This window comes from Saccharibacter sp. EH611, from assembly GCF_009834765.1.
Lineage (GTDB): Bacteria > Pseudomonadota > Alphaproteobacteria > Acetobacterales > Acetobacteraceae > Saccharibacter.
In genome coordinates, this window is record NZ_WVHP01000025.1 from 227,906 (window position 1) to 285,061 (window position 57,156).

The 57,156-nt window shown below is 53.1% G+C and carries 55 protein-coding genes and 1 tRNA gene (2 of these 56 only partly in view); 25 read left to right on the top strand and 31 right to left on the bottom strand.

Annotated elements, in window-relative coordinates; genetic code table 11:
* Together GS535_RS10650 and mdoH are read left to right on the top strand one after the other, a co-directional pair.
* A protein-coding gene (locus tag GS535_RS10650) for a hypothetical protein (protein WP_160792686.1) crosses the window boundary here: on the top strand, positions 1-117 show its 3' portion. The gene continues 87 nt to the left of window position 1, outside the view; only the last 117 of its 204 coding nucleotides appear in the window; its start codon lies off the left edge, out of view; its stop codon occupies positions 115-117.
* Positions 118-197: 80 nt separating this feature from the next.
* Positions 198-2,234 carry a glucans biosynthesis glucosyltransferase MdoH gene (gene mdoH / locus GS535_RS10655; RefSeq protein ID WP_160792685.1) on the top strand — a complete coding sequence of 679 codons (2,037 nt, stop codon included), beginning with the start codon at positions 198-200 and terminating at the stop codon, positions 2,232-2,234.
* Positions 2,235-2,307: 73 nt separating this feature from the next.
* On the opposite strand, the gene trpA is transcribed toward mdoH, so the two are convergent.
* Together trpA and trpB are read right to left on the bottom strand one after the other, a co-directional pair.
* A complete protein-coding gene (gene trpA / locus GS535_RS10660) occupies positions 2,308-3,123 on the bottom strand; it encodes a tryptophan synthase subunit alpha (protein ID WP_160792684.1) in 816 nt (271 codons plus the stop codon).
* 12 nt (positions 3,124-3,135) lie between these two features.
* Positions 3,136-4,359 (bottom strand): tryptophan synthase subunit beta, encoded by a 1,224-nt coding sequence (gene trpB, locus GS535_RS10665; protein WP_160792683.1) that lies wholly within the window; start codon positions 4,357-4,359, stop codon positions 3,136-3,138.
* A 197-nt stretch (positions 4,360-4,556) separates the two neighbouring features.
* Between trpB and GS535_RS10670 the strand changes: the two genes are divergently transcribed.
* Positions 4,557-5,144: an Imm42 family immunity protein gene (locus tag GS535_RS10670; RefSeq protein ID WP_160792682.1), complete on the top strand. Its 588-nt coding sequence runs from the start codon at positions 4,557-4,559 to the stop codon at positions 5,142-5,144.
* Between the two features lie 65 nt (positions 5,145-5,209).
* On the opposite strand, the gene GS535_RS10675 is transcribed toward GS535_RS10670, so the two are convergent.
* Positions 5,210-7,921 (bottom strand): 2-oxoglutarate dehydrogenase E1 component, encoded by a 2,712-nt coding sequence (locus tag GS535_RS10675; protein ID WP_160799207.1) that lies wholly within the window; start codon positions 7,919-7,921, stop codon positions 5,210-5,212.
* 137 nt (positions 7,922-8,058) lie between these two features.
* Here GS535_RS10675 and GS535_RS10680 point away from each other — a divergent pair, with 137 nt between their 5' ends.
* Complete coding sequence (locus GS535_RS10680) at positions 8,059-8,700, top strand: 2OG-Fe(II) oxygenase (RefSeq protein ID WP_160792680.1); 642 nt, start codon at positions 8,059-8,061, stop codon at positions 8,698-8,700.
* A gap of 37 nt (positions 8,701-8,737) precedes the next feature.
* On the top strand, positions 8,738-9,385 hold the full coding sequence (locus GS535_RS10685) for a LysE family translocator (RefSeq protein ID WP_160792679.1): 648 nt from the start codon (positions 8,738-8,740) through the stop codon (positions 9,383-9,385).
* A gap of 15 nt (positions 9,386-9,400) precedes the next feature.
* Here GS535_RS10685 and GS535_RS10690 read toward each other — a convergent pair whose 3' ends face one another.
* Positions 9,401-10,243: a PhzF family phenazine biosynthesis protein gene (locus tag GS535_RS10690; RefSeq protein WP_160792678.1), complete on the bottom strand. Its 843-nt coding sequence runs from the start codon at positions 10,241-10,243 to the stop codon at positions 9,401-9,403.
* 203 nt (positions 10,244-10,446) lie between these two features.
* Between GS535_RS10690 and GS535_RS10695 the strand changes: the two genes are divergently transcribed.
* Both GS535_RS10695 and hemH read left to right on the top strand, forming a co-directional pair.
* A complete protein-coding gene (locus GS535_RS10695) occupies positions 10,447-11,517 on the top strand; it encodes an aspartate-semialdehyde dehydrogenase (protein WP_160792677.1) in 1,071 nt (356 codons plus the stop codon).
* 43 nt (positions 11,518-11,560) lie between these two features.
* Complete coding sequence (hemH, locus tag GS535_RS10700; protein ID WP_160792676.1) at positions 11,561-12,595, top strand: ferrochelatase; 1,035 nt, start codon at positions 11,561-11,563, stop codon at positions 12,593-12,595.
* Between the two features lie 79 nt (positions 12,596-12,674).
* Here the strand turns inward: hemH and GS535_RS10705 are convergent, their stop codons facing one another.
* The 8 genes from GS535_RS10705 to dapB form a co-directional block, all read right to left on the bottom strand.
* On the bottom strand, positions 12,675-13,040 hold the full coding sequence (locus GS535_RS10705) for a hypothetical protein (protein ID WP_160792675.1): 366 nt from the start codon (positions 13,038-13,040) through the stop codon (positions 12,675-12,677).
* A 142-nt stretch (positions 13,041-13,182) separates the two neighbouring features.
* Positions 13,183-13,259 (bottom strand) — tRNA-Pro (locus tag GS535_RS10710).
* 149 nt (positions 13,260-13,408) lie between these two features.
* Positions 13,409-14,320 (bottom strand): electron transfer flavoprotein subunit alpha/FixB family protein, encoded by a 912-nt coding sequence (locus GS535_RS10715; protein WP_160792674.1) that lies wholly within the window; start codon positions 14,318-14,320, stop codon positions 13,409-13,411.
* Positions 14,317-15,069: an electron transfer flavoprotein subunit beta/FixA family protein gene (locus tag GS535_RS10720; RefSeq protein ID WP_160792673.1), complete on the bottom strand. Its 753-nt coding sequence runs from the start codon at positions 15,067-15,069 to the stop codon at positions 14,317-14,319. The genes GS535_RS10715 and GS535_RS10720 overlap by 4 nt, the downstream gene beginning before the upstream one ends.
* Before the next feature lie 97 nt (positions 15,070-15,166).
* Entirely contained in the window at positions 15,167-16,831 is a 1,665-nt protein-coding gene (locus GS535_RS10725) for an electron transfer flavoprotein-ubiquinone oxidoreductase (protein ID WP_202401659.1), read from the bottom strand.
* Positions 16,832-16,886: 55 nt separating this feature from the next.
* Positions 16,887-17,582: a tRNA (guanosine(46)-N(7))-methyltransferase TrmB gene (locus tag GS535_RS10730; RefSeq protein ID WP_160792672.1), complete on the bottom strand. Its 696-nt coding sequence runs from the start codon at positions 17,580-17,582 to the stop codon at positions 16,887-16,889.
* Positions 17,583-17,697: 115 nt separating this feature from the next.
* Complete coding sequence (gene metK, locus GS535_RS10735) at positions 17,698-18,882, bottom strand: methionine adenosyltransferase (RefSeq protein WP_160792671.1); 1,185 nt, start codon at positions 18,880-18,882, stop codon at positions 17,698-17,700.
* 175 nt (positions 18,883-19,057) lie between these two features.
* On the bottom strand, positions 19,058-19,816 hold the full coding sequence (gene dapB, locus GS535_RS10740) for a 4-hydroxy-tetrahydrodipicolinate reductase (protein ID WP_237442282.1): 759 nt from the start codon (positions 19,814-19,816) through the stop codon (positions 19,058-19,060).
* 285 nt (positions 19,817-20,101) lie between these two features.
* Between dapB and GS535_RS10745 the strand changes: the two genes are divergently transcribed.
* Positions 20,102-20,389: a hypothetical protein gene (locus GS535_RS10745; RefSeq protein WP_160792669.1), complete on the top strand. Its 288-nt coding sequence runs from the start codon at positions 20,102-20,104 to the stop codon at positions 20,387-20,389.
* Positions 20,390-20,460: 71 nt separating this feature from the next.
* Here the strand turns inward: GS535_RS10745 and dnaJ are convergent, their stop codons facing one another.
* On the bottom strand, positions 20,461-21,603 hold the full coding sequence (gene dnaJ, locus GS535_RS10750) for a molecular chaperone DnaJ (protein ID WP_160792668.1): 1,143 nt from the start codon (positions 21,601-21,603) through the stop codon (positions 20,461-20,463).
* Between the two features lie 135 nt (positions 21,604-21,738).
* Positions 21,739-23,646, bottom strand: a complete 1,908-nt coding sequence (gene dnaK, locus GS535_RS10755) for a molecular chaperone DnaK (RefSeq protein WP_160792667.1) — start codon at positions 23,644-23,646, stop codon at positions 21,739-21,741.
* A gap of 366 nt (positions 23,647-24,012) precedes the next feature.
* Here dnaK and GS535_RS10760 point away from each other — a divergent pair, with 366 nt between their 5' ends.
* The 3 genes from GS535_RS10760 to GS535_RS11075 are packed head-to-tail and all read left to right on the top strand — an operon-like array spanning position 24,013 to position 26,460.
* Positions 24,013-25,113, top strand: coding sequence for a hypothetical protein (locus GS535_RS10760; protein WP_237442283.1), 1,101 nt, complete (start codon positions 24,013-24,015; stop codon positions 25,111-25,113).
* Positions 25,114-25,126: 13 nt separating this feature from the next.
* Complete coding sequence (locus tag GS535_RS10765; RefSeq protein ID WP_160792666.1) at positions 25,127-26,320, top strand: glycosyltransferase family 4 protein; 1,194 nt, start codon at positions 25,127-25,129, stop codon at positions 26,318-26,320.
* The gene (locus GS535_RS11075; RefSeq protein WP_202401658.1) at positions 26,317-26,460 is read left to right on the top strand and encodes a hypothetical protein; all 144 of its coding nucleotides are present in this window, start codon (positions 26,317-26,319) and stop codon (positions 26,458-26,460) included. The genes GS535_RS10765 and GS535_RS11075 overlap by 4 nt, the downstream gene beginning before the upstream one ends.
* A 55-nt stretch (positions 26,461-26,515) precedes the next feature.
* On the opposite strand, the gene wrbA is transcribed toward GS535_RS11075, so the two are convergent.
* Positions 26,516-27,184, bottom strand: coding sequence for an NAD(P)H:quinone oxidoreductase (gene wrbA, locus GS535_RS10770; protein WP_202401657.1), 669 nt, complete (start codon positions 27,182-27,184; stop codon positions 26,516-26,518).
* 306 nt (positions 27,185-27,490) lie between these two features.
* Here wrbA and dcd point away from each other — a divergent pair, with 306 nt between their 5' ends.
* Both dcd and murA read left to right on the top strand, forming a co-directional pair.
* Complete coding sequence (gene dcd, locus GS535_RS10775) at positions 27,491-28,042, top strand: dCTP deaminase (RefSeq protein ID WP_160792665.1); 552 nt, start codon at positions 27,491-27,493, stop codon at positions 28,040-28,042.
* Positions 28,043-28,051: 9 nt separating this feature from the next.
* Entirely contained in the window at positions 28,052-29,320 is a 1,269-nt protein-coding gene (murA, locus tag GS535_RS10780) for a UDP-N-acetylglucosamine 1-carboxyvinyltransferase (RefSeq protein WP_160792664.1), read from the top strand.
* A 69-nt stretch (positions 29,321-29,389) separates the two neighbouring features.
* On the opposite strand, the gene GS535_RS10785 is transcribed toward murA, so the two are convergent.
* Together GS535_RS10785 and GS535_RS10790 are read right to left on the bottom strand one after the other, a co-directional pair.
* The gene (locus tag GS535_RS10785; RefSeq protein ID WP_160792663.1) at positions 29,390-29,935 is read right to left on the bottom strand and encodes a TIGR00730 family Rossman fold protein; all 546 of its coding nucleotides are present in this window, start codon (positions 29,933-29,935) and stop codon (positions 29,390-29,392) included.
* Positions 29,936-30,017: 82 nt separating this feature from the next.
* Positions 30,018-31,253 (bottom strand): MFS transporter, encoded by a 1,236-nt coding sequence (locus GS535_RS10790; RefSeq protein ID WP_160792662.1) that lies wholly within the window; start codon positions 31,251-31,253, stop codon positions 30,018-30,020.
* A 249-nt stretch (positions 31,254-31,502) separates the two neighbouring features.
* Between GS535_RS10790 and GS535_RS10795 the strand changes: the two genes are divergently transcribed.
* From GS535_RS10795 to GS535_RS10835, 9 genes are all read left to right on the top strand, one after another.
* Positions 31,503-32,078, top strand: coding sequence for an NUDIX hydrolase (locus tag GS535_RS10795; RefSeq protein ID WP_160792661.1), 576 nt, complete (start codon positions 31,503-31,505; stop codon positions 32,076-32,078).
* Between the two features lie 43 nt (positions 32,079-32,121).
* Positions 32,122-32,775: a TVP38/TMEM64 family protein gene (locus tag GS535_RS10800; RefSeq protein ID WP_160792660.1), complete on the top strand. Its 654-nt coding sequence runs from the start codon at positions 32,122-32,124 to the stop codon at positions 32,773-32,775.
* Between the two features lies 1 nt (position 32,776).
* A complete protein-coding gene (locus GS535_RS10805; RefSeq protein ID WP_202401656.1) occupies positions 32,777-34,045 on the top strand; it encodes a multidrug effflux MFS transporter in 1,269 nt (422 codons plus the stop codon).
* Positions 34,046-34,129: 84 nt separating this feature from the next.
* Positions 34,130-34,429, top strand: a complete 300-nt coding sequence (locus tag GS535_RS10810) for a putative quinol monooxygenase (protein ID WP_160799208.1) — start codon at positions 34,130-34,132, stop codon at positions 34,427-34,429.
* A 91-nt stretch (positions 34,430-34,520) separates the two neighbouring features.
* Positions 34,521-35,060, top strand: a complete 540-nt coding sequence (locus GS535_RS10815) for an adenine phosphoribosyltransferase (protein WP_018980611.1) — start codon at positions 34,521-34,523, stop codon at positions 35,058-35,060.
* Between the two features lie 7 nt (positions 35,061-35,067).
* The gene (locus GS535_RS10820; protein WP_160792658.1) at positions 35,068-35,904 is read left to right on the top strand and encodes an NADPH-dependent oxidoreductase; all 837 of its coding nucleotides are present in this window, start codon (positions 35,068-35,070) and stop codon (positions 35,902-35,904) included.
* Positions 35,905-35,915: 11 nt separating this feature from the next.
* Positions 35,916-38,390, top strand: a complete 2,475-nt coding sequence (gene hrpB / locus GS535_RS10825) for an ATP-dependent helicase HrpB (protein ID WP_160792657.1) — start codon at positions 35,916-35,918, stop codon at positions 38,388-38,390.
* Between the two features lie 129 nt (positions 38,391-38,519).
* Positions 38,520-39,320 (top strand): SDR family NAD(P)-dependent oxidoreductase, encoded by an 801-nt coding sequence (locus GS535_RS10830; protein WP_160792656.1) that lies wholly within the window; start codon positions 38,520-38,522, stop codon positions 39,318-39,320.
* Positions 39,321-39,498: 178 nt separating this feature from the next.
* On the top strand, positions 39,499-40,815 hold the full coding sequence (locus GS535_RS10835; RefSeq protein WP_237442284.1) for a S1C family serine protease: 1,317 nt from the start codon (positions 39,499-39,501) through the stop codon (positions 40,813-40,815).
* Between the two features lie 11 nt (positions 40,816-40,826).
* Here GS535_RS10835 and GS535_RS10840 read toward each other — a convergent pair whose 3' ends face one another.
* Genes GS535_RS10840 through GS535_RS10855 form a run of 4 tightly spaced genes read right to left on the bottom strand, consistent with a single transcriptional unit; the run spans position 40,827 to position 44,174 of the window.
* Positions 40,827-41,630, bottom strand: coding sequence for an SIMPL domain-containing protein (locus GS535_RS10840; RefSeq protein ID WP_160792654.1), 804 nt, complete (start codon positions 41,628-41,630; stop codon positions 40,827-40,829).
* Positions 41,627-41,971 (bottom strand): hypothetical protein, encoded by a 345-nt coding sequence (locus GS535_RS10845; RefSeq protein ID WP_160792653.1) that lies wholly within the window; start codon positions 41,969-41,971, stop codon positions 41,627-41,629. The genes GS535_RS10840 and GS535_RS10845 overlap by 4 nt, the downstream gene beginning before the upstream one ends.
* 55 nt (positions 41,972-42,026) lie before the next feature.
* Positions 42,027-43,475, bottom strand: a complete 1,449-nt coding sequence (locus tag GS535_RS10850) for a HAMP domain-containing sensor histidine kinase (protein WP_160792652.1) — start codon at positions 43,473-43,475, stop codon at positions 42,027-42,029.
* Positions 43,476-43,481: 6 nt separating this feature from the next.
* A complete protein-coding gene (locus GS535_RS10855; protein ID WP_160792651.1) occupies positions 43,482-44,174 on the bottom strand; it encodes a response regulator transcription factor in 693 nt (230 codons plus the stop codon).
* 168 nt (positions 44,175-44,342) lie between these two features.
* Here GS535_RS10855 and GS535_RS10860 point away from each other — a divergent pair, with 168 nt between their 5' ends.
* Both GS535_RS10860 and GS535_RS10865 read left to right on the top strand, forming a co-directional pair.
* Complete coding sequence (locus GS535_RS10860; RefSeq protein WP_160792650.1) at positions 44,343-45,392, top strand: NADP(H)-dependent aldo-keto reductase; 1,050 nt, start codon at positions 44,343-44,345, stop codon at positions 45,390-45,392.
* Between the two features lie 228 nt (positions 45,393-45,620).
* Positions 45,621-47,270 carry an acetolactate synthase large subunit gene (locus GS535_RS10865; RefSeq protein ID WP_160792649.1) on the top strand — a complete coding sequence of 550 codons (1,650 nt, stop codon included), beginning with the start codon at positions 45,621-45,623 and terminating at the stop codon, positions 47,268-47,270.
* A gap of 72 nt (positions 47,271-47,342) precedes the next feature.
* On the opposite strand, the gene GS535_RS10870 is transcribed toward GS535_RS10865, so the two are convergent.
* The 10 genes from GS535_RS10870 to petA form a co-directional block, all read right to left on the bottom strand.
* Positions 47,343-47,762, bottom strand: a complete 420-nt coding sequence (locus tag GS535_RS10870; protein WP_160792648.1) for a GNAT family N-acetyltransferase — start codon at positions 47,760-47,762, stop codon at positions 47,343-47,345.
* On the bottom strand, positions 47,759-50,128 hold the full coding sequence (locus tag GS535_RS10875; protein WP_160792647.1) for a hypothetical protein: 2,370 nt from the start codon (positions 50,126-50,128) through the stop codon (positions 47,759-47,761). The genes GS535_RS10870 and GS535_RS10875 overlap by 4 nt, the downstream gene beginning before the upstream one ends.
* A 37-nt stretch (positions 50,129-50,165) precedes the next feature.
* The gene (locus GS535_RS10880; RefSeq protein ID WP_160792646.1) at positions 50,166-51,383 is read right to left on the bottom strand and encodes a DUF3142 domain-containing protein; all 1,218 of its coding nucleotides are present in this window, start codon (positions 51,381-51,383) and stop codon (positions 50,166-50,168) included.
* A complete protein-coding gene (locus GS535_RS10885) occupies positions 51,380-51,619 on the bottom strand; it encodes a hypothetical protein (RefSeq protein ID WP_160799209.1) in 240 nt (79 codons plus the stop codon). Before GS535_RS10885 ends, GS535_RS10880 begins: the two co-directional genes overlap by 4 nt.
* Complete coding sequence (locus GS535_RS10890) at positions 51,616-52,110, bottom strand: DUF2778 domain-containing protein (protein ID WP_160792644.1); 495 nt, start codon at positions 52,108-52,110, stop codon at positions 51,616-51,618. The genes GS535_RS10885 and GS535_RS10890 overlap by 4 nt, the downstream gene beginning before the upstream one ends.
* A gap of 15 nt (positions 52,111-52,125) precedes the next feature.
* Positions 52,126-52,455 (bottom strand): hypothetical protein, encoded by a 330-nt coding sequence (locus tag GS535_RS10895; RefSeq protein ID WP_160792643.1) that lies wholly within the window; start codon positions 52,453-52,455, stop codon positions 52,126-52,128.
* Between the two features lie 95 nt (positions 52,456-52,550).
* Positions 52,551-52,757 carry a cold-shock protein gene (locus GS535_RS10900; protein ID WP_160792642.1) on the bottom strand — a complete coding sequence of 69 codons (207 nt, stop codon included), beginning with the start codon at positions 52,755-52,757 and terminating at the stop codon, positions 52,551-52,553.
* 225 nt (positions 52,758-52,982) lie between these two features.
* Entirely contained in the window at positions 52,983-53,642 is a 660-nt protein-coding gene (locus GS535_RS10905; protein ID WP_160792641.1) for a cytochrome c1, read from the bottom strand.
* Complete coding sequence (locus GS535_RS10910; protein WP_160792640.1) at positions 53,639-54,841, bottom strand: cytochrome b N-terminal domain-containing protein; 1,203 nt, start codon at positions 54,839-54,841, stop codon at positions 53,639-53,641. The genes GS535_RS10905 and GS535_RS10910 overlap by 4 nt, the downstream gene beginning before the upstream one ends.
* A 1-nt stretch (position 54,842) precedes the next feature.
* Positions 54,843-55,499: a ubiquinol-cytochrome c reductase iron-sulfur subunit gene (gene petA, locus GS535_RS10915; protein WP_160792639.1), complete on the bottom strand. Its 657-nt coding sequence runs from the start codon at positions 55,497-55,499 to the stop codon at positions 54,843-54,845.
* 561 nt (positions 55,500-56,060) lie between these two features.
* Between petA and GS535_RS10920 the strand changes: the two genes are divergently transcribed.
* Positions 56,061-57,156: the 5' portion of a cytosine permease gene (locus tag GS535_RS10920; protein ID WP_160792638.1), read on the top strand. 515 nt of this gene lie beyond the right edge of the window; the window shows 1,096 of its 1,611 coding nt (coding positions 1-1,096); it begins with the start codon at positions 56,061-56,063; its stop codon lies beyond the right edge, outside the window.

The following is a 57,156-nucleotide window of genomic DNA, read 5'->3' on the forward strand; positions in this document are numbered from 1 at the left end:
ATTTTGGCAAAAGTGGAATATTCTCCTTTGCCGCCTGTGAATTATAAAAGATTTGCACCTGTTGATAATAAGATAGAGCGTTATAGAGATGTTGTGATGAAATTTCTTCTATTTTGAAAAGAGGCCCTGTAAAAGGGCCTCTTTATTGAAGATATAAAAGAAGAAAATTTCTCACTGCACCTTGGGGTGGTTTTCGAATGGGTCTGTCTCCAGAAAAAAATTCTATGAATTGGGAAAAAGCAAGTGAGAAGCGACTTCTGATTGTTCGTTTTCTAGCATTTTGCTTATCGAGCTTTCTTTTCTCGGTTTCTATCATTGCAATGGTTCTTTACCATGTGTCCTTGTGGATTGCGATGCCTTTCATTCTTGCATCTACAGCATTAGGACTTCTGGGGACTACGACATTTTTATCTATGTTTGTTGGTCTTTGGTCGGCACTACGTCCTCTTGAAAAAGACATTTATCATCCTTTTCATACAGCTAAGCCGTTAAAGGAGGACACACGTATCGCGATTCTAATGCCAATTTATCATGAAGATGCTCGCCGAGTAGCTGGAGCATTAAGTGCAATGATTGAGGATTTAAAGCGATATGATGACTACAAAAAGTTTCATTTCTTTATTTTGTCAGATAGTCGTAAAGAAGATCTTATTGCACAAGAGATCGCAGTAACGCAGATTATGCGTGACAGATATAAAGATATTTCTATATTTTACAGGCAAAGAATAATGAATTCCTATGCAAAGATGGGGAATACATCTGATTTCTTTAAAAGGTGGGGGAAGAATTATAATTTTGTTGTTATGCTTGATGCTGACAGCATTGTTCCCGCAAACACGATCATGAAAATGGCTCAATCTATGGAGGGGAATTCACGGATCGGCCTAATACAAGCTGTTTGTTATGGCATTAATGGAGAAACACTTTTTTCTAGATGGAGAAGTTTTTTAAGTAATATATCTGCTTCTGTGTTTCTCCATGGACAGTATTTTTTTAAACTAGGTCGTGGGAATTACTTTGGTCATAATGCCATAATAAGGGTTGATGCTTTTATGAAGTATTGCAATCTGCCCGATTTTAGGAGAAAGGGTCCTTTTAGTGCTGGGAAGCCTCTTTCACATGATTTTGTAGAAGTGATGTTTTTAGAGGGTGCCGGTTATGATAGTTGGTTATTGCCTCAGCTTGATAGCTATGAGGATCAAGTTCCAACATTAATTGATGCCTTGAAGCGAGAGGCTCGTTGGATGAATGGAGCTCTAGCATGGTTACGTCTTTTTATGATGAAGCGTTTTTCAAAATTTGGAAGAATGCAGCTTTTTGTTTCTGCAATGAGTTATTTTAACGTTGTTACTGGGCTTATATTCTTTTTAATCGGGTTGTATGGAACTAGTTACATACTATCTCACCCTTTAAAATCAATGATTATTCTAAAAAAATTCCATACTATTTTTGTTATTTCATTTGTTTATATTGTCATAGGTATGTTAGCACCTTTTTGTTTGTATGCACTATATTTTTACAAAATGAAAAAAATGAAGCATTTTGGTGGATTTATGAAATTTGCATGGTCGTATGCTTTGGCTATTTGTTTGCAGTTAATAATAGCTCCTCTAGAAATGATGCAGCTTGTAAAGATATTATTTTTCTGGGCTAAAGGGAAGAAACTCGTGTGGAGCGAACAAAATCGTTCTGCGAGGGTTGTCCCTTGGAAAGAAGCTATTGATTATTTTCTGTGGGTTAGTGTATTCGGCGCTCTAGTCTTGTACTACTTTTTATTTTTTATTCTTTCAAAAGATACACCAAAAGTAGACAAAATGTTACACTTTAAGGGGTTTGTTGTTTATTTTTGGTTTCTTCTACCATTGCTTGGATTGTGTTTAGCTCCTTTTTGGGTACGAGTTACAAGTCGTGAATATAAATGGATGAAACAGCTTTATTGGTTTGCTGAACCTTCAGAGACAGCATTACCAACCGTTGTTGGGAGAACGCATGAGTTAACAAGTGAATATGAAAGAAAGGTGCCGGAAAATTTCTCATTCGAAGATATATTAGTAAAGCCATGGTTTTCATTGCGTTATATGGCAACTATTCCGTCACGACCACACAAAACTAAATTTTGGTCTGAACATTTTGAAGGGAAAAAAATAAAAGATCTGAATCGTTTAGAAAAGCTTTTGATTAGTAGAAATCGTGATTTATGGGAAATTTTCTTTAGAAAACATCATGGCATTTGATTCTTCATACAGTATCTTTATCTGAGTAGAGGACACCATATTTTTTCGTATTTTGATATGGTGTCCTTTGATTTCATCTGTTCTTGGTAGCTTGCGATAAAGACAATATTTTCTCCAAAGCCGTTGGCACACTCGCCTCGGTCGCTTTGCCGTCATCAAAGGTTGCAGCCATGGCTTTGATGATGGCTGAGGCGACAACGGCGCCGTCGGTGATGCGGGAGGCCGTGCGTGCTTGTTCAGGGGTGCGGATTCCAAAACCGGCAACAACGGGAATGTCCGTTGCACGGCGCAGGCGGGTCATGGCTTGGGTGAGTTGGTCTTCTGTTGCCGTATTTGTGCCGGTAATTCCCGTGATGCTGACGTAATACACAAAACCAGAGGCCTCAGCGAGGATCGCCTTGAGGCGTTCATCAGGCGTGGTCGGAGCGGCGAGTGTGATGAGATCCAGCGCGTTTGCTTTGATATGAGGGCGGATAATGCCGGCCTCTTCGGGGGGGAGATCAACGACGATCAACCCATCGACACCCGAGCGTGCAGCCTCTTGGCAGAAGCGTTCCACGCCATAATGATCAATCGGGTTGAAATAGCCCATGAGCACAATGGGTGTGTGGTCATTAGTGCGGCGGAACTCTGCGACCATCTCCAGAACACCCGTTAGGGTTGCGCCCGCCTTGAGGCCTCGTTGGGCGGCGAGCTGGATGGTGGGGCCATCGGCTGATGGATCAGAGAACGGTACGCCAACTTCGATAATATCAGCGCCGGCCTTTGGCATGGCATTTAGCAGCTTTTGGGATGTATCACGATCTGGGTCAAATGCTTCAAGATACGGGATCAGTGCGCCGCGCCCTTCCGCTTTGATGGCGTCAAAACAGGCTTTGATACGACTCATGGGACGGGTTCCTTACAGCTGTACGCCAAGATGGGCGGCGACGGTGGGGACATCTTTATCGCCACGGCCAGAGAGATTCACGACGAGATTTTTATCAGTACCCATCGTCGGGGCCAGTGTGCGGGCATAAGCGACCGCGTGGGCACTTTCGAGTGCTGGAATAATGCCTTCAAGGCGCGTTAGCTCTTGGAAAGCCTGCAAGGCCTCGTGGTCTGTTGCACTCACATAGTTCACGCGGCCAATATCGTTAAGCCATGAATGTTCTGGCCCGATGCCGGGATAATCTAGTCCCGCACTGATGGAATGAGCTTCGGTAATTTGGCCGTGGGTGTCTTGAAGCAGGTAGGTACGGTTGCCGTGTAGCACACCGGGCGAACCACGTGCGATGGAGGCGGCTGTTTCCCCGCTATCAAGGCCTAAACCGCCCGCTTCCACGCCGTAGAGGGGGACATCGACATCATCAAGGAAAGGGTGGAAGATCCCCATGGCGTTTGATCCCCCGCCAATGGCGGCGATGATACCATCGGGCAGACGGCCTGTTTGTTCTTGGATCTGTACGCGTGCTTCGTCACCAATAACAGACTGGAAATCACGTACCATTGCTGGGTAAGGGTGCGGCCCAGCGACGGTGCCGACGAGGAAGTAGGTGCTGTCCACATTGGCGACCCAATCACGCATGGCTTCATTCATCGCGTCTTTGAGCGTGCCGGCTCCCGTCGTAACGGGTGTGACTTTAGCGCCGAGGAGATGCATGCGGAAAACATTGGGCTTTTGACGTTCGACGTCTTTGGCGCCCATGTAAATCACGCACTCAAGACCAAAAAGCGCGCAAACGGTCGCGGTGGCGACACCGTGCTGTCCAGCACCCGTTTCCGCAACAATACGCTTTTTGCCCATACGACGCGCGAGCAAGATCTGGCCCATCACGTTATTGAGCTTGTGGGAGCCGGTATGGTTGAGCTCTTCACGTTTAAGGTAAATCTGGGCTCCGCCAAGTGCGTTACTCAGGCGTTTAGCATGCCATAAAGGGCTTGGACGACCGACATAGTCACGAAGATAATAGGCACGCTCTTCATGAAAAGCCGGGTCTGCTTTAGCTTTTTTGTAGGCCTCATCCAGTTCCAGCATGAGCGGCATGAGGGTTTCAGCCACAAAGCGCCCACCAAAAGGGCCGAAATGGCCAGAAAGATCAGGCCCTGCACGGAGGGAGTTAGGCTTTTGATGTGGTGTCGTCATATGGAAGAACTTTCTGTCAAAACGTGACGATAGAATACGTTATAGGCGGTCAGCTTAACCTATGATGGAGGTCTATTCCAGTAGGGGGATTGGGGTGTGTTCCATTAAGATAATAACGCTGTTCATTGGAGGGGAAGGAGTGTAGGTGCGAATGATAAGGATTGAGAAATGACGATGAAAATTTTGGAGAAACGAAAATGATTTACGGTGATCCCTACAAATTTGCCCTTCAATTTGATGCTGTAAAATGCTGGAATGAATATAAACAATTTTGGATAGGTAGCGTATTTACTGTTTACATAGAAGGGAAAATTTTCTTTCCGTCTTCTATTGATGTTCCCAATGTTACGTTAAATATAGGTTTTGGTGCTTATCAAATTAATATTGATAAGTGGCTTTCTCGCGCGATCAATACGGATAAAGAGATAGAGGTAGAGATTGATTTAAATAGAAATCCAGGAGAGGTTTGTGAAGAAATATATGAAAAAGCTTATGGGAGAATAGACGACGAAGAGGATGTAAACATTGATGAAAAAGACTTTAGAATAAAAAACTTTCTAGATTTGACCTCTATGGAGCTGATGGATGAAGGGCATCATATTTTCTGCTTTTTGTTGGACGATAATGATATCATATTTTACGGAACTTCAGATCATATAAAGGATTCTAAAAAAGCAGTTTTACCAAAAGGCACGATAAGAGAGCTCTTGGAGGATATAGCTAAATACCCTTTAATCCCACCATATCGTATCTCCTGGGGAGAGAATTATCATTATTATCCGTAGCGCTATTTAGCACAGACCAACCATAAGGGGAGATCTGTGCTTTCAGAGCATAACGACAGCACGCTTTAAGAAGGCGGCGTGCGTTCGGGGATTTCTTCGCCTGTCAGAGCAGCGGCTACGAGAGCTTCTTGCTGCTCTTTGTGCATGCTGGCGATCCCTGTTGCGGGGGAGGCGCTGGCATCGCGTCCAACATAGCGCAGGCGTGAGACGGGGTGGTCAAGGTCACGCAAGGTATATTCAATCCGCCGATCAATAAAACGCCAGGCTCCGCTATTGCGTGGTTCTTCTTGGCACCAGATCACATCATGTGCGTTGGGGTGTCGAGCCAGCACATCAGCAAGGGGATGATGAGGGTAGGGATATAGTTGCTCAAGGCGGATGAGGGCGATTCCTTCCAGCTTTTGTGCGTCACGTGCGGCGAGCAGGTCGTAATAGACTTTGCCTGAGCAGATGACGATACGGCGGGCATTTTTAGGGGTAGCGGGATCACCCAATACCGGCTGGAAGCGCGTGTGAGGCCCCATCTCTTCCAACGTGGAAACGGCCTTTTTATGGCGTAGAAGAGATTTCGGCGTAAAGACGATCAGCGGCTTGCGGCAACGGCGGGCAATTTGGCGCCGTAAAGCATGGAAGAAGTTTGCCGGTGTGGAGGGCATGCACACACGCAGGTTATTTTCTGCACAAAGTTGCAAGAACCGCTCTGGTCGTGCGGAGGAGTGTTCTGGCCCAGCCCCTTCATACCCATGAGGGAGAAGAAGCGTGAGCCCCGACGTGCGCAGCCATTTCGTCTCCCCAGCGGCGAGGAATTGGTCAATCACAATTTGTGCGCCATTGGCAAAATCGCCAAATTGCGCTTCCCACAATACGAGGGCTTCGGGGTTGCCTTGTGAATAGCCATATTCAAAGCCCAAGACCCCATATTCAGAGAGAGGGGAATCCCAAATCTCAACGGGGGCTTGGCGGCGTGCAATATGGGCGAGCGGTGTATAATGCGCGCCTGTTTTTTGGTCGCTCAGTACCGCATGGCGCTGGCTGAAGGTGCCGCGTCCGCTATCTTGGCCAGAGAGACGCACCGGATGGCCATCAAGGGCCAACGTACCAAAAGCGAGCGATTCCGCCGTAGCCCAATCAATGGGGCCGTGAGCGGTCAGAGCGTCGTTCCGTGCTTTCAGCTGGCGGGCTAAGCGTGGGTGAACGTGAAAGTCACGCGGTGTCGCGGTGAGGCCTTCGCCTACCGTGAGCAGCCGTGGGAGTGGCACGCCGGTCATGGGTTGGATACGTTGGGGCGTATCTTGCAAGCGTGTGGGGTCTTGCGGACTATAATCGAGCCACTCGGTGGGGTCTGGCTGGTAATGATCCGCTTCTTTAAAAGCCCGTTCGAGTGTGGCTTGCACATCATCCCACAAACGTTGAGCGTGATCGTCCTTAATAGCGCCTTGGTCTTGGAGTTTCTGCGCATAGAGACGGCGTAAGGTGGGGTGATTTTTGATCGTGTCCACCATGGCGGGTTGAGTAAAGCCGGGGTCGTCCGTTTCATTATGGCCATGGCGACGGTAGGCGATAATATCGACCACAATATCGGTTCCGAACGTTTGTCGCCATTCATGGGCCAGCATCGCACAGCGTGCAACAGCTTCGGGGTCATCGCCATTGACGTGAAGGATCGGTGCTTGCACGGTTTTGGCGACATCACTGTTCCAAATGCCGGAATGAGCGGCTTCTTGGCCTGTGGTAAAGCCGATCTGGTTATTGACGATTAGATGAACTGTGCCGCCTGTGCGATACCCTTCTAAGCGAGAGAGTTGTAGGGATTCATATACAACACCCTGTCCTGCAAAAGCGGCATCACCGTGGACGAGAACGCCTAGATGCTTTTGGCGTTGTGTATCATGATGGCGGTCTTGGTCTGCGCGGACACGGCCCAAGACGACGGGATCCACCGCTTCTAAATGTGACGGGTTGGGCAGGAGGGCCAAGCGAAGTTGGTGGCGGCCTTGATGGAGCGTGGTTGCTGTGCCGAGATGATATTTAACGTCGCCTGAAACGGGAATGCCTTCAGGGTGGAAAGACTGCCCTGCAAACTCGCTAAAAATAGCGGCATAAGGTTTGCGCAAAATGTTCGCCATGGCGTTTAGGCGCCCGCGATGGGGCATGCCTAAAGAGATGGACGCGCTATTGCTCTGCATCGCGCAGTTAATAAGCGTTTGGAGCGCGACATTGAGGCTTTCACTCCCTTCTAGGCCAAAGCGCCGCATACCGGTGAAGCGTTGCTGACAGAATGTCTCAAACCCTTCAGAGCGTGTCAGTAGGGTGAGAATATGGTCGGGTGAGAGAGGGAGAGGTGCTTGATGGGGTGTTTCAAAGCGTTCAATCCACCATTGGCGCTGTGCATCATCAAGCAGATGCATAAATTCTACACCGATCGTGCCGCAATAAGCCCGTTTTAGGCGCGCGAGGAGGGTGGGGTCTGCATCTGTAGGGGAAAGAGCGTCTTGTTGACGCGGCGGGTGGAGGGCCAGCGGGTCAAGCTGGGCGCTGAGATGGCCAGAGACTCGGAAAGCATGGCGGAGCTGTTCGTCACGCAGACTGGCAGAAGCCCCTCCTTCAGCGGAGGAAGGTCTTTGAGGCGCGCTGTCACCAAGTGTTTCAAAAAGGGCGGCTGTTTGGGGATCAACAGACTGAGGATCGGCCAACCACTGTGCATGCAGGCTGTCCAAATACGCACTATTGTCGCTTGTGATGGCGTAGCGGAGGTCAGGCGAGTTGGTGGTGGTCATGACTATTCTTTCCCCTAGAGACTAAAGCAGGTTTTAGCTCAATCTGCCCAGCAGAGGAACCATTTCTGACACATAGAGGGTGTGCTGTAAGAAGACGCTTGCTGAGGACGGTTAAAGAGAGGTAGCGTGAGGCCGTTATGACGATGGGTTTATCTTTAAATTACGAGGCTGTGCGGCGTGCTGAAGTCGCGACGCATCCGTGCCCTCACCTTGTAGTGACGGACTTTCTCAGTGCTGAGACGCTGCAGAAAGTTGTCTCGCTTCTGCCAGAGCTTAAGTCTGGGGGGTCTTACCCTCCCAGTGTTTTGTCGCTTCCTCCGGCATTGGCGGGCCTGTTGGAGGAGTTTCAGGGCTCTTGGCTCAAAGAGATTGTCTCTGAAAAATTCAATATTGATGTGCGCACAGCACCGAGCATGATGACCATGCGTGGCCGCACGAGGGAAAAGGATGGTCGCATCCATCGTGATAGCAGCGCCAAGCGTGTGACTATCTTGCTGTATCTCAATGACGGAGAGCGTGATTGGAGTGCGCATGATGGGTGTTTGCGTTTCCTCAACGGGCCGGATGATATTGAGGATTACGCGGTAGAGATTCCACCGGCTGGGGGTACGTTGGTGATCTTCCCCAATGGCCCTGATACATGGCATGGGCACCGAACATATGTGGGGCCGCGCTTTACTGTGCAGCTTAATTATATGGCTGGTGATGGAAAAGCCCAGCATGAAATCAGGCGCCACGGTCTTTCCGCATTGTGGAAGCGTTTGGTGCGTTCAGCGTAAGATGATGGCGTAAAAGGCACGAGTAGGGAGCGATTGGGTGAGCCTGTATGTCATGCCGCTATTGGCGTTCTTTGTCACATTTATGGTCATCCTCATTACCCCGGGTTTGGATATGGCCATGATGATCCGAACAACGGTGAATGAGGGACGCCGGGCGGGTTTGGGCGCGGCCTGTGGTATCTGCTTAGGGTTGGGCGTTTGGGGGCTTGCGACTGTGCTGGGGTTGAGCACAGTGTTAGCGGCTTCTGCTGTGCTTTTTACGGCATTAAAATGGGCAGGAGCCTGCTATCTCGTCTGGCAAGGGATCAAGCTGATCTTGTGGCCGCGTGCACAAGCTGTTGACCTTGATGGTGGCGTGGCTGAGGGGCAGAGCTCTTCCTTTGGGAAAGGCGTGAGGCTGGGGTTCCTGTGTAATATTCTTAACCCCAAAGTCGGGATTATTTTTATCAGCCTGCTTCCCCAATTTATTCCCGCCGGTGTTAATCCGTCACTTTATACGCTCTTCCTGACTGGCTTTCAGATCGTGATTGCCTCTCTTTGGTATGTCAGTTTCGTCTTGCTCATTGTGCCGATTAAGTCTCTCCTCACAAAGGGACGTTTCGTAACGGTGATGGATCGCGTGACAGGGTGTGTGTTTGTCGGGTTGGGCCTGAAATTGGTGCTGACCAAAGCACCCACACATTGACCCAACCCGGTGGGCTTAAAGATGAAGCGTGCCCGTTAGGGTGCTGTGGGTATGGCCGCCCACCCAAATCGTGCCATCATCATGCTTGTCGATTGAAATCAGGCCATCACGCCCCAAGGCTGCTCCTTGTGAAACGGTATAATGGGCAGGGGCTCTGTTTTGCCCAATCAGCCACTGGGCCATGCTGGCATTGAGGCTTCCGCAGACGGGGTCTTCATTAGCGCCATGATTCATAGCAAAAGCGCGGAGCTCAAAGTCAGCGCCTGGGCCATCTTTTTCACGATCCCACGGGCCGATGACACCAAGGCAGAGATCCTCCATTGTCGCAAAAGCGGGCTTGAGGGCGAGCACTTCTTGGCGAGAGCGGAGGAGAAGGCCCATCCAACCGGGGCCATTATCCACCCATGACGAGGCCACAATTCCACTGACGGAAAGATTGAGCCCATGGGCAATGCGTTTAAGAAGGTCAGGCGCAATAGGGCCAGAGCGAATAAGGGGAGGGGCTGCAAAGGCGAGCTGGTCATCGGTGCGTTGAACGGGAATAAGGCCCGCTTTGCACTCTTGTATGATGGTGTCACCACGTGGCGTCCCACCGGCTTCCAGCCACGCATGACAGGTGCCGAGCGTGGGATGGCCGGCAAAGGGAAGCTCACCAGCGGGCGTGAAGATTCTAACCCGGTAATCGGCCTTGTCTGTCGTGGGAGGGAGGATGAATGTCGTTTCACTCAGGTTCGTCCAACGCGCAAATTGCTGCATTGCGTCATCGTTAAGCCCGTCTGCTTGCGTGACGACAGCCACAGGGTTCCCCATCAATGGGTGTGTAGAAAAGACATTAACTTGCGTGAACGGGAGTGTCATAGCGTAGCACTTTTTGTGATCAACGAAGAGTGATGACGCGATGTTGAACGAATGTGACAGAGATTGGCAAGAGAAGCGGTTAAAAACAGTTAAGAAAGTGCGTGTCTTTTAGGGCTTGTCGCTTGCGTCTGAATTCAGAGCATGTTCCTATTCCACGGGAATAGTGTTGGTTATATTTGGGTGACAGCCCAAAGGAGATGATTATGGGGTATAAAGTTGCGGTTGTCGGGGCCACAGGTGCTGTTGGGCGGGAGATTCTGCGCATTCTGGCAGAGCGCAACTTCCCTATCGACGAGATTGTCGCCCTTGCGTCAGCGCGCTCTGTTGGGCGTGAGGTGTCCTTTGGGGACAAAAAAGTGCTCAAGGTGCAAAATCTTGAGACGTTTGATTTCGGTGGATGGGATCTAGCCCTCTTTTCCCCTGGTGGGGCGGTATCGGCTAAATATGCGCCGCGTGCGGCCGCTAAAGGCTGTATCGTGGTGGATAATACGTCCCATTTCCGGATGGAACCGGGCGTGCCGTTGGTGGTGCCAGAGGTTAATGCCTCTGCTCTGAAAAAAGCTCGACGTGGCATTATCGCGAACCCGAATTGTTCCACGGCTCAGATGATGGTGGCGTTGAAGCCTCTTCATGACCTGTTTGATATTCAACGGGTGGTGGTGTCCACCTATCAAGCCGTGTCTGGTGCGGGTAAATCGGGGATGGATGAGCTATACCATCAAACCAAAGGCAGCTTTGTGCATGATGCCCCTGAGGTGTCGCAGTTCACCAAGCAGATCGCCTTTAACGTGATCCCCCATATTGATCGCTTTATGGATGATGGCGCCACGAAGGAAGAGTGGAAGATGACCGTCGAGACACGCAAAATTCTCGACCCGGACATTAAAGTACTCGCCACTTGTGTACGCGTTCCTGTCTTTATTGGTCATTCTGAAGCGATCAGCATTGAATGTGCAAAGCCGATTGACTTAGACGCGGCGTATAAAGCACTGCGTGAAGCGCCGGGCGTTATTGTGCGCGATGAGCGTGAAGATGGCGGCTATGTTACACCGCTGGAATGTGTTGGCGATGATGACACCTACATCTCTCGTTTGCGCATTGACCCAACGGTTGAGAATGGTCTGGCTTTCTGGTGTGTGTCTGACAATCTCCGCAAAGGGGCGGCCCTCAATGCGGTGCAAATTGCGGAAAGTTTGGACAAGCAGAAGCTGCTAGGGCCAGATACGCCGCTCGGTAAACCTGTTGAGCGCCCTGAAGAGCCTCCTGAAGACTAAGAGTTTCTCTTTTAATTAACGAGGGGAGGTCTATATTTAGTATATGTCTTACTTCACTTATACCTCCCCTCGTCATCCTGTCCCGCCAGAAGGGCGGGCCGGGGTGTTACTGATCAATCTCGGGACGCCTGACGATACGGGGTATTTCTCCGTAAGGCGTTATCTGCAAGAATTCCTCTCTGATCGTCGTGTGATCGAGGCGCCTCCTGCCATTTGGCAGCCTATCTTGCAGACGGCTGTACTCTCACGCCGTCCTTTCCAAAGTGGGGAAAATTACGCCCGTATTTGGGATAGAGCTGAAAACGCGTCGCCTCTACTCGTTTATACAAAGCGACAGGCCGAGCAGCTGGCAGAGCGGCTGGAACCAGACGGTATCCCAGTGGCGTATGGCATGCGTTATGGCAAGCCATCCATTAAGGCAGCGGTGGAAAACCTGATGGATCGCGGGTGTGACCGCATTGTGAGTATTCCGCTTTATCCGCAATATTCCGCTACCACGACTGCCACAGCGAACGATCAGCTTTTCCGTCGTCTCATGCGGTTGCGGCGCCAGCCTTTTATCACGACGGTGCCGTCTTTCCCTGACCATCCAGCCTTTATTAAAGCCTTAGAGACGTCTGTGCGGGAACGATTTGCTGAGCTTTCCTTTAAGCCTCAGCGTCTTATTGCGTCTTATCATGGCTTGCCCAAAACCTGCGTGGAGCAGGGCGACCCGTATCAGGAAGAATGTGCTCGCACCACCAAAGCCCTTGCTAAAGCGTTAGATCTGCGTGATGAGCAACTCCCGATGACCTTCCAGTCCCGCTTTGGGCCAATGGAATGGTTGCAGCCTTATACGGCACCATTTGTTGCGTCTTTACCAGCACAGGGTATCACAAAAATTGCTGTTATTATGCCGGGCTTTATGGCTGATTGCATCGAAACGCTTGATGAAATTGGTCATGAACTTCGTGATGAATTTATGGAAGCCGGTGGCGAGGAATTCGCACTTGTGCCGTGCCTCAATGACTCTGCTGGTGCGATTGATCTTCTCGAAGAACTTGCACGCCCTTATGTGACGAGTTTCCGCTCTTCTTAAAGAAGAGAGGAGATTAGATATAAAAAACCCCGGTGGCTGAGAAGCACACCGGGGTTTTTGTTAAGCGATGTGAATTTCTTTATTGAGCAGCAGCAGGTGTTGCGCTCGCTTGGCCTGAAGCTGGTTTAGCAGGCGCTTGTTCAGCATCATACCACTGGCCTTTTTGAGCGAGCGTCGCTTTTTTGTTGGCCTGTGGGTCATTTGCATGTTCTTTGTCCCATGCAGCGGCTTTTTGACGCAGGTTTTTGCGGTATTTATGGCGCTGATACATGCCAACAGCGCAGCCCCCAACGGCTCCAAGTACACCGTGGCGTTTAGCAACATGGCCAGCAACGGCTCCTGCAGCTCCATATTTCAGGCAACCACCCGGTTCAGCAAAGGCCAGCGGTGTGGAGGAGCCTACCAAGAAAGTGGCAGCGAGAAGGGAGCAAAATGTACGATTCATGGTCTATCCTTAAACCCAAACGTTACGTGTAACGTAAAATCCCTAACATGAAGAAACGTCAGGATCTCTTTCGTAGGGTCTATTGATAGTAAAGCAAAAGAAGGGCAACGTCTATAAGAGAATGACGGCCCTACGACCAAGATGGTCGGAGTGAGAGGATTCGAACCTCCGGCCCCTGCGTCCCGAACACAGTGCTCTACCAAGCTGAGCTACACTCCGTTTTCGTGCTTTTCTTCCTACTCTTGGCAGGGGGGAAGTGCAAGGGGGGTGGTTAGGTTTTTGTGTCTTCTAGAGGGGAAGAAGGCATAAAAAACCCCCCTCCAATAGAGTGCCATTGGAAGGGGGGGGAATGCTGTGCCGTGGTAGGCTTAAAGCGCTTTGGCCAGTTCTGGCATGACCTCGAACAAATCACCCACTAAGCCATAATCGGCCACTTTGAAGATAGGGGCATCAGGGTCGATATTAATCGCCACGATGGTGCGGCTATCTTTCATTCCCGCGAGATGTTGCAGAGCGCCTGATAGACCAACAGCAATGTAAAGTTCGGGCGCAACGATCTTACCTGTTTGGCCGACTTGCATCTCATTAGGTGCGAATCCTGCATCCACAGCAGCGCGTGATGCACCAATAGCAGCGTCTAGCTTATCAGCTACCGGAGCGAGGAGCGTCTCAAAATTACGCGCGTCCTTAACGCCCTTACCACCGGAGATAATGACGCGTGCGACCTCAAGCTCTGGTCGGTCAGAGTCGGAGAGTTCAACACGTACAAAGCGGCTTTTTTCGTCTTCAGCTGGAAGATCCAGAACCTCAACAGCAGCAGACCCGCCTGTTGCGTCAACAGGGTCAAAGTTAGAACTACGGATCGTGAGCACTTTAATACGATCAGCAGACTGAACGGTGACGAGAGCATTGCCTGCGTAGATGGGGCGCACGAATGTATCATCGCCTTTGATCTCGATCACATCTGTCAGAGGCTGTACATCAAGCAACCCTGCAACACGAGGGAGGACGTTCTTCCCAGTCGCGGAAGCGGGGCTGAGGATATGGCTATAAGCCTCAGCATGCTGGGCGATGAAGGCAGCCGTAGGTTCAGCTAACAGATGAGGCGCTGCTGGCACATGCAGCACTTTACGCACACCAGACAGGGCAGACGCTGCGTCGACACCTTCGCCAAAAAGCAGAACGTCAACATCACCAAAGCGTGATGCGGCAGCAATGGCAGAACGTGATGCCTGGCGCACTTGTCCCTGTTCGATTTCGATCAGAACCAGAGCTGTCATGGGAGTACCTTTGCTTCTGTCTTGAGCTTATTGACAAGCTCTTCCACGCTCTCAACGATCACACCAGCTTCGCGTGCCGGTGGTTCAGACACGGAAACAACCTTCAGACGCGGAGCGATATCGACATCAAGCGAGCCGGCCTCAATCGTTTCCAACGGCTTCTTACGCGCCTTCATGATGTTCGGCAGGGACGCATAGCGTGGCTCATTAAGGCGTAGATCAGCTGTAATGACAGCCGGAAGGGTAAGGGAGACGACCTCCACGCCACCATCAATCTCGCGTGAGACAATCGCACTGCCATTATCGATGATGACTTCGCTGGCAAAGGTGCCTTGTGGCCAGCCCAGCTTAGCGGCCAAAATTTGACCGGTTGCGTTCATGTCATCATCAATCGCTTGCTTACCCATGCTGACAAGGCCGGGCTGCTCGCGCTCAACGACCGCCTGTAGAAGCTTTGCAACAGCCAGTGGCTCAAGCTCAGCATCCGTACGGATGAGAATGGCGCGGTCTGCACCCATGGCCATGGCGGTGCGCAATGTATCTTGGGCCGCTTGTGGGCCAATGGAGACCGCAACCACCTCTTGAGCATGGCCTTTCTCACGGAGGCGAAGGGCCTCTTCAAGGGCGATTTCGTCGAAAGGATTCATGGACATTTTCACGCCCTGAGTTTCGACACCGCTACCATCAGCCGCGACACGCGGCTTGATGTTGTAATCAACAACCCGTTTGACGGGGACAAGAACTTTCATGGGCATCTTTCGTTGCTGTCGCCGCTGATAATATTCTGCGCAGACTAACCTGTCTGCGCGGAAAAGTCACATCATGGTCTTGTATAGCTGCTTTGCCCTACATACCGGAAGGGTAATTTGGCCCGCTTCCGCCTTCAGGGGGGCACCAGCGGATATTTTGCGTAGGGTCTTTAATATCGCAGCTTTTACAATGAACGCAGTTTTGGGCGTTAATTTGGAGATACGTCTCCCCATTGTCCCGTGTGTTGGCTTCATACACGCCAGCGGGGCAATAGCGGCTTTCTGGAGAGGCAAAGCGCGCTTCATTAACCTCATTCCACAGAGCTGCATCACGCAATTTGAGATGCACAGGCTGGTTATCATCGTGGCTCAGATTGCTGAGATAGACAGAACTTGTACGGTCAAATGTGAGGGTTCCATCCGGTTTAGGATAGTCAATCTTCGGAGCTTCTTTTGCGGAGATAAGGGTCTGATGATCTGCATGAGGGTGGTGCAGTGTCCAAGGGGCTTTCCCACGGAAGATCATGCTATCAATCCCGCTATACAGCGCGCCGAGCTGCATGCCCCATTTGGAGAAGGAAGGGCGGATATTACGGGCTTCGTACAGTTCAGACCATAGCCAAGAATTTTGCAGCCGTTCTTGGTAGGTTTGAGCTTCAGGATTCGTTGAACGAAGAGCCTCTGAGACCGCATCAGCGGCAATCATGCCGGATTTGAGGGCGGTATGCGTGCCCTTAATTTTGGGCATGTTAAGGAAGCCAGCACAATCGCCTGTCAGCACCCCGCCGGGGAAGGTAAGTTTTGGGAGGGATTGGAAGCCCCCTTCTGAAAGAGCGCGGGCACCGTAAATAATCCGTCGTCCGCCTTCAAAATGAGGGCGGAAGGCCGGGTGCTGCTTGGTGCGCTGCATTTCCTCAAAAGGTGAGAGCCACGGGTTACGGTAATCGAGGGCGGTGACAAAGCCATAGGAGACGAGATTTTCCCCAAAATGGTATAGGAACGCCCCACCATAGGTGTGATTATCCAGCGGCCAGCCAAAACTATGCTGCACAAAACCGGGGCGATGATTTTCTTTGGGGATCTCCCACACTTCCTTAATCCCGAGCCCATAAGTTTGCGGGTCGGCATTTTCGCGAAGTTTGTAATGGCTGATCACGTCTTGACTGAGAGAACCCCGCGCTCCTTCGGCTAAGATCACCTGACGGGCTCTTAAAATCATGCCGGGCATAAATTCCGACTTATGGTTGCCGTCTCGGTCAACGCCCATATCGCCCGTGATAACACCGCAGACGCAGCCATCTTCGATATGGAGCTGAGCACCGGTAAAGCCGGGGTAGATTTCCACGCCAAACAGCTCTGCCTGTTGGCCAAGCCAGCGGCAGAGATCACCAAGGGAAACAACATAATTTCCGCGATTATCCATTTGCGGCATCAGCAGATGCAGAGCCGGAACGGGGATAGAGCCTTGCTTGGTGAGATAGAGCAGCTTTTCTTCAGAAACGGGCGTTTTAAGAGGAGCGCCGCGCTCTTTCCAGTCGGGAAGAAGCTCCGTGAGAGCCTTCGGCTCAATGACCGCGCCGGAGACGATATGCGCCCCAATTTCGCTGCCTTTTTCAAGGACGCAGACCCCCAATGTCGGGTTTTTCTGCCGAAGTCGGATCGCGGCGGCCAATCCAGCCGGCCCTCCGCCGACGATGACAACATCGAAGGCCATTTCCTCACGTTCAACAGTGTTCTGTGCGTCGTTTGGTGACTGTGTCATTGGGCGATCTCCTTCCTTTCAAAAGCGGCAAACAGGCTCTCTACACAGCGGGATGTCACCCGCGGCGGGTGAACGTCCAGTAAAAAGGCTGTCGTCCTTCACGAAAAGCTTTGGCCTCATACCGTGTTGGAGACCAATCATCAGGGCGTTCAAGCAGTGGTGGCGCTGTGTCGAACAGTTCTTGTTGGCTCATCACCTCTTCTACCCATTCCTGATAAACGGGGTGGTCACTGGCAACACGCCACACGGCACCGGGTTTGAGCAAGCGGGCCATCTGGGCGATATTTGCCGGATGGATAAAGCGTCGCTTGGCGTGGCGTGCTTTAGGCCACGGATCAGGGAACATTAAGTAAGCACGATCAAGGCATTGATCAGGCAATTTCCGCAGAAGGTCACGCGCATCTTCTGCCCAGAGACGAAGAGTCTCAGGTGGGGTAGAGGTCGCTTCTTCTCCCTCAGGCACGAGGCGCGACAGCAAAGAGCAAACGCCATTATCAAAGACTTCTGACGCGATATAGCCGACATCAGGATGGCGCTGTGCTTGGTCGTACGCATGTTCGCCATTGCCGAAACCCACTTCCAAGAACAGCTTTTTCACAGACTTTGAAAATCCCTCTAAGGGAGCATCAAAAGCCTTAAAGCTGAGCCGTGGGAGGGCTTCATCCAACAGGCGCTGTTGGCGTTGGCGCAAAGGATGGCCGCGTTGGCGTCCGTACAAGCGTTCAGGTTGGGGTTTCAGATCGTCAAGCAACGGTGTCGGTCACATGTGTTGAGAGATGGAAAAAGCCCCTGACCAGCAGGCGAATACCTATCAGTCAGGGGAGCGAAAGAGGAGAGAGTAGGGATCCCTCCCATGATTGTGCCAATCAGCGGTTAAGAGCGCTCTTCAGCTTTGCGGCGAGGTCTGTATTCTCCCACGTGAAATTATCCAGCGCAGGGTCAGGAATACGACCAAAATGCCCGTAAGCAGCGGTCTTGCTATAGATCGGACGATTCAAGCGCAGATGCTGACGGATACCGCGTGGGGAGAGATCCATAATCTCATTAAGAAGCGCCCCCAGACGGGCTTCATCCACATCTTTCCCCGTGCCGTCAAGGTCTACATAGACAGACAGCGGACGGGAAACACCAATCGCGTAGCTGAGCTGAATGGTGCAGCGATCGGCAAGGTCAGCCGCGACAACATTCTTTGCCAGATAGCGCGCGGCATAAGCAGCGGAACGATCCACCTTGGTGGGGTCTTTACCAGAGAAGGCGCCGCCACCGTGAGGTGCTGCACCGCCATAGGTATCAACAATGATCTTACGGCCTGTTAGACCAGCGTCGCCATCAGGGCCACCAATGACGAAGTTGCCTGTTGGATTGACGTAAAACTCATTGTCAGGGCACATCCAGCCTTCAGGCAGAACATCACGAGCTGTCTGCTTTACCATCTCGCGGATCGTGTCTTGGCTCATATTCGCTTCATGCTGGGTGGACACCACGATGGAGTTCACTCCAACAGGCTTACCATCAACATAGCGCAATGTGACTTGGCTTTTCGCGTCTGGCAGAAGGCCAGCGCCGCGTGGGTCACCTTGTTTGCGGTAGTCGCGGATACGCTCAAGAAGGGTTTGTGCATAAAAGAGCGGGGCTGGCATGAGCTCTGGCGTTTCGCGCGTTGCAAAGCCGAACATAATGCCCTGATCGCCAGCACCTTCATCTTTATCGCCCGCGCTATCAACGCCAGCAGCGATGTCAGCAGATTGAGCGTGAAGATGAGAGACAATATCAGCTTTTTTCCAAGAAAAACCTTCTTGGTCATAGCCGATATCTTTGATGGCCTCGCGGGCACGGTCGATCAGGGTCTTTTCAACCGCGGCCGGCCCACGCACTTCCCCAGCGAGCACAACGCGGTTTGTGGTCACCAGTGTTTCACAGGCTACGCGTGCTTCCGGGTCGGCCTCCATATAAGCGTCTAGGACAGTATCAGAGATACGGTCTGCAACTTTGTCAGGATGGCCCTCAGAGACAGATTCAGAGGTGAAAAGGAAATCGCCGTAATTGCGCACTCAGGGACCTCGCAGGGAATGAGTGGTGAAAAAAAGGGCTACGATCATGCCCTTGATGGCAAGGGATAAACCGCAGCATGAGGGACTCATCGCTTGGCGTAAATAACGCCACGGGTCAAGGGGAAAGGCACTTTTAAGACAGAGAAGTGCTCATTCCCCTTTATTTTACAACAAGTTAGTCTGTATGCTTTCTAAGCGCATCTTCCATGCCATACAGGCCTGCATCACGATGGTGCGCCAGCCAATGCGCTGCTTTGAGTGCGCCACGGGCGAAGACGCGCCGGTCAAGTGCGCGATGAGAGAGGGTAATATCTTCATCCGCAGCATAGAAATGGAGGTCATGCTCACCGACGACTTGCCCACCGCGCAATGAAGCAAAACCGATAGCACCATCGGGACGTTTTTCATTTTGATCCATACGGGCGACCTGGTCGAAGGGGACGTTACGCCCGGCTGCCACAGCGCGACCGATGGCGAGTGCCGTGCCAGAGGGGGCGTCGATCTTTTGGCGATGGTGGGTCTCAGCAATTTCAGCGTCATAGTCCGGTAAAGCGGCGCCGAGTTCGCGTGCTAAGGCGAGCAGCATGGTTAAAGCGGGGGAGAAATTAGCCGCTTGCAACACGGCAATGGTTTTAGAAGCGTCATTGACGGCGGCTTGAGCTGTCTTATCCAAACCGGTTGTGCCGAGCACCCAAGCGCAACCAGCCTCAGAAAAAGCGTGTGCATGATGGGGCACGAGGCTTGCATGGCTGACATCAATAATGACGTCACATGATTGGGCGAGTGTGCTGGCATCTGTCACAATATTGCGGGCTGGGTCTGCGTGGCGCGACAGGCCACCGGCGAGAAGCGGGCCGGCTTCTTGTGCGCAGAGGGAACCAAGCCGGCCGGTGATGCCAGCAATACCGATACGGGGAGAAGAAGAATGTGTCATGCTGCGATCATGCCCGCTCATGCGCAGAAGGCAAGGGGGACGTGAGAATATAAGAGGCCTGTATTGTGTAGAAGGAAAGGTCGCTTTTTTGTCTTTCCGTTTTCATGAGATGGATGAAAGGTGTCTTTTGCACTATTGAGCGAGAGGGTAGGTATCTGTGCAACTATGATTCCATCGTTAAGATATATTTTTTATTATTTTACTGTGAATTGAAAGTTCGTGAAAGAATACATTATAGATCGTGAGTTATGTTTTGATATGTAATAAATAACAGGGATTATTGAGATGAAAAAAGATGATGATTTTTCTGACAAAGGTGAAGAAAATTACAAGCGTAACGTACCGTTAGAAACTTGTGAGATGGAGGCCATATATTGTACGCAGGAAGAGGCCCCTGAGGGAGAAGCAGGTTGGTATGTCGTGATGGGCGATATAATAAATTGTGACGTTTTTGCGTCTCAGCAGGCGGCTGATGCTTGGATTAATCAGGGTGGCTCGGGTTATTTAAAGCCGAAACCTCTTTATCCGCCTGAATATTTCATACAGCTTTATGGTGAAGATAATAATTCTTGAGATTTCCCACCGAGGGAAGCCTAGGATAATAAAAAACCCCGGAAGATTGTTCTTCCGGGGGAAAAGAATCCTTAGTTTTCAAAGAATTCCTTAACGCGGGCAAAAAATCCGCTGCTTTCTGGACTGGCTTTGTGACTATCGCCAGAGGCGTCTTCAAATTCCTCCAACAATTCACGCTGCCGTTTAGAGAGGTGCTTCGGTGTTTCAACAGAAACCTGAAGATACATATCCCCACGTGCACTGGAGTGCAGAACGGAGAAGCCTTTACCACGTAGGCGGAATGTTTCTCCTGCTTGTGTTCCAGCAGGGATTTTCACCTTCGTGCGGCTACCGTCAATAACAGGCACTTCGATTTCGGTGCCCAAGGCAGCCTGTGTTAAGCGCAGGGGAACGCGGCAATAAATATTGGCGCCATCACGTTGGAAGAGGTCATGCCCTTCCACAGCGACGAGCACATACAGATCGCCAGGAACAACGCCTTCACCGCCAGATTCGCCTTTACCGGCAACGCGGATGCGGGTGCCATCTTCAATCCCAGCAGGGATGTCGATTTTGACACTCTCCTTAGCAGCTTCCGTGCCGCTGCCCTGGCAGCTCTTGCAAGGATTGGCCACTGTCTGGCCAGAGCCGTGGCAGGTCGGGCAGGGGCGCTCGACGAGGAAGAAGCCTTGCTGAGCGCGGACAACGCCGCGACCATGACAGGTCGCACAGGTTGAACGCTTCGCGTTAGGGTCGGCAGAGCCAGAGCCGTTGCAGCTTGAGCAGTTCGTGCGTGTCTTGACCTCAACATTTTTGCTAACGCCACTAAAGGCCTCAGCAAGGCTGATCTCAACTTGCACCTGCACGTCTGCAGCGCTCTGCTGGCGCGGGCCACCACGACGGCCGCCCATGCCGAACATCTGTTCAAAGATATCGCCAAGGCCGCCAGCATCGAAGCCGCCAAAGCCACCACCGCCGAAGCCGCCGCCTCCGCCGCCCATGCCGCTTTCAAAAGCTTCATGACCGTACTGGTCGTAGGCTGCGCGCTTTTGTTCATCTTTGAGAACATCATAAGCAGCGCTGATGTCTTTGAACTTTTGTTCTGCTTCTTTATCGCCGGGGTTACGGTCTGGGTGGTAGCGCATGGCTTGCTTGCGATAAGCGCGCTTAATTTCGTCACCACTTGCGGTGCGAGAAACACTCAGAAGTTCGTAGTAATCTATATTTGTGGCCATGTCGGTCCTCATTTCTCGAGGGTGATCGGCAGATGGGGCCCCATGAAGAAAGGGCGCCTCCCCTTGAACGGGAAGAGGCGCCCTCAGGGGTGGATTAAACTAAGGATTCCTTAGTTTAATACGCACTCCGCCTGATTAGTCTTTCTTCTTCTTATCATCGACATCTTCGAATTCAGCATCGACGACGTCTTCGTCTTTCTTACCAGACTCTTGAGCCCCTTCAGCGCCCTGCTGACCTTCAGCACCCTGATGGACAGCCTGACCAACTTTCATAGCAGCCTGTGTCAGGCGGTCACTGGCGCTCTTGATCGCTTCAGCATTGTCACCTTCAAGAGCTTCGCGAGCAGCCTTGATGGCTTCTTCTGCTTCGGTCTTATCAGCAGCAGGAACCTTATCCCCACCTTCAGAGATGGATTTCTCTGTCTGATGGATCAGGCCTTCTGTAGCGTTACGCTGTTCGATGAGCTCACGACGGGCTTTGTCAGCATCAGCGTTTGCTTCAGCTTCCTTCACCATACGGTCGATGTCGTCATCGGACAGACCACCGGAGGCTTGGATCTGGATCTTCTGTTCCTTACCCGTTGCCTTATCCTTGGCGGAGACGTTGACGATACCGTTCGCATCAATATCGAAGGTCACTTCAATCTGTGGCACACCGCGTGGAGCTGGTGCGATCCCCTGCAGGTCAAAGTTGCCGAGCAGTTTGTTGTCGGCAGCCATCTCGCGCTCACCTTGGAAGACCTTAATGGTCACAGCAGGCTGGTTATCTTCAGCGGTTGAGAAGGTCTGGCTCTTCTTGGTCGGAATGGTCGTGTTACGATCAATCAGACGGGTGAAGACACCACCGAGTGTTTCAATACCGAGGGACAGTGGGGTCACGTCCAGCAGTAGAACGTCCTTCACGTCACCCTGCAACACAGCGCCCTGAATGCCGGCACCAATAGCGACGACTTCGTCTGGGTTCACGTTGCGAGCTGGGTCTTTACCGAAGAATTCCTTAACGCTGTCAACGACCTTCGGCATACGGGTCATACCACCGACCAAGATCACGTCATTGATCTCGCTTGTGGACAGACCAGCATCCTTCAGAGCCTGCTTGCATGGCTCCAAGGAGCGCTTGATGAGATCTTCAACCAGGCTTTCCAGCTTCGCACGGCTGACGCGAACCACCAAATGCTTAGGGCCAGAAGCGTCTGCGGTGATGAAGGGCAGGTTAACTTCTGTTTCTTTTGCAGAAGACAGCTCAATCTTTGCTTTTTCAGCGGCTTCTTTCAAGCGCTGCAGAGCCATCTTGTCACCGCGCAGGTCAACGCCTTGATCACGCTTGAATTCGTCAGCAAGGAACTCGATGATCTTGTTATCGAAGTCTTCACCACCGAGGAAGGTATCACCGTTGGTGGACTTCACTTCAATCACGCCATCGGAGATTTCCAAGATGGAGATATCGAACGTCCCACCACCCAAGTCATACACAGCCACATGGCCAGAATCGCTCTTTTCCAGACCATAAGCCAGAGCAGCAGAGGTTGGCTCGTTAATGATGCGCTTGACGTCTAGGCCTGCAATACGACCGGCGTCACGTGTTGCTTGACGCTGTGCATCGTTAAAGTAAGCAGGGACGGTGATGACCGCTTCAGTCACTTTTTCGCCAAGATAAGCCTCAGCGGTTTCTTTCATCTTACCGAGGATGAAAGCAGAAATCTGTGCAGGGGCGTATTTCTCGCCACGTGCGCTCACCCATGCATCGCCATTGTCGCCACGGACGATCTCGTACGGAACCATCTCTTTATCTTTAGCGACGGTCGGATCGTCATAACGGCGGCCAATGAGGCGTTTAACAGCGTAGAGTGTGTTTGTTGGGTTGGTAACAGCCTGACGTTTTGCAGCCTGACCAACAAGGCGCTCACCTTTATCTGTAAAAGCAACGACGGATGGTGTTGTGCGTGCGCCTTCGCTGTTTTCGATAACCTTGGTTTCATTCCCATCGCGCACAGCAACGCAGGAGTTGGTTGTACCAAGGTCAATACCAATTACTTTACCCATAGGTCTTTGTCCTTTTCAGCGGTCGCGTCCGACCCTTTTGTGGCATCAGAAGGCGACCCTATTGTGACGTAACAAAATGCGGTCAATCTGCCCGAGGCATCTCAGACCTCATTTATAGTGATAAGCTAAGAAGATTATGGATCATTTTCAAGAGAAAGAACACGTTAGGGCCAGAGTTTTTGTCGTAGGTGGTGCGATTATCTTGGTAAGATGGCTTCCATTCTGGGGCGGCTTGCGCCACAATTAAGGGAGCTATGACAGTCGTCGGAGTGTGCCCTCCTGTTCCAATGTTCTTTCTTCTCGTCGTGGTATCGTTATGATGCCGTGTTTCTAAAGCGCATCATAACGCTGGTTATGGGGCTGGGGATGTTCTGCGGGCTTCAAGGCTGTGTCAGCTTAGGCCCACGGCAAATGCAGCATGACCAGTTGGCGTATTCACGCGCTTTGGGTGAAACGCAGAAGCGTGAAATGCTGCTGAACATCGTGCGTTTGCGTTATGCAGACCCGCCAACGTTTTTGGATACAACGCAGGTTATTGCTGGGTATAACTACACGCGCAGCATGAGCGGTGGGTATTATGGTTATCCAGCATCCGCGGTGAGTAATTATTTCTTCGGGCAAGGGTCGCTCTCTATGGCAGAGAATCCAACCGTGACGTATCAGCCGTTGACTGGGCAACAATATGCAGAAAATATCATCCGCCCCATTTCACCAACGGTGATTATGCCGTTGAGCTTGGGGGGTATGCCCATTGATACGTTGTTGCGTTTAACGGCTCAGTCTATTGACGGGCTCTCAAATGTACGTGGGTTAGGAACGGGGCCTTTTGGTGGGGGGTCTGTCCGGTTTTACTTGCTGTTGCATGACTTAAAGCAGCTTCAGGCGGCGGGGGCGATGACGGTGCGCATCACGACCGATGAGCCTGATGAATCGTCTGGCAAAAAGAAATCCTCATCCAGTGGCAGCAGTAGCAGTGGTACTCCAAGCACGGATGGCCCTGAGCATGCGTATCTTGTTTTAACGGCAACCTCAGATAGCAATCTTCAAGCGATTCAAGCGGAAGTGAAGCGGTTGTTGCATCTTGACCCTAATGCGCAAGAGGCGGAGATCGTTTATGGCCCGTATCCAAAGCATGCAGGTCAAATCGCCATTCTAACGCGCTCAATGTTGGCGATGCTTACTCAGCTTTCCTACGAAATGCAGGTGCCTGAGAAGGATGTGCATTTGGGGCGTACGCCACCCACAATTGGGCAAGTCGGGATTGAAAACCGCTCGGAAGTGGTCATTCATTGTGATCGCGATGTGCCTGATCATAGCTATGCCAGCGTTGAGTATAAGGGCCGCTGGTATTGGATTGATGATAATGATTTCCGCAGTAAAGAAGCCTTTACCATGGTACAGGTGCTCAGTGCTCTTGCCGCAACGAGCCATGGAACAGGCGCTGTTGTGACGATCCCTGCAGGATGATGAAAGAACCATCATGACCCCATCACCCGTTGTGCTTCAGCTTCTGCCAAGTCTTGGTATTGGCGGGGTAGAGCAGGGCGCCGTGGACATGGCAGAAGCCGTTGCAAAAGCCGGAGGGCGGGCGCTTGTGGCGAGTGCAAGCGGCTCTCTTCTGCCGCACTTACGCTATGTAGGGGGGGAGTTCCGAGAGCTTCCCTTGCCCAAAAAATGGTCGCCGTTTGTGTTTCGGCGTAAGGTAAAAGAGCTTCAGACGCTGATACGACGTGACCAGGTGCAGCTTGTACACGCGCGGTCTCGCTACCCGGCATGGGTAGCCGCACAGGCCTGCAAACGAGAGAATATCCCTCTCGTGACGACTTGGCATGGCGTGCATAAAGCGCGTTCGTTTATCAAGCGCTCTTATAATACTGGTCTGCTGCAAGGGGATCGGGTGATTGCGGTATCCTCTCATATCGCGCAGCGTTTACAGGCAGAATACGGGGTGAGTGCCGAGCGTTTGGTGACGATTGCCCGTGGGAGTGACCCGCAGCGTTTTTCTATGGGGACGGTGAGTGGGCCGCGTGTTCAGGCGTTGGTGGATCGTTGGCATATTCCTGAAGATCAGCCGGTGATTGTCCTCCCCGGTCGGGTGACATCGTGGAAAGGCCATGCGCTGTTAGTCGAGGCTTTGGGGCAGCTTGCAGTAGAATATCCAGCAGTGCCGTGGGTGTGTGTGTTTGTTGGGCCGGAGACAGATCCAGCTTTTGCACGTCGTGTGCATCGGCGTGCGTGCGATTTAGGGATCGCGGATCGCTTGCGTTTTGTAGGGCCGTGCGAGGATATGCCGGCGGTCTATACGCTGGCGCATATGGTGGTGGTGCCGTCGTGCCGTCCGGAACCTTTTGGGCGTGTAGCGGTTGAAGCGCAAATGATGGGCTGCCCAGTGATCGGTTCAGCACAGGGTGGGTTGGCGGAAACGATTATTCCGCATGAGACGGGTCTGCTTGTGCCTCCTCAGGATAGTGGGGCGTTAGAGAAAGCGATTGTGACGTTTTTGATGATGAACCCGTATGATCGTGCAGAAATGGGGGAGTGTGCTGTTGCCCATGTTCTGCAGCGTTATACAAAGCAGCAGATGCAGCGGGAGACACTTGGGGTGTATGATGCGCTACTGGGTACATCCTTGCAGGGGTATTTCGGTCAACAACAAGGTGAGGGAACCTCATGACAGAGGCTAAGAAAACAACAGAAAAAACAAAAGGTGAGCAGGCGCGAGAAGAACGTTTAGCACGGGAGGCAAAAGCGCTTAGAGCCAATTTGTTGCGTCGCAAACAGCAACAGCGGGGCCGCCCGGCTGAAAAAGAGTAAAGCCTCCTCTCAGAAGGCCTTACTCGTTGCCCTCCCTAGAGAAAGGGCAGATTGGTCATTTCTGTGCAAAGAGCGCGACATGGCTCCCTAAAAACCGGGCGCCGTCCTTCTCGATGTCGCTTGGTGTGCGGGAGCCGTCACCACCAGCGATGGTACTGGCGCCATAAGGGGTGCCTCCGGAGACGGTTTCCAGTTGGAGCTGCCCTTGGAAGCTATAGGGTAGTCCAGTCACGACCATTCCGTGATGGAGGAGGTTGGACATGAGGGAGTAGAGGGTCATTTCTTGTCCGCCATGCTGCGTTGCTGTGGAGGTAAAGACAGCACCAATTTTCCCAATGAGAGCGCCTTTGAGCCAAAGCGTGCCGGTTCTATCCCAGAAATTGGCCATTTGTGCGGGCTGCCGTCCAAAGCGGGTCGGGGCGCCGATGATAATCGCATCATAGTCTGCAAGTTCGTCAGGTTGCGCGATGGGAGCGCTTTGATCGGTCTTAAAGTGGCTCTCGCGGGCTGTCTCTTCAGGCACGAGCTCTGGCACCTGTTTGATCGCGACGTGAGCCCCGGTGGAGCGAGCGCCTTCAGCAATGGCATGAGCTATGGTTTCTGTATGGCCATAAGAGGAATAATAGAGAACAAGAACGCGTATTTGCTTAGGCGGCGCGTGTGTTGGTGTGCTGGTTTCTTTGGGGGAGCCAAAGAACTGCCGAAGTGATGAGAGGAATGACATGGTTCTCTTCCTTACGAAACATGTGAAAAGAGGTCATCTTTGGTGATGAAGGATTATACGCTTCTCTCCTGTATGGCAGCTCTTCAGGGTGAGGACGACGATCAGTTTAGAAAGCCTATGGTGCATAATTGTTCGTTTCGAGTGCCATCATGCATAAGGGGAGCTCTAAACGATGCGTGCCGGGGTTAAAAACACGCTATGAACAGAATTCTGCCGTGAAGGGGTGTTTTATACGCTTCTTACATTGCGTCTGGGCGCATGCCTCGTTACAGCGAGAGAGAGCTTTGACAATCAAGGAGTACTACCATGCCGGTCATGCCTGACCACTGGATTCGCCGTATGGCTCTGGAAAACGGTATGATCGAGCCGTTTGTAGAAGCCCAGAAACGTGAGGGGGTTATCTCTTATGGCCTGTCATCTTATGGCTATGACGCACGGGTAGCGGACGAGTTCCATATTTTTACCGATGTGGATAGCGCTGTGGTGGATCCCAAGAATTTTGAGCCCAATAGTTTTGTGACACGGCGTGGGGATATTACGATCCCTCCCAATAGTTTCGCGCTGGCTCATACGATTGAGCATTTTAAAATTCCGCGTGATACGCTGGTCGTCTGCTTGGGTAAATCAACCTATGCTCGTTGCGGCATTATCGTGAATGTCACGCCACTTGAGCCTGAATGGGAAGGACAAGTGACGATCGAGATCAGCAATACGACGCCTCTTCCAGCCCGTATTTATGCCAATGAGGGCATTTGCCAGTTCTTGTTCTTTAAAGGGGACAGCCCGTGCGAGGTGAGCTATGGCGACCGTGCGGGTAAATATATGAACCAAACAGGCGTGACGCCACCTCGGCTTTAAGAGAGCATTATGGATCAATTCCTTATCCAAGGCGGACAACGCCTTCATGGTGATATTGCCCTCGGCGGGGCGAAGAATTCTGGCCTCAAATTGATGGTAGCGGCCTTGTTGTCTGACGGGCCCTTAATTCTGTCCAACGTGCCCAACATTGCCGATATCCGCACGATGCGCAGCCTGCTGACGGGCCTTGGCCTCAGCGTGGAAGAGGTGGACGGCCCGCATTGTTTGAGCGTGAGCGGCCGGGCAAGCTCTGTTGAAGCGCCGTACGATATTGTTGCGAAGATGCGTGCGTCTATCTTGGTGTTGGGCCCTCTCCTCGCGCGCGAAGGGGAGGCGCGGGTGTCTCTCCCGGGGGGCTGTGCGATTGGCACGCGTCCTGTGGATTTGCACCTTAAAGGCTTTGAAGCCCTAGGCGCGACGATCACGCTTGAGGGGGGGTATATCAATGCGCAGGCGCCCGGCGGTGGCCTTAAAGGGGCGCGTATTGTTCTGCCTTTCCCAAGTGTGGGGGCAACGGAAAATCTCCTCATGGCGGCCACTTTAGCGAAAGGGACGACAGAGATCGTCAATGCCGCGCGTGAGCCTGAGATTGCCGATCTGGCCAACTGCTTAAACGCGATGGGGGCTCGTATTACGCGTGAGGCATCCGATACCCTTGTGATTGAAGGGGTCGAGCGTCTGAATGGCGCTCGTTACAGTGTCATGCCGGATCGTATCGAGTGTGGCACTTATGCCTGTGCTGTTGGTATTGCCGGTGGTGATGTTCTTTTAGAAGGCGGTCGCGTTGGTGATCAGGAAGCGGTCTTGCAGGCTCTTCGCCATGCGGGTGTGCGTGTAGATGAAGATGCGCGCGGTATCCGTGTGCGTAGCGACGGGAAACTTACGGGGATTGATCTAACAACGGAGCCTTACCCCGGCTTTCCGACCGATATGCAGGCGCAGTTTATGGCGATGCTGTCGGTTGCAGAGGGAGCGTCGTTGATGACGGAAACGATTTTTGAAAATCGTTTCATGCATGTTCCAGAGCTTAACCGGATGGGCGCGAATATTAATATTCAAGGGCGTTCGGCTATTATTCGTGGCGTGCCGTCTCTATCAGGGGCGCCGGTTATGGCGACAGATCTGCGGGCTTCTTTCTCTCTCATCGTCGCAGCTCTTGTGGCGCAGGGCGAGACGCGGTTGAGTCGGATTTATCATCTCGATAGAGGGTATGAAGGAGTTGATCGTAAGTTATCAGCCTGTGGCGCGGTGATTAAACGCGTCAAAGATACCGAGTAGTATAATGATGGGGAGAGGGCGGTGTTCTGACAGAGAGGAGCACCGTCCTTGCGCGGGAAAAACGCCGTATTACGCTTTTTTGAGCAGCTCAATAGCCGCGGGAACGCTTTCTACGACAGAGTAAAATTGTTGAGCGTGATCTTCTGCGAATCCTTGCGTGATAGATGCTTGCAGCGTTGCAAGAAGCGGGTTCGCCCATTCTTCTACATTGAGGATAATGATTGGCTTGTTATGCAGGCCGAGCTGTTTATTCACCAGCACTTCAGCAAATTCGTCTAACGTACCAAACCCACCGGGAAGAATGATATACGCGTCAGCAAGGTCAAAAAGCTTAGCTTTTCGGCTGGGCATATCCTCCGTCACGTCTAGGTCGGTCACTCCTTCATGCAACACTTCACGAGCTTCAAGAAAAGAGGGAATAACGCCTTTGACAGGCCCGCCTGCCTTGAGGGTAGCATCAGCAACACTGCCCATAAGTCCGGCTTGTCCACCACCATAGACTAAGGTCAAACCATTCTGGGCTAATGCTTCGCCTAAAGCGCGCGCTACTTCTGTATAACGTGGAGAATGACCGCTGCGGGAGCCACAGAAGACCGAGCAGGTTTTAAGAGACATAGTGGAAAAGACTCCTCCATAAAAAACGCTGGAGGAAGGCGCCTCCAGCGTTTGATCACCCATGCCTAAGGCAAGTGTGTGTTTATGTGGTTTTTTGAATGCCACATCCAGGAATGCGCGACAGAACCGCACTGAAGAATATCCCGCTTACGCAGAGGATACCAACAATGGCAAACATGGTTGACCAGCCGAGGCTACCTTGAATCGCTCCCATAAGTGGGCCGACAATGGCAATGGTAAGATCCGTAAAGACAGAATACGCCGCGATAAGGATTCCGCCAAACTCTGGCCCATCTGTTTGCACGGCCATCGTACCCATTGCTGGGAAAAGGAGGGAGAACCCGGCACCTGTCAATGCTGCACCAATGAGGCCGCCAGTGGACGAATGGATCAAGCAAAAACAAGCCATAGCGACGGCTTCTGTCACCAGAGAGACATAGGCAACGGGGACACCGCCACGTTTGTCGATTTGTGAAGAAAACAGAATTCGCACAAGGACAAAAACGACAGCGAATGTGGAGAAAGCGACGCCAACACTCGTCCAGTGATTTGCACTATAATAGATAGATAAATACCCATTAACCGTGCCAAAACCGAAGGAACCTGCTGCTAAGGCGGCACCGTAAGGCAATACTTTACGCAGAGCCGTAAAGAAGGACATCGGCTCACCTTTTGCAGGCAACGGTTTCACCCCTGTATAGAAGCACAGGAGGGCCGATCCAAACACGCCCATGGCTGTTGCTGCAAAGCCTACAGGCATCAGGCTAATCACGGGCATAAAGCTGCCCAGAAACTTCCCGATAATGACGCCCAGTGCGATGCCGCCATAAGACGTTACACCATTCCAAGAAATCGCCACGGAGGTATGTTTGGGCCCAACGCGACGGATATTCCATGTGGTAACGGACGTTGCCGTCCAGCTTTCAGCCCAGCCGATGAAAAGGCGGCTTAACAAAGCGACCCCTAGGGCGACATAGCGGGTTGCACTGTTCATGCCCATCAAGCCAGGGATGGCGGCAGCAAGGCACATGAGCAGACCGGAGATGGTACAAGCGATCAGGCCGTAACGAAGGATCTTTTTAGGGCCGTGATGGTCAACAAGCTGACCAGCAACGAGGCGGGTCAGGAATGTTCCGAGATATTGGAGGGTAATCGTCATCCCTGCGATGGCTGTTGGGAACCCCAGCGTTTGGTGAACAAACTGAGCCCCAATGACAGCATTAGGTAGACCGATAACAACGTAAACGAGAAGGTTGAAAAAGACGACGGGCATCACCCGGAGGGTCGGCGAGCCTGTAAGGGTTTCTTCTTCCGACATTAATATTCCCCTTTGCAGCGTTCTGCTCCGCCTCCATATAAAAGTTAGGGGGCGGTATTGGTTGAGTCACCATAGGAGAGAAGAAGCGGTTCGTCACGGGTGGAACGCTAACCCTTTTTTTAGACAGTGTCATGGCAGCCATGCAACAGGTGGGTTGAACCTGTTTTTATTTTTCTTATATGTGGCTGTTCGCCTAGGGGAAACAGCCCGTAATTGGCATGTTACTTAAGCAGAAGGAGTGCTTTCCTGATGACAGATGACACAATCCGGAAAGCCCAAAAAGAGGCTGGCTATCAGCTCCTTTCTACCGAAGAAGTCTATCGAAACCCTTGGACAGCGATGCGTGAGGATAAAATTATCCATCCAAGTGGAAAAGAGGGACTGTATGGGATTGTAGAGCGGGGCATGTTTGCCGTTATTTTGCCACAGCATAAAAATGGCGACGTGTCTCTTGTGCGGCAATTTCGGTACCCCGTTGGCAAACGTTTGTGGGAATTCCCAATGGGTATGTGGGAGACTCGCGATGATGCGACTCCTGAAGAGGTTGCATTGGGAGAGCTGCGCGAGGAAACAGGCCTACGTGCTGGAGAGCTTATCCATGCAGGCACGCTTTATCAGGGGGCCGGTTATTCCACACAAAAGGGACATGTCTTTTTAGCCCGCAATCTTGAGCGTGGTGCATCGGAGCGTGAAGCGACCGAAGCAGACATGACGGTGCATGATTTCCCGTTGGCAGAGTTTGAAGCCATGATTGCCCAAGGGGAGGTCACGTGTATGGTGACTATAGCGGCCTTTGCGCAGATTCGGGCACGGGGGTTGATCTGACTGAGGAAGGCTCCGCAGTGGGGCTCCCCAGCGGAGAGGTGCCTTGAGAGAGTTTGCTCGTCCGTTTGTTCTTGTTATCGCGTTGATCGTTGTGCCGTTGGTGGTGTGGCGCATCCCTATGGCACAGCATCTCGTGCAGAGCAGTCAATCATGGTGTCGTGGCCCTTGGGCGGGCTGGTGGTTTTTGGTCTTTGCGGTGCCTTATTGCGCAGCGGGCCTGCCAAGGCAGGCGCTTTGCCTCATGGCTGGAGCCGGGTTTGGCGTGCTGGAGGGCTTTGTGCTGTGCAGTGTGGCGTATGAAGCAGGCGCTCTTGTGAGCTATAGCGGCGGGCGTCTCTTTGGTGTGGGTCGTTCCTTGACGCTTATGAAACCGATGGTCGCTTTTATGCGTCGTGCACCATTTAAGGCCGTGCTGAGTGTGCGTTTATTGCCGATAGGGTCGTCGTTGCTGGTTTCGACTTTATCAGGGGGGCTTCGTATCCCGGTGTTTGCCTTTGCAGGGGCGACAGCTTTGGGGGGCGTGCCTCAAAATCTTATTTTTATACTCGTGGGGAGTGGCTTGCCGGTTGGCCATCAAACCGAAATGATCTTGAGTGCTGTGTTGTTCGCGCTGTCAACAGCGCTTGGCGTCGTCATGGTCAGGCGGTATCGCGCCTATGGAGCACAGCCCATGGTTCTATCAGAGGGTAGGAAGTAGTATGTCAGTCTCAAGGCGTTTTTCGTTTGAACGGGCCTTTTTTGACCGTACTCTCACCCCGGGTCAGCCGCTTCCTTTTTGGGTGCCCCTTCTTCTGGGGTGTTTAACGGCTGTTGGGCCTGTCTCAACGGATATTTACCTGCCTGCTTTGCCAGAAATGGAACATCAGCTGGGCGCAGCCGCTGGTTCTGGCAGCTTGACGATGGCGGCTTGGGTGGCGGGTCTCGCCATTGGGCAGATGAGTGTTGGCCCGCTCACCGATCGCTTTGGGCGCCGGGCACCGTTGTTGGTGGGGACATTATGTTATGCCATTGCGGCGGCGGGCTGCGCCTTGGCACCAACGATGACTGTGATGTGCGTCTTTCGCTTTATCGCTGCCTTGATGGGGGCGGCGAGTTTGGTTGTGCCAAATGCCTGTGTGCGTGACCTCACCTATGGGGATGCCTCTGCCAAGATGATGTCACGCCTGATTATCGTGCAAGGGGTGGTGCCGATTTTGGCCCCGGCTTTGGGCGGGTTCGCGCTGCAATTTATTGGCTGGCGCGATATTTTCTGGGCAACATCTTTATATGGCCTACTGGGTTTTGTCCTTGTAGCGCTCTTCTTGCCTGAAACGTTGCTGCCTATTCGACGGCAGCCCGTGCAGATGAAAGCGGTGCTGGTACGGTATGGTAAAACTTTGTGTGAACCGCATTTTTGCCTCAACGGGCTTATTTGGATGGTTCAAGGGTTTGTGACCTTTACTTACCTGACAGCGGCGCCCTTTTTGTTTGAGAGCGTGTTTCATCTCTCTCCGTTTCATTACGGGATGCTCTTTGGGTTGTTTGCGGTGTTTATGATCGGCACGTCACAGCTCAATGCGCTGCTTGTTGACCGTTTTTCAAGTGAGGGCATTTTGAAGACAGCCCTTATTTGGAGCACGCTTGCCGCGCTTGCTTTCGTTGTTTTGGCAGTTTGGTCTGCGGTGGAGAGCGCCCCTTTAGGGCATTTGAACGCTATGTATCTCTGGCCGATGATTGTTATTATGCTGTTGGTTTTAGGGCCGGGTGGTGCCATTGGGCCGAACGCGATGGCCGGGGCACTGCGTTATCAGGCGCATAATGCCGGGTCTGCAGCTGCTTTGGCTGGAACAGGGCAATATGTGATGGGCATGGTCGCCAGTGTGCTGTTCTCGCTCCTTCCTGTGGGAACGGCGATCCCGATGGCTGTTATGCTGCTGACGGCGTTCCTCGTTATGCTGGTTTTGGCCTATTATCCTAGGAAAGGGTAGATTGACCGCTCTCTAATGGTGCGTTTGGGTGTTTGTGAGCAGGGTTTTCATCTGCCCGTTCGGTAAAAGAGGGAGTGCCTTGTGATGACTGAAGCTGCTGGTGTAACAGCCATTGTGACCTTTCCTGAGAGCCGTCATGATGAGGGGCTGTCTCTGTTTCAGCGTCATTTGCCGATGTTGCGTGCGTATGACGGGTGTCGGCGCTTTGTTGTCTCTCATGATATTCGAGCACGCGGCGTCTTCACCATTCATGAAGAATGGGTGAGTGAGGCGCATTTAGACGTGCATCTTAAAGACAAGGCGATCACCGCTATTTTTGCTGAGATTGATGCTTTAGGCGGGCAGATCACCAATATCTTTACCAAAGAGGTACACGCTTCCTAACGATGGAGGCTTGAGCCGGGGCACAGGCTCCCTTACAGAAGGGCCTTACTGTATTGATGTTGACTATGCTCTTTAAAGAAGGCTCGCCCTCATGTCGTACCAAGACCCTGCACCGCTTGATCTGAAGCGTTATATCCGCGAAGTGCCCGATTTCCCTAAAGCTGGGATTCTTTTCTACGATATTTCGACCCTCATTCGGAATGCGGATGCGTGGCAGATCGCGACCGCGCGTTTAGCCGAGAGTGTGCTGAAATTTCAGCCCGATATGTTGGCTGGCATTGAAAGCCGCGGCTTTCTGACGGCAGCCCCGTTGGCGATGCGTCTTGGGTGCGGCTTCACGATGTTGCGCAAGCCGGGCAAGCTGCCGGGTGAAACGATCTCTCATGCCTATGGGCTCGAATATGGCCATGATGAGCTGCACCTACAGGTGGATGCTGTGCGTCCCGGTCAGCGCGTGGTGGTGTTGGATGACCTCCTCGCTACAGGGGGCACGCTAGCGGCATCGGTTGATTTGCTGCGTAAGGCAGGGGCTCATGTCGTGGGGGCTTCCGTGCTTATTGAGCTGGCTGCGCTAAAAGGGCGTGAGAAGCTGGATGTGCCGGTGACATCTCTGCTGACGTATGAAGACTGAGAATTTTATGACGCAAACTGATCTTTCAAAGAAGACGACCGAGCTTTGGGCGCAGCGTTATCGGCATGATGCGCCGGTGAACCTTCCGGACAATCCCGTTCTTCGCCAGCTTTTTGCGCATCGGAGTGTGCGGCATTATAAGAGTGACCCGCTGCCAGCAGGGGCCCTTGAGGCCGGGATCGCGGCGGCATCGTCGGGGGCGACCTCGTCTAATCTGCAAAACTGGTCTGTTATTGCAGTGGAAGATCAGGCGACGCGCTCACGCCTTGCAGAGCTTTCAGGTGGGCAGTCTTACGTTGCGCAGGCTCCAGTTTTTCTGGCTTGGGTTGTGGATTTATCGCGCCTTGAGCGCATCACGCAGCGTGAAGAAGAGAGCGAAGCTGAGGCTTTGGCCTATGAAGAAAGCTTTCTGATGGCAACGCTTGATACCGGTATTGCTGCTCAGAATGCTGTGCTGGCTTTTGAGTCGCTTGGTCTAGGCACGGTGTATATCGGTGGACTGCGTAATGACCCTGAGGCCGTGGCGTCTCTGCTGGGGCTGCCATCGCGTACGGTCGCTGTGGTGGGGATGTGCGTTGGTCATCCAGCCGACGATGCTGCGGGTGGCATTAAGCCACGTCTTGGTCAGGATGTGGTGCTTCATCGTGAGCGTTATGACCATGAAAGCGAAGAAGAGCCGATTGAGGCGTATAATCAACGCGCTGATGCGTATCAGCAGGAGCAAGGCTTGCCGTCGCGTCGCTGGACACAGACGGTTGCCTCTCGCATTGCTCAGGTGCGTGGTTTAGGTGGGCGGCATGTGATGCGTGACGTGCTTAATCGCCTCGGTTTCCCACTGCGTTAAGTTAGAGTGTGATGTCCGCTCTCCCTGTCGCTGAGGTTTTACCGCGTCTTTATGAGGTGCTGGAGCACGGGGCGAATGCTGTGCTTGTTGCGCCTCCGGGGGCAGGGAAGACCACAACCGTTCCGTTAGCCCTACTGGAGCATCAGGCCGCGTGGCTGGGGGAGGGACGTATTATCGTCGTAGAGCCACGTCGTGTGGCTGTGCGGGCGGCGGCTGCGCGTATGGCGTCTTTGCTTGGGCAAAAGCCGGGCGAGACGGTGGGGTATCGCACGCGCACCGACCGCGCGGTATCGGCCCAGACACGTATTGAGGTGGTCACAGAAGGGCTGCTGGTGCGTCGTTTATTAAGCGATCCTCTCCTTGATGGGGTGAGTGCGATTCTCTTTGACGAAGTGCATGAGCGGTCACTGGATGGCGATACGGCCCTTGCTTTTGCTTTGGATGTACAGCGGAGTTTCCGCCCAGAGCTGCGTCTTGTGGCGATGTCGGCGACGTTGGAAGGGAAGATCTTCACCCAACGTCTTGATGCGCCATTGATTGAGAGTGCAGGGCGGCAATACCCCGTTGAGCTGCGTTATCGCCGTGATCTTACGCATCAGCGTGAGCTTCCTGAGCGTTGTGCTGAGGCGATCCGCTCCATTTGGAGTGAGGAAGATGGGTCAATCTTGGCGTTTCTTCCCGGTGTCGGGGAGATACGGCGTACGCAAGCGGCTTTGGGGGAGCGTTACCCTGTATTCCCTCTTTATGGGGAGCAATCGGTTGAGGATCAGCAACGAGCGTTAGACCCGACCTCGGGACGGCGGATTGTGCTGGCCACGTCCATTGCTGAAACGTCAGTGACGGTGCCGGGTGTGAGGGTTGTTGTCGATGGCGGTTGGCGGCGCTTGCCCCAGCGTGACCCCAGCACGGGCTTACCGAAACTTCAGAGCCGGCGCATCTCACGCGCGACGGCTGAGCAGCGCGCCGGGCGTGCGGGGCGTGAGGCGCCGGGCATTGCCGTGCGCTTATGGTCGGAGATGACGCAGCGTGGGCTGATGGTGCAGGAAATCCCAGCCATTCGGGAAGCGGATCTGTGTGACTTCGCTCTTATAACGGCCGCTTGGCAGGAGGCGATGGGAACGGTACCGCTTGAGCTGCCTCTCATTGAATGTCCCGCTGAGGGGGCTTTAGCCGGGGCGCAAGACCTGCTGCGTTCCTTAGGAGCGCTCGATAGTGCTGATAAGCTGACCTCTCTTGGCCGGGCGATGGCGCGCTTGGGCACACATCCGCGTTTAGCGGCGATGCTCTGTGCCGCTCAAACGGAGCGTGAGCAGGTAACGGCCTCTTGCTTGGCGGCTTTGTTAGAGGAGAGAGACCCGTTCCGCCGTCCGATGAGCAAGGCGTCTCCTACGGTGGATATTGGCCAGCGCTTGGCGTTGTTTGCGCGTGAGGATAGCCGGGTGCCCCGGTCTGTCACGCGTCTTTTGCGTCAGTCTGCCCAACGTTTCTTACGGCGCGTGGGGGTAAAAGAGACGCGCACGCTTGAGCCTGACCCACATTATGCGGGGCGGTTGATCGCGGCGGGCTTCCCAGATCGTTTAGCGCAGCGCACGTCTTCAGATGGGCGTTATCGTTTGGCCGGTGGCGGGAGTGCGCGTGTACCCGTTTCAGATGATCTGTCGCGTGAGAAGCTTCTGGCGGCCGCGATGTTTCACGTAAAGCGGGGCACAGAGATCACGCTGGCAGCCCCGGTCACTGTGGAGGATTTTCCCCCTTCTGTGCGTGCTCAACTGACGGAGCAGCGTGAAGGGAGCTTTGATGGCACGTCAGGTCGTGTGATTATGCGGGAGCGTTTGCGTCTTGGTGCGCTCATTTTGCGTGATCGTAACACCCCAGCTACGCCTGAAGAAGCACAACCGGCCTTGATGGAAAAAGTCTGCTCCGACCTCCCTCGTTACGTGAACTGGACGACGAGCGCTCGGCAGTTTCAAGCACGGGTTGCGTTAGCCCGGACGCATTATGCGCCAGATTTGCCGGATCTGTCCGATGATGGACTGGCCGTATCAACAGAGTGGTTGGAGCCGTGGCTGGGCGGGATTGATCGGCTTTCTCAGCTTCAAGAGCTGGATGTAGTGGCAATGTTGCAGGCGTGCTTGAGTCATCCGGAGCGCCAAGAGTTGGATCGTCAGCTTCCCGCGACTGTTGCGTTAAAGGGAGGGCGGCACGCGATTGATTATACTGGCACAATTCCCGCTCTTAGCACGCGCGCTCAGGCGTTTTATGGCACTACGCGTCTGCCAGAGCTTGTGGGAGGCAAGGTGCCTTTGCACGCTGTGTTGTTATCTCCTGCAGGGCGACCTCAAGCTGTAACGGCGGATTTGGCGCGTTTTTGGCAAGAAGGCTGGTTGGATATGCGCCGTGATATGCGCGGGCGCTACCCACGGCATGATTGGCCAGAGAACCCCGCCCAAGCGGAGCCGTCCTTGCCTAAAAGACGACCACGCTAAGGGGGATATGAGGCGTGTGCGGTGCTGCTCTTCCTTGCCAAGAGGGATTGTGTTTCATTAGGCTGACAGAGCATGAATAAGGCGGAGCCGTCGCCTTAATGCAGTGTGACAGCAAGGAAGGGTGATCTTATGGGTGCGTCATCACAACGTTTTGCAGGACAAAATGCCCTGATTACCGGCGCAGCGGGAAATATCGGTTTGGCCGTGGCGAAGCGTCTCGCCAGTGAAGGCGCAAACCTGATTTTGTTCGATCTTAATGCTGAAAAGCTGGAAGAGGCGCGCTCTCAACTGATCTCTCTTGGCGTGGATGTGCATAACGCTGTCTGCGATGTGACAGATTATGCCAGTGTAGAAAAAGCAGTCGGTGAGGCTGAAAAAGCACTTGGCCCTATCGGGTTGCTCTTTAATAACGCAGGCTATCAAGGGGCTTTTGCGCCTATTCACGAATATCCGCCTGAGGACTTTGCCCGTGTTGTGCAGATCGACCTTATTGGGGCGTTCCACCTGATTCGTGTGGTTTCAGAGCGTATGGTGAAGCGGAAATTTGGCCGTATCGTGAATACAGCCAGCATGGCAGGACTTCAGGGGCCACCCAACATGGGGGGCTATGGCTCGTCTAAGTTCGGGGTTGTCGGGCTAACGGAAGTATCGGCAAAAGACCTTGCACCCTATAATATCCGCGTTAATGGGATCGCACCGGGGCTGATGGGGCCGGGCTTTATGTGGGATCGGCAGGTGGAGTTGCAGGCCAAGACAGGGTCGCAATATTTCTCTGCCAATCCTGAGGAAGTGAAGAAGCAGATGGTTGGAAGTGTGCCCATGCGTCGGTTAGGCACTGTGGAAGAAATTCCCGGTGTGGTTGCATTCTTGCTCAGTGATGATGCAAGTTATATTACTGGAGTGACGATGCCGATCTCAGGTGGCGTATAAGATAAGTCTCCTTTTGTAAGCTAAGAGATCATCACGCGAGGAAAGGGTATGTGTTTTCTGATCACATGCCCTTTTTTTGAGAGAGATGATGGGAGATAATCTGTTACCGATGAGGTGAGGTAAGAACTCTTTTAAGAAAGGCTGTTCCGGCAAGGGCGGGAAAGACATGAAACCTGTCATGAAGCAACTGGTTTGGTCCGTCTTTGTACCCGCAGGTGTGGGAGCTGTGGCGGCAGCGTTGACCTGTGCGGCTGTTATGGCGTTTTTGCCATTTTCTTCATCATCGAAAGAGGCAGCGAAGCCTCATTTTGTTCTTCCGCTAAAGCCTCATACGCCGCCTGTTCCGGTGTCACCGCCGTTGGTGCGTCCCCAAACCGTGCAGACAACCCCGCCGTCTCATCTTCCACCCGTGCAAGCACCACCTGAAGCTGTAAACTCTATGGTGGCGGCATTGCCAAGTTTTGCACCGCTTGTGCGGCAGGTGATTCCGGCTGTGGTGAACATTTCAATCTCGCATGATCCGCAAGATCGGGACAATAGCGCTGAGCAGGAGCAGGACGCCGCGTCCAGCCCGGCGGAGCACGCCTCAGTCGCGCCTAAGAAGCATCATCATACGGGGGCAGCCCATAAGAAGCATCGTCTGTTAAACCACCATCATATGGCCCGTCATCATGTTGTGCGCCCTGCTGATGATGATATGACTGGGGCAGGCTCTGGTTTTGTGGTTGATGCATCGGGGATTATCGTCACAAACCGGCATGTGGTGGGGGATGCAACGCGCGTGACCGTCTCTTTGTCTGATGGGCGTACCTTGCCAGCACGTATTCTGGGTGATGACCCAATGACTGATATTGCGGTGATTAAGGTGGAAAGTGCCACGCGTCTGCCGTGCGTGACATGGGGCGATAGTCGTCAGGTAGAGATCGGTGACTGGGTGATGGTGGCGGGTAATCCGTTCGGTTTTGGTTCATCGGTGACAGCGGGGATTGTTTCTGCTGTGGGGCGTGATTTAGGCATCGGAGCGTTAGATGATTTTATGCAGCTTGATGCGCCGATTAACCCCGGGAATTCAGGGGGGCCATCCTTTAACCTGCACGGGCAGGTTGTGGCGGTGAATGCGGCGATTGCCTCACCCAGTGATGGATCGGTGGGGATTGGTTTTGGAATCCCTGCTGAGATCGTCGCTCCTGTGGTTGAGGAAATCGAAAAGACCGGTCATGTCGAGCATGGCTGGCTCGGTGTCACGCTGAATGATGCGTCCTCTCCGATGTGGGTAGAGGATGTGGATAGTGACGGAGCGGCCTGGAAGGGCGGCTTGCGACGCAAGGATGAGATTTTAGCGATGGGAAGCAGCGCCGTGCATGATGCCCGTACGGTATTGCGTAGCGTGGCGGCTGCCCATCCGGGAACGGTCTTTGTCTTTACGATCCGCCGTCATGGGCAGGTCAAGACGCTGTCCATCACGTTGGGACAGCGTCCATCGTCCGATATGTAATCGTTCTGAGGTTAGTCAGCAGAAGGTGTGTGTGGTGGCAGAGGCGGTGCGTTCTCTGGTGCTAGGCGAATATGAGCTGAAGCAGAGACGCTGATCGTCTGTTCTTCAGGTGTGCTCTGGGGAGCTGGGCCTGCCGAGCGAGCGGACATGAGCATCGGAGCAGGAGCGCCGAGCCCAAAGCGGGGTTCTGGCAGTGGGCCAGCCCCTACCTGTACGCGTTCAATCCCAACCACACGCAAGCCGAGTGCGCTTGCATCACTGTCAGCCTGTTGACGAATTTTCTTTAAGGCTGCGGTGCGGGCTTGTGCTTCCAATGTCTGCTGTGTCTGTGGGTCAAGCGACCAATCCATATCATCAAGGGCTAAACCTTGAGATTGGAGTGCTTCTGCCAGAGTCAGCAGATGCCCGCTATCATTGCCCTTTAACGTAAGCGTTTGCGTGGCATTCCAGCGATGAGGGGGATGTTCGCTATACTCCTGAGAGAGGGAGTAATTGCCCGCATGAAGGGTCGCCCCACCATCATTTTTGAGACTGTTGACGGCTGTGCTGACGATTTGGTTCAGGCGCTTTTGAGCGGTCGCCGGTGAGGTGCTTTGTGCACGCGCGGTGAAATGAATGGTCAGAAGGTTGGGCACCGCCTTTGCTTCCCCATGCGTTGTAAAGGTGAGTACTGTCTCATGGAGCGACATAACAGGGGCAGACGGCATAATATCACTTTCAGCGGCAACGGCGTGGGACGCTAATGCTGTGCTCATCAAACAAACCAGAGAGAGCGTGGCAGCACGCTTATAGAAAGGTAGGCGAGAGCGGGTCATGAATGGGGTCCTTCATGTTTATTAAGCAGGAGCAGGGCACGGCGGAGCCGTTCAATTCCAGCGCGAACGTGATGGTGACGGCATAAGGTCGTCCCTCGTTCTTGTAGGAGACGGGCATCCTCCATTACACCAACGGGGATACTATGCGGGTAACGTATTTTTTCTGATAATGTCTGGTTAAGCTGTTGGCAGTAGGCATGGCTATCACTGGTAATGACCAGATCCTTCGATGCGACCGGCGCTATAAGCTGATGGCCATTGGCCCGGCCCGTGTTGGGGAGCTCAATAAGCAACATCACAACAGTAAGAAAAAAGACAGTGCGCATGCGGGCATTATGCACGATTACACCTGCCCAGAAGATGAGGGTGGCATGAAGAATTTGTTAGGTGGAAGGCTCATATAGGGTCAACAATCTGTGTTTTATGAGAAGAGGGCGCTGGATTGAGCGGCAAAGTCAGGGTAGCGGTTAGGCCGGGATGGGCATGGCTGAGGGTAAGTTGGCCATGATGGAGTCCAGCAATGGCCTGAACGAGCGAGAGCCCAAGGCCAGAACCGGGCGTGCTGCGTGCCGCTTCAGCACGGAAGAAGCGTTCATGAGCGCGCTCCATATCACTCGCACTCATACCGGGCCCTTGGTCACTGACACTGATAGCGACCCCCGTGGGTTTGGTGTTCTCATGGTCGGGTAAACGCTCTGCTCGTAATGTGAGCTGACTGCCAGAAGGGGAAAATTTGATCGCGTTATCAAGGAGATTAGCCAGAGCTTGTTGCACCATATGGCGGTCGCCAATAATGGCGGGAAGGGTGGCAATTTGTGTGTGTAATGTCAGTCCGGCTTCTTCTGCAGAGGCTTCATAAAGTTCTGCTATATCGTGGAGCAAGGCGGTGAGGTCAACAGAGGCAAAGGCAGAACGACGGGAGCCCGCTTCAATCTGTGCAATGCGTAGCAAAGCTTCAAAAATACCGGTGATACGGTCTAAATCCTGCACGGCAAGGTCGATTGCGTTGCGTAGTTCGTCGTCCGATTGGGCATGAAGAGCGGCATCTTCAAGTTGGGTGCGGGCGCGTGCGATGGGGGTGCGTAGGTCATGAGCGATGGCGTTAGAGACTTGGCGAACGCCTTCCATTAACCGATTGATCCGGTCAAGCATGGTGTTGACTGTTTCGGCCACGAGGTCTGTTTCGCTCCCATTAAGAGCGATACGGTGGTTGAGGTCTCCACTGGCCACCGCCGCTGTGGTGCGGGCGATGGAATGGACAATGCGTAAAAATAATTTACGGATAACAAAGGCTCCCCCCATCGCAAGGAGAGAGACCATGATGGCGCACCAAATAAGGGTTTCGGCCATGACATGGCGTAGGAGATGCCGCCCACGGACATCATGACCAACAATGAGGCGAAAACCACCCGGAAGAGCGTAAGCCTTGAGTTTTGCTTGAGTGCTAAACGTGTAACGCCGGATAGAGAGCTCATAAAAATGATCAAGCCGTGTCATTACGACGGGCCAGCCCGGGAGGTTCCCGGCAAAGCGCTGGCCATTGCGATTAACAAGCAGATAAAGCGCGTCATCATCGACATTTTGCTCAATCCGCTCTTCAATCGCATCGCTGAGTGTGCCAGCCCCGCCAAAGACCCAGCGCCGCGTGAGGTCTTGGGCGTCGCTTTCAATCCCAGCCTGTACGTGGCGGTCTAACAGGTTGGTGGTGCTCCACCAGGTAAAGGAGAGGAACACCCCAGCAGACAGTAAAAAGACCACCCCATAGGCTAAGGCAAAATTCCCTCCCGCTGAGCGAATAGGCCAGCGTTTTAGATGACGGAGGCGGGTCAACAGGCGGGCAATCATTGGCACTTAGGTGTCTGTATTCGGGTCGCGGAGGATATAGCCCGCATTACGCACTGTATGGATCAGTGCGCTTTCAAAGGGCTTATCGACTTTTTGACGAAGACGGGACACGTGCACGTCAATGACATTGGTCTGAGGGTCAAAATGATAGTCCCATACTTTTTCAAGAAGCATGGTACGGGTGACGACTTGTCCAGCGTGACGCACGAGGAACTCAAGCAAGCGGAACTCACGGGGTTGGAGGTCAATTTTCTGTCCTGCGCGGCGGACATCACGTGAGAGGAGGTCAAGTGTCAGATCACCAACGGAGAGGCTGGTTTTGGTTGTCGTATCAGAATGGCCACGACGGCCAAGCGCTTCCACCCGTGCCAAAAGCTCAGAGAAGGCGAAGGGTTTGGTGACGTAATCATCCCCACCGGCTTTAAGCCCGGTTACGCGCTCATCGACTTCGGATAGCGCAGAGAGCAGCAGCACCGGGGTGGCGTTATTTTGACCGCGCAAGGTTTCCAGAATGCGCAAACCGTCAATCCCGCCGGGTAGCATACGGTCTAAAATAATGACGTCATAAGCTTCACTGACAGCCAGAAAGAGGCCGTCTTTTCCGTTATCAGCTTCATCAACGACATGTCCGCTCTCTTTGAGGCCTTTAACCACAAAAGAGCGAACCGTGGGGTCATCCTCAACGAGCAGGATACGCATGATGGGGCATTTCTCCTGTTTTTAAGAGCCACAATTGGGCCATGATCTGCACGATAACCTGATGACGCCGTTGTGGAAAGCGTTGGAGGCGTCATTGGGTTGTCTGTGTTGGGGAGCGTGCTAGGCTGATCGTCTGTTTTTCAAAATATATGATCAGGATGATGCACGATGGAGTATCGTAAACTTGGCCGCACTGGCCTGTCGGTAAGCGAAATCTGCCTAGGAACCATGACATTTGGTCAACAAAACTCTGAGGCAGAGGGCCATGCTCAGCTGGATATGGCCTTTGACCACGGCGTCAATTTTATTGATACCGCTGAGCTGTATTCCATCCCTCCCAAGGCAGAAACCTATGGGGCAACGGAGACGATTGTTGGCAATTGGCTCGCGCAGCATGGTCAGCGTGACAAGGTTGTTCTGGCCAGTAAGGTCGTTGGGCGGAGTGTGAATGACTGGTACCGTCCTGATGGCAAAGGGGCCCGTCTAACACCAGAACAGATTCGCTATGCGGTGGAAGGGTCGTTACGTCGTTTGAAAACGGACTATCTGGATCTCTACCAGGTGCATTGGCCTGATCGTAAAATGAATCTTTTTGGGGCTGGAGGCACGACGTTCCGTGATGTCATTAAGGCCGATGAAGTGCCGATTGAGGAAACGCTTGGGGGCCTTGATGAGCTCGTTAAGGAAGGCAAAATTCGTCACGTGGGCGTGTCTAACGAAACGCCATGGGGGGTGTCCCAATATCTGAACGCGTCGCGTGAGAAAGGCCTGACACGGATTGCCTCTATCCAGAACGCCTATAACTTGCTCAATCGCACCTATGAAATGGGACTTGCCGAGATGGGCCTGCGTGAGGATGTCGGTTTGCTGGCCTATTCTCCACTGGCACAGGGGTATCTCACAGGGAAATATCTTGACGGTGCTCGTCCCGCAGGGGCTCGTACGACGTTATTTAACCGTGGTCAGCGCTATGAGAAACCGGGTGTCGATCAAGCGATTCGAGGCTATATGCAGATCGCTCGTGACGCAGGGATTGATCCGGCACAATTTGCGCTAGAGTTTGTGACCTCACGTCCTTTTGTGGCGTCTAATATCATTGGGGCGACGAGCCTTGAGCAGCTCAAAACGATTTTAGATTCGGTTCATGTTGAGATCACGCCAGAGCTGGAAGAGAAAATTGATGCTGTCCATCAAGTGAATGCGAACCCAGCGCCATAAAGAAGAGAGACGAAGAGAGTAAGAGAGGGGTGGCTGATATGTGCAGGCCACCCCTCATTGTTTTTGTGCAAGATCGGGTTGTTGTGGCTTAATGGCTTCAAGAAGGGCCAATATGGCGGAAAACGTCTTATTTATTCCGATCTTGTAAAAAAAGGGGGTTGCCGTTTCAGGCGCTTTCTGGTGTGTGGCGAGGCAATTTTGCCTTCCGTCCCGAACAGGAGACCGATCATGGGAAAGAGTGTTGCGAGTTTTTTCGTCGAGGCCCTGAAGGCAGAAGGCGTAGAGTACGTTTTCGGCCTTCCTGGTGAAGAGAATATTCATTTTGTTGATGCGCTAGAGGGGTCAGGTATTCGCTTTATCCTAACGCGGCATGAGCAAGGAGCGGCGTTCATGGCTGATATTTACGGCCGTGTGACAGGTAAAGCCGGTGTGTGTATGGCCACGGTTGGCCCCGGTGCCATTAACCTGCTGCTTGGGGTTGCTGATGCGCAAACCAATAGCTCCCCTTTGGTGGCGATGAGTGCGCAGGTTGGGCTAAACCGTATTTATAAAGAAAGCCATCAGGTTATTGACCTGCAAACGATGTTTGGCCCTGCGACAAAATGGGCAGAAACGGTGATGACCCCGGCCTCTGTGCCGGAAATGATCCGTAAAGCGTTTGCCTTGTCGCAAGATGAACGTCCGGGGGCGACATACTTGGCTATTCCACAGGATGTGGAAGCAATGGGTTTGCCAGATGATATTAAACCGTTGCGTGCCGGGAAGATTGGGCAAGGGCGCCCTGACCCAGCTCATATTGAGGCGGCGGTTGAAGCGCTAAAGAGTGCGAAACATCCTATCATTATGGCCGGTCATGGTGTGGCCCGTACAGGGGCCTCTAAAGCTCTTGTTGAGCTGGCTGAGGCGCTGAATATTCCCGTCGCGACGACCTTTATGGGGAAAGGCGTGATTGATGACCGTCACCCCCTCGCGCTGGGCGTGATTGGCTTTATGCGTCGCGATTATGAAAATTTCGCTTTTGATGAATCCGATCTTATCCTGTCCATTGGGTATGAGCTGCAAGAGTTCGCCCCAGCACGGATTAACCCGGCAGGGGATAAGAAGGTGATCCATATGCACACCATTCCGGCGGAAACAGACGCCTGTTACACCGTGGAAGTGGGTGTGATTGGTGATATTGCCCTTGGGATGGAAGCCCTGCATGAGGCCGCTCATGGTCTGTCATTCCAATCGCAGCCAACGCCGAAGATTCAGGAGCTTCTGGCTGCTGAACGTCAAATGGGGGCGGACGATGTCGGGGTACCGATTAAGCCGCAGCGCATTGTGATGGGGATCCGTGAGGTTATGGGCGATGATGACATCGTCTTGGCTGATACAGGTGCGGTGAAGATGTGGATGGCGCGTCTGTATCCAACCTACAAGCCGCTGACCTGCCTGATGTCGAACGGTCTATCCACGATGGCGTTTGCCCTGCCGGGAGCGATTGGTGCGCATTTGGCGTATCCAGAACGTCGCATTCTGGCTGTGATGGGCGATGGGTCTTACCTGATGAACGCTCAGGAGCTTGAAACAGCGGTGCGTGAGAATATTCCGCTCAAAGTGCTGATCTGGGTTGATGACTCATACGGGTTGATCAAATGGAAAATGGAGATGGATCTAGGCCGCCATTCTGGTGTGGACTTCAAAAATCCGGACTTCGTGGCCCATGCAAAGAGCTACGGTGCGAACGGCCATTACGTCAACTCAGCTGAAGAATTCGTGCCCACGCTCGAAAAGGCTTTTGCTGAAGAAGGTGTATCGGTCATCGCTTGCCCGGTTGATTATCGCGAAAATAAGCGTCTGACCGACCGTCTTGGTCAACTGACGATGAGCTTCTAACGCTCTAGCGTCTCAATCATGGATCAAACGCGGCCCCTTACCGCATGGCAAGTGCGGTAAGGGGCCGTTTTGTTAGAGCGGGCGTTGCATACGGATAAAGGGCACGCCGCTTTTGTCGAAAACATCACCAACCGTTTGGCACCCGCGCTTTTGGTAGAAGTCCGTTGCGCTGGTGCGGGCATCGAAGACAAGGCGTGTGGCGTTGTGAGCCCGTGCTGTGCTGATGAGGGCATTAAAAAGACGCGAGCCCAGCCCTTGGCCTTGATGCTCTGGCAAGACAGCAAATTTCCGTAATCGTATTTCTTGGTCATTGAGGGTAAAAAGCGAGCCACAACCGACGAGCTCTCCTTCAACATAGAGACCCAAGTGCGTGCCATGCTCATCATCGGGCACGCGGCATTGTTCTTGTGTGTGTTTGGGCCACAGCACGCGTTGACGGATTGGCAGGCACTCATCAACACAAAGAGAACGAACGGTAATGAAGGCACTCATGGCGTGGCTTTCTTGGGCTGAGAGGCTGCGGGGTGTTGGGAAAACCAGCGGTTCAGATGGAAAAAGCGAAGAATTTTACGACCAAAGGCGCGTTCGTCAAAATAGCGGGCCCCCTCAAAATCGGGTGCCGCACAACGTGTCTTATAGGGGCCAATAGACGCTGAAAAGGGCCCGTAAGCACCCTCATCAATATAGCGCTGATATAAATTACGTGCCACATCACTTCCTTGCTCCCCATCATGAAGGCTCCATTGAATGCCTTGGCACAGCACCATCGCAAAAGCCTGTGAATGAGGTGGTAGAAGCGTACTGGCTTTGCGGATCAAATTATAAGCGCGGTAATGATAATGAAAGCGCGCATCAACTGGGTGAGGGCGTGAGGCGTTGTAGCGTGCTGTTTCAATGGGGGCCGTATAGGTTGGGTAGACTTTGTCGTCATAGCTTTCTTTGGGGGTCATAGGGGCTTGGGCGACGGAGGTCGGGCCGCTGCCCTCAGCATAGCTTCCGCCAAAAGAGCTGACATAATCGGGTGATTGCTCATATCCCATAATGGCCATGCCATCATTATAGACGATGTTTGCCGCTTCAAACCATCCTTGCGCGGCAGAGATAGGATCGAGACTGTTATGAGCCTTTTTCAGTGCTCGGATATAGGCCTGTGTTTTATCGTAGGGATATAGCACAACATTGTAAGACGGATTGCTTGACGAAGCGTCCGGGTGGGCCTGTGCGATCGTGTAGAAATAAGGGAGGGCTTCTTCAGGCCGGCCTTCACGCACGAGGCGACGGGCAAGGAGGTTGTAGAGCAGTCCAATATCAGAGGAAATATCAGACTCTTGGGCTAAGATGCTCTTTTGAGGAAGGCGTCGGTCTATGAAGGTTTTAAGCTCATCAACGGTCAGGATACGTTCCGCTAGATAAGAGAGGTCTGCGCTGAGTTCACTGCGTGAACTATAGCTTCCTGCGTCGTGCAGCTGGTCAAAATCTGGAGTGGAGGACATTGAACTTGCAGCATCGGTGGCGTCTTCTGTCACAGCTTGTCCTGGCTCAAACATGACAGCGTTAAAGAAAATATTGAACGCTTGGAGAGTATCGCCTTGTGCGAGTTGAAGTATGCCATGTTCTCCCTTGAGGAGCGTTATATTATCATCGCTAAGCTGTTGAGGATTGGCTTTCAGGGCTTGGATGGCGTGGTCGTAAAAGGTGGCAGCGTCTTTTGTGTGTCCATCATGAATGGCAATTTTAGCCTGTATCCACGCGGCAAGGGGGCTATGGCTGTGTGAAGCTAAGATAGAGGCCTCACGATAAGAGCCTTCATGATAGGCGAGAGCTGCGAGCTGGTCGGCATTCTCAACAGTGAGAGTGGGGTTGTTTTTGAAGGCGTTCAGAAGATGTTGATGGGCGTCTGCTGTACTATCAGAATAATCACTGAGGGCAAAAGCGACCAATACGCGGCGTGTGAGGGGCTCTTGAATGAGAGAGGAGAGCTCAGAGGATGAGTTTAAGGCCCATCCGGCGATCACGGCGAGAGAGTCGAGGGATGAATCGTTGGGTGTCAGATCATCATGAGGGATCCAGCCATCCGCTTGCTGCTGGGTGTATAGGGCAATGGCATGATGGAGGTCAGAAAGTTCAACATCATCAGCGCATGGCTTGGAATAAAAGAAATCCGTCCAGACACAGCGTTTCTCGCCATTATTAAGGAAGAGAGCGGCTTCTTCTCCATAGCTTTGATGAGCGAGAGCAAGCGGATCAGGGGCTCCGGCTTCGACGACCTGGCGGGTTTGTTGGAAGGCGCGCGCTGCGCTATCGGTTTCGGTAGAGAATGCGTAGCCGTGTAGAAATTGCCGATGGGCGTGGACTTCCCCAATCATGTAAAACGCCCAAGCGAGGCGAGGTTGGCTGACCGTAGCAGGCAGACGCGTAATGGCGGTGAGGCGTTCTAAAATGGCAGCGGAACGATCATGGCGCGGATGAGAACGCCAGAGGTGATAGTCACGTGCGGCAGCCACGTAGAGGCGGAATGCTTCAGGCAAGGCTGCGCCGTGAGCATAGGCGTCATCGCCGGAATGAGCCGTGGTGAGAAGATGGTTATACAGGGTGTGTTGCGCGGGAGGCAGCGCTTTGAGCGTTGTATCAATCAGTTGATCGTCCGTTTCTGAACGCTCAAGCTCTGGTTCTTTATGGGGGATAGATGGGAGAATCTGTGAAAGTTCGTACACAAAGCCATTATTAGGCGTTTTCGCGAAGGTCTCTGTACGATCGAATAAAAGCCCCTCTGGAAAGAAAGGCCCGCAGGCCCACACGCTGGCTGTGCCTGTGAGGAGAAAAAGAGAGAGCGTGAGGGTGCGTGTTTTGAGAGCCATGAGGGGGACTGACCATAAAGGGTGAACAGACAAAGGACTATGACGGCGTGCCTATCACCATATGGGGCGTATCATTCTGGCACCGAACCCAACCAATCGTGCGGGAATGGCCCGGAGAAAGCAACCCATTCGTGCGGCGTTCTAGGCGCGGGACGGGGGAGGACAGGGTCAGCGTGTAGCCATGACTGCCGTCCATTGTGTAAGGACAGGCGGTTTGCACGGTCAGAGTTGGGGGCAGAAGAGCGTCGATGGTTCCGTCATTACGCAGGCTGAGTTCATATAGGGCAGGTTCGGTTTGCATGACATGAACGGTGATTGTGCTGCGTAATGGCTGATGGGAGAGGACAGCATGCCATGTGGGGAGGCTCCAGGCGCGTTGGTCTTCTGCACTGGGGAGACGGAACCACACCCAGCTTTGCAGACCGTCCAACGGGATGCGCTCTTCATCGTGAATAAAAGAGGCGATCACGGTGGGGTCAGCAAGCAGTTCGGCATGGATGTTGGTCTCGGTGAACGTGGCGGCTTCGCTCCTCACACTGGTGATCCGCCCTTGCTCATCCCAGCTTACGCGAGAGCCATAGGCAGGGAGTGCAACAGACCAAGGGCCATGGCGACGCGTGGCGAATTGCGTGAGCCAGCGCTGAGCAACTCTTGCGTCAAAAAGACCGAGACGTGGGTTACGCACAGCGTGAATTTGGAGCACGACATGGTCGGCTTGCTGAAGCGCTTCGTCGAGATGGAAAGACGCCATCCAGGACGGCAGAGCGGTGATCCAGAGCGTGTGTGATGGCGGAAGGGTCTGGTGTAGCTGGTGGAGAAAAGCAGCATAGTCGCTGAGCCGATCTGCTGCGGCGTCATAATCAATTTCAATGCCGCTTGGTGATAGTCCGTGCTGTTTCCATTGCGTCAGAAGAGCGGTGATATGATCCATGACGGCGCGATGATCCCAATGGGCAAGTCGTCCATTGAGGCGAAAAACAGCGATGATAGGGCGGTGTGTGTGCTGTAAGGCAATGAGGTCAGGATGGGTGTCGCTCCAATGGCCCGTGCGTTCTAATTCTGCGCTTAAAACATGCCAGCGGCTGATGAGTGGGGTGCTACGGGTGAGGGCCTCATGCAGGGGGGCTGTCCAATGACGTTGCCAAATATAGGCCTCATGAGGGAGCTGCGTTGCTTTATGATGATGTTTGCAGCCTGCCAGCAGGAGTGAGGCTGCAAGAGCGAGGCAAAGGCGTCCGTGGAAAAGGGGCCTCACTGAGGCCGCCTCCAAGAGCGCGCTAGAGCGGTGGCGCTTGCTATCACTAATACAGCGCAGGGAAAGCAGAGTACGCCCGCCCCGCCAGTGTAAAGCCACGCCGTGTCGCAATCATAACGCTTGCTGACATCCAGCATGAGCGCGATGACGGATGAGGGCAGCCAGAGATCATAAAGCCGCATGAAAAAGAGTGTGAGAGCGAGCACGCAGGGCGTGACGATGATGAGCCGTGTCATTTGATCTCAACCATGCCGTAGCTGCGTAAGGTGGTGTGTGGCACAGGGTCGGTTGCGCCATGGGTGAGCAAGAAAGCACGAATGCGCTGGAAGTCATGGCGTGATTGTAGGGTTAAACAGCCTTCGGAAAGGCGAAAATATCCGCTGGGATGGAGGCGAAAGCTGCTGCGTGGATGGCCGTCAACCGTTGTGCGGTCATCAATCGTGCCATCATCACGGTAGAGGCTGAACCATGTTTGGCGGTCTTCACCAAGGACGAGATGGGCGAGGTCAATCAGGTATCGTCCAACGCTGGGGCGGTCTTGCCGATCCACAATATAATAGCGGCCAGGGGGCAGCGGCCCATTATGCGCAGAGGTGACGGAGGCTGGGTCATTAATCGCACGTTTATTGCCTGAGTAAGCGGGGAACGTGCCGAGGCCGGGCACGGTCAACGTGCTCATGCTCTGGTTATTGAGAGAGAAGGTCAGCAGGAGAGGTGCCAGCAGCATGGAACATCGTTCCCTTTACGTGCGATGGCGGATTTCACGCACGAGCAAACCTTCTTCTGTGCTTTCAGCTCGTAAATTAGGAATATGGCGGATCAATCGACGCAAGGCAGTCAGGGGACGATAGCGCCCATGAAGAGACGCTGTTTGATGGTCTTTCAGCGCGTCAGGGCTGATCTGCACAAAGCAGCCGGAATGATGGGCGAAATCTTGGAGCGTTTCATCCATCCGTTGCGCGGGGTAATGATACGGCAAGGTTTGGTTGAGGGAACACACAGCGTGCGCTGCTGAAGGAGCCAGCATACTCATGCCAATTAAGACGATCATAGGAATGAAACGAAGGGACATGAACACGACTCCATAACGACGGACTTCATGAGCCTATATCATAAAAAAACCGTCCAAAAGGACGGTCTTCTTAGAAGCTTACACAACAGAGTTGTTTAAGCAGCTTGGAGGTTCACAGCAGCTTCGCGGCCGTTGCGTCCTGCCTCGATCTCATAAGAGATCTTCTGTCCTTCATTAAGACCCTGAAGGCCTGAGCTTTGAAGCGCAGAAATATGGACGAAGACATCGTCAGCACCCATGTCAGGCGTGATGAAGCCGAAGCCTTTTGTTGCGTTGAACCATTTAACGGTGCCTGTTTTCATAACGAGGCTCCTTCGTAATAACCAAGTGGCCGCGAATAAGAACGTTTTTCGCGATCAAAACAACTACAGAGATACTGGAAGGCAACGTGCCGTCAGCCTCATCATAGAAGCACCCACTTTCTAGGACACCCTGCCTGTTAAAAGACAAAGAGGCAAGCTTTTTTAGTCACTTCCATGCATTTTTATTTTCCGTGTAGAGAGTGGGGCTTCTAAGGAGGGCTGGGTTTAGCGTGGTTTGCGCTGCCAAATGAGGCGTTTAAGCCAGAGGATGAGCCCAAGCATGACGAGTAAATAGGCCATTACACAGCTGCCGATTAACGTGCGGCTAGCTTTGTGGGCATCATCACTCCAGACCAGAAAAGCGGTTACGTCATGAGCCATCTGAACGGTGGTGGCCTCCGTGCCATCGGGATAGCTCAGCATGTGGTTTTGCAGGGGTGGGCGCATTTTAAAGCGATGATGATGGGTGAGTGCGACGGGATTATAGTACGTATGAGGCGCTAGAACGACACCCGGTGGTGGAGCCGTGTAGCTGTGCAGCATCGTTTCGATATAGCTGGGGCCTCCTTTGATTGTGCGTGCAATATGGGAAAGGTCAGGGGGGAAGTCCCCTCCATTAGCTGCTTTCCCAACGGCCTCATTAGGATAGGGCGAGGCAATCGGGCTGTTAAGGTCAGCGTGGCGCTGCTTGCTCCATTCCTCCAAGGCGGGGAGAGAGGGGTTCAGAGTGGCCATATCGCCATAATGGGCTTGGCTCATCCCGTGGCAGCTGCTGCACACATGCTGGAAGACGAACAAACCGCGTTGCTCAGCGGTGTCCGCATGGGCCGATGTGGCGCTCAAACCTGTGATGAGAAGAGCAGAAAGGAGGGCAAGGTGTTTCATGAGTGTGAGCCCTCCTGAGGGCTACGTGCAAGGCGGCGTTCGCGTTGCGCGGTGAGGGGGAGGAGAATGAGGAAAACGCCCAACCAGACGACCAACCCTACGCGGCTTAGCCAGAGCCACAGCGCCGTAGGACTGTGCAGCCCGGCGGCTCCTAGGGTGATAAAGGCCACAAAGACGAGCAGTAAGCCAAGACGGACTACAGGGCGATAGGTGGCATTATGGCGTGGGGAGCGGTCTAGCCAAGGCAGCGCGAACAGCACAAGCACGCTCAGCGCCGCGACGATCAGCCCGCCCAAGCGTGACGGTACTGCGCGGAGCATGGCGTAGAAGGGGGCAAGATACCATTCCGGTGTAATATCGCTGGGTGTTTTGAGCGGATTAGCAGGAATGATGTTACTGGTCTTCTCGATCCAATCTGGCAGGAAGAAGAGCAGCCCCGCGTATATAAGGAGGAAGACACAGACGAGCACGCCGTCTTTGCTGATATAATAGGGGCTGAAAGGGCGGGTTTGTGTGATCGGCTGTGGGCTATCTGCCGTTGGGTTGCTTGACCCGACACCGTGGAGGAAAACCACATGCAGCCCGACAATGGCGAGCACGATAAAGCCTAGCGCAAAATGCAGCACGAAGAAGCGATGCAGTGCGATGGTACCAAGTCCTTCGCCACCAAGAAGAACATTGATGAGCGGCTTGCCGATAGCGGGAATGGCTTCCACAGCATGGGTGATAACCGTCGCGCCCCAATAGGACATCTGCCCCCAAGGTAGGACATAACCCGCAAAAGCGGTGACCATGAAAAGCAGGAGGAGTACAAGCCCGCTGAGCCAGACGAGCTCTCGCGGGGCTTTATAGGAGCCATACCAGAGGCCGCGCCCGACATGGAGGTAGAGAGCGGCGAACAGCATCGTAGCGCCTGTGGTGTGGATGGAGCGGATGAGCCAGCCAGAGGGAACGCGTCGCTGGATTTCTTCAATCGCACTAAACGCTTGCTGACTATCCGGTGTGTAATTAAGGGCCAAAAAAAGCCCGCTGAGACCCATCAAGCACAAGGCGACAATGAGGCAGGCCCCAAGCCCCCACCAGCCATTGACTGGCGGCATGGGGAATTGCGTCATGTGGCGGTGAAGAGGGGCCAGAAACGGAAGGCGTCGTGTAAGCCAGCCTGTGGCGTTCGTGTCGGATGAAGAAGGCTGTGTCATGTCAAATCTGCTGAATGGAGGCGATGTTAAAATGAGGGTCAGCCTTGCTTTCACCGAGGCGGATCACCGTGGGGCTGAGATAATGCATGGGCGGCACAGGGAGGTTGTAGGGGGCTGGCATATCACGCAGTACCCGACCAGCCCCGTCAAACTGTGACCCGTGGCAGGGGCAGAAAAACCCACCGGAAGCGGGCAGGCTGGGCAGGTCGCGCAGGTTGGGGATGCAGCCAAGATGGGTGCAGATGGTAATAAATACCCCATAGTCTGCCTTTAGGGAGCGATGCGCATTGACGGCATCATGGGGCTGTTGAAGAACGGAAGAGTTGGGGTCACGCAGTTGCGCGATAAGCTCTGGGGCAGACAGGGCGGCGATCATGGCCGGTGTGCGGCGTTGGATGGACACGGGGAAGCCTTGCCAAAGAACGGTCTTTTGCCCGCCCGGAGCGAGGTCGCTGACATCAACATCCACCACAGCATTCTGGACGGCATCACCATTGGTCGCGGCATGAGGGCCGCGCAAACTGTCAAGAAACGGCACGCTCAGGGCGCAGACACCGGCCCCTCCGAGGGCAGCCGTGCTCAGGCCAATGACATCACGCCGCGTGGGGCCATCATCGGGTCGATCCGCCGGGTGTGGCTGCTGTGGTCTGTCGCTCATAATGTCCCCTCCATTCGTTGCGTATTTTATGAGGGAAGGTCGGGTGGTGCAATTTTTTTGTCGGGTTGTCATGATCCATATGAAAATGAGTGGTCTATAGATGTCACTTTACCAATGCCGATTTTTCGAGAGGCTTCACTAATGAGGAAACAGTCCCCTTCAAAGATAGAATTTTTAATAGTGTCCCAACAGACAAGCTCTATAATGCAAGGTAACCTATCTCCTGCACGATAGAATCTATTGGGATCATTATAATAATGTATTCCCGACCAAAGTTTACCGGGAAGACGTTTAAATTGATGGCAGGGCCTATACCCAGAGAGCACGCCATTATACCGCGGTCTCTTACATGTTTCAGAAAAGAATATCTCTGTTTCAAACATGGTTTTCCCCTTCTGACTAATGATGCGCATTATATTAATGTGTGCATATATGCGCTGGAAACAGTCGACATAATGAAATAAAATGTCGTTTAATATAAATTTAGGATAAGTTCACTTTACATATTCCGATACCGTTATAAATATCCTATGCTCTTCTCCCGCAAAGGAGAGTCGTATTGTGAGTATAGGCACGCAGAACCCATCATCTTCCACACACTCTACAGCGGATAAGCAAGGTCGTGCGGAGGATGATTACCCCCTTCGTTATGCCCCGAGCCATTATCGCCGTTGGGCACCGGTGACGGTGGCGATCACCGCGCTGGGCGGCATTGCGTATTTAGCGGATTTTTCGATCGGTGCGTCTATTGCGTTGTCCTATGGGACATGGAACGCGATTTTGGGCATTCTCCTTGCTGCGGTGATTATTTTTATCAGCGGCTTCCCCCTCGCATGGTATGCCGCGCGGTATAATATCGACCTTGATCTGATCTCGCGTGGCGCTGGGTTTGGCTATGGCGGGTCTGTGCTGACATCGCTGGTTTTTGCCAGCTTTACCTGCATTCTCTTCGCCCTAGAGGGCTCGATCATGGCCCAAGGGTTGGCTCTTGGGGTGGGGCTGCCTTTATGGGCAGGGTATCTGCTCTCAACCTTGGTGGTGTTTCCGTTCGTGCTATATGGCATGAAGGCTCTGGCGAAAATGCAGGTCTGGACGACGCCTGTCTGGTTGCTCCTTATGCTGGGGCCTGTCAGTTACTTGCTCTATAAACAGCCTGCCTTAATGCCGCATTTTCTGGGGTTTGCGGGGCTGTCTGGTCATGAAGGTGTGAATTTTTCAGCCATTACGCTTTCTGCAGGCGTTGCGTTGGCGTTAATGGCTCAGATTGGCGAACAAATTGACTATCTGCGCTTTATGCCGACGAAAACGCCGCAAAACAAAATGTCATGGTGGGTGAGTGTGATTGCCGCTGGGCCGGGCTGGGTTATTCTTGGCGCCTTGAAGCAGGTGATTGGGGCTTTTCTGGGCGTCTTTATTCTTAAAACCGTTGGGGAGCATGTTGCGACCGAGCCCGTGCATCAGTTTTTAGCGGCTTTTCAGGCGGTTGTGCCGGCGTCTTGGGCGATGGTGCTGGCGGTCGTGCTGGTGGTCATTAGCCAGATCAAGATTAACGTGACCAATGCTTATTCTGGCTCTCTTGCATGGACGAGCGCTTATACGCGTCTTACGGGGCATTTCCCGGGGCGTTTGGTGTTTTTGGTCATTAACTTGCTCATTG

Bases quoted from the DNA above. Each gene is read 5' to 3' on its own strand.
- mdoH (WP_160792685.1), top strand. From the start codon at position 198: ATGGGTCTGTCTCCAGAAAAAAATTCTATGAATTGGGAAAAAGCAAGT.
- trpA (WP_160792684.1), bottom strand. From the start codon at position 3,123: ATGAGTCGTATCAAAGCCTGTTTTGACGCCATCAAAGCGGAAGGGCGC.
- trpB (WP_160792683.1), bottom strand. From the start codon at position 4,359: ATGACGACACCACATCAAAAGCCTAACTCCCTCCGTGCAGGGCCTGAT.
- GS535_RS10670 (WP_160792682.1), top strand. From the start codon at position 4,557: ATGATTTACGGTGATCCCTACAAATTTGCCCTTCAATTTGATGCTGTA.
- GS535_RS10675 (WP_160799207.1), bottom strand. From the start codon at position 7,921: ATGACCACCACCAACTCGCCTGACCTCCGCTACGCCATCACAAGCGAC.
- GS535_RS10680 (WP_160792680.1), top strand. From the start codon at position 8,059: ATGACGATGGGTTTATCTTTAAATTACGAGGCTGTGCGGCGTGCTGAA.
- GS535_RS10690 (WP_160792678.1), bottom strand. From the start codon at position 10,243: ATGACACTCCCGTTCACGCAAGTTAATGTCTTTTCTACACACCCATTG.
- GS535_RS10695 (WP_160792677.1), top strand. From the start codon at position 10,447: ATGGGGTATAAAGTTGCGGTTGTCGGGGCCACAGGTGCTGTTGGGCGG.
- hemH (WP_160792676.1), top strand. From the start codon at position 11,561: ATGTCTTACTTCACTTATACCTCCCCTCGTCATCCTGTCCCGCCAGAA.
- GS535_RS10705 (WP_160792675.1), bottom strand. From the start codon at position 13,040: ATGAATCGTACATTTTGCTCCCTTCTCGCTGCCACTTTCTTGGTAGGC.
- GS535_RS10715 (WP_160792674.1), bottom strand. From the start codon at position 14,320: ATGACAGCTCTGGTTCTGATCGAAATCGAACAGGGACAAGTGCGCCAG.
- GS535_RS10720 (WP_160792673.1), bottom strand. From the start codon at position 15,069: ATGAAAGTTCTTGTCCCCGTCAAACGGGTTGTTGATTACAACATCAAG.
- GS535_RS10725 (WP_202401659.1), bottom strand. From the start codon at position 16,831: ATGACACAGTCACCAAACGACGCACAGAACACTGTTGAACGTGAGGAA.
- dapB (WP_237442282.1), bottom strand. From the start codon at position 19,816: ATGACACATTCTTCTTCTCCCCGTATCGGTATTGCTGGCATCACCGGC.
- GS535_RS10745 (WP_160792669.1), top strand. From the start codon at position 20,102: ATGAAAAAAGATGATGATTTTTCTGACAAAGGTGAAGAAAATTACAAG.
- dnaJ (WP_160792668.1), bottom strand. From the start codon at position 21,603: ATGGCCACAAATATAGATTACTACGAACTTCTGAGTGTTTCTCGCACC.
- dnaK (WP_160792667.1), bottom strand. From the start codon at position 23,646: ATGGGTAAAGTAATTGGTATTGACCTTGGTACAACCAACTCCTGCGTT.
- GS535_RS10760 (WP_237442283.1), top strand. From the start codon at position 24,013: ATGTTCTGCGGGCTTCAAGGCTGTGTCAGCTTAGGCCCACGGCAAATG.
- GS535_RS10765 (WP_160792666.1), top strand. From the start codon at position 25,127: ATGACCCCATCACCCGTTGTGCTTCAGCTTCTGCCAAGTCTTGGTATT.
- GS535_RS11075 (WP_202401658.1), top strand. From the start codon at position 26,317: ATGACAGAGGCTAAGAAAACAACAGAAAAAACAAAAGGTGAGCAGGCG.
- wrbA (WP_202401657.1), bottom strand. From the start codon at position 27,184: ATGTCATTCCTCTCATCACTTCGGCAGTTCTTTGGCTCCCCCAAAGAA.
- dcd (WP_160792665.1), top strand. From the start codon at position 27,491: ATGCCGGTCATGCCTGACCACTGGATTCGCCGTATGGCTCTGGAAAAC.
- murA (WP_160792664.1), top strand. From the start codon at position 28,052: ATGGATCAATTCCTTATCCAAGGCGGACAACGCCTTCATGGTGATATT.
- GS535_RS10785 (WP_160792663.1), bottom strand. From the start codon at position 29,935: ATGTCTCTTAAAACCTGCTCGGTCTTCTGTGGCTCCCGCAGCGGTCAT.
- GS535_RS10790 (WP_160792662.1), bottom strand. From the start codon at position 31,253: ATGTCGGAAGAAGAAACCCTTACAGGCTCGCCGACCCTCCGGGTGATG.
- GS535_RS10795 (WP_160792661.1), top strand. From the start codon at position 31,503: ATGACAGATGACACAATCCGGAAAGCCCAAAAAGAGGCTGGCTATCAG.
- GS535_RS10805 (WP_202401656.1), top strand. From the start codon at position 32,777: ATGTCAGTCTCAAGGCGTTTTTCGTTTGAACGGGCCTTTTTTGACCGT.
- GS535_RS10810 (WP_160799208.1), top strand. From the start codon at position 34,130: ATGACTGAAGCTGCTGGTGTAACAGCCATTGTGACCTTTCCTGAGAGC.
- GS535_RS10815 (WP_018980611.1), top strand. From the start codon at position 34,521: ATGTCGTACCAAGACCCTGCACCGCTTGATCTGAAGCGTTATATCCGC.
- GS535_RS10820 (WP_160792658.1), top strand. From the start codon at position 35,068: ATGACGCAAACTGATCTTTCAAAGAAGACGACCGAGCTTTGGGCGCAG.
- hrpB (WP_160792657.1), top strand. From the start codon at position 35,916: ATGTCCGCTCTCCCTGTCGCTGAGGTTTTACCGCGTCTTTATGAGGTG.
- GS535_RS10830 (WP_160792656.1), top strand. From the start codon at position 38,520: ATGGGTGCGTCATCACAACGTTTTGCAGGACAAAATGCCCTGATTACC.
- GS535_RS10835 (WP_237442284.1), top strand. From the start codon at position 39,499: ATGAAGCAACTGGTTTGGTCCGTCTTTGTACCCGCAGGTGTGGGAGCT.
- GS535_RS10840 (WP_160792654.1), bottom strand. From the start codon at position 41,630: ATGACCCGCTCTCGCCTACCTTTCTATAAGCGTGCTGCCACGCTCTCT.
- GS535_RS10850 (WP_160792652.1), bottom strand. From the start codon at position 43,475: ATGATTGCCCGCCTGTTGACCCGCCTCCGTCATCTAAAACGCTGGCCT.
- GS535_RS10855 (WP_160792651.1), bottom strand. From the start codon at position 44,174: ATGCGTATCCTGCTCGTTGAGGATGACCCCACGGTTCGCTCTTTTGTG.
- GS535_RS10860 (WP_160792650.1), top strand. From the start codon at position 44,343: ATGGAGTATCGTAAACTTGGCCGCACTGGCCTGTCGGTAAGCGAAATC.
- GS535_RS10865 (WP_160792649.1), top strand. From the start codon at position 45,621: ATGGGAAAGAGTGTTGCGAGTTTTTTCGTCGAGGCCCTGAAGGCAGAA.
- GS535_RS10870 (WP_160792648.1), bottom strand. From the start codon at position 47,762: ATGAGTGCCTTCATTACCGTTCGTTCTCTTTGTGTTGATGAGTGCCTG.
- GS535_RS10875 (WP_160792647.1), bottom strand. From the start codon at position 50,128: ATGGCTCTCAAAACACGCACCCTCACGCTCTCTCTTTTTCTCCTCACA.
- GS535_RS10885 (WP_160799209.1), bottom strand. From the start codon at position 51,619: ATGACACGGCTCATCATCGTCACGCCCTGCGTGCTCGCTCTCACACTC.
- GS535_RS10890 (WP_160792644.1), bottom strand. From the start codon at position 52,110: ATGCTGCTGGCACCTCTCCTGCTGACCTTCTCTCTCAATAACCAGAGC.
- GS535_RS10895 (WP_160792643.1), bottom strand. From the start codon at position 52,455: ATGTCCCTTCGTTTCATTCCTATGATCGTCTTAATTGGCATGAGTATG.
- GS535_RS10900 (WP_160792642.1), bottom strand. From the start codon at position 52,757: ATGAAAACAGGCACCGTTAAATGGTTCAACGCAACAAAAGGCTTCGGC.
- GS535_RS10905 (WP_160792641.1), bottom strand. From the start codon at position 53,642: ATGAAACACCTTGCCCTCCTTTCTGCTCTTCTCATCACAGGTTTGAGC.
- GS535_RS10910 (WP_160792640.1), bottom strand. From the start codon at position 54,841: ATGACACAGCCTTCTTCATCCGACACGAACGCCACAGGCTGGCTTACA.
- petA (WP_160792639.1), bottom strand. From the start codon at position 55,499: ATGAGCGACAGACCACAGCAGCCACACCCGGCGGATCGACCCGATGAT.